General features: G+C 67.4%; 56 protein-coding genes (1 of these 56 running past the window's edge). 38 read left to right on the top strand and 18 right to left on the bottom strand.

Annotated elements, in window-relative coordinates:
* Positions 1–804, top strand: the 3' portion of a protein-coding gene (locus FFS09_RS13015; protein WP_171020000.1) for an aromatic amino acid ammonia-lyase. The gene continues 642 nt to the left of window position 1, outside the view; 804 of the gene's 1,446 nt are visible here — the last part of the coding sequence; the start codon falls outside the window, past its left edge; its stop codon occupies positions 802–804.
* 48 nt (positions 805–852) lie between these two features.
* On the opposite strand, the gene FFS09_RS13010 is transcribed toward FFS09_RS13015, so the two are convergent.
* On the bottom strand, positions 853–1,470 hold the full coding sequence (locus FFS09_RS13010) for a DUF924 family protein (protein WP_137919305.1): 618 nt from the start codon (positions 1,468–1,470) through the stop codon (positions 853–855).
* Between the two features lie 134 nt (positions 1,471–1,604).
* On the opposite strand from FFS09_RS13010, the gene FFS09_RS13005 reads away from it, so the two are divergent.
* Positions 1,605–2,024 (top strand): hypothetical protein, encoded by a 420-nt coding sequence (locus FFS09_RS13005; RefSeq protein ID WP_252374355.1) that lies wholly within the window; start codon positions 1,605–1,607, stop codon positions 2,022–2,024.
* Positions 2,025–2,074: 50 nt separating this feature from the next.
* Here FFS09_RS13005 and FFS09_RS13000 read toward each other — a convergent pair whose 3' ends face one another.
* The gene (locus FFS09_RS13000) at positions 2,075–3,001 is read right to left on the bottom strand and encodes a LysR family transcriptional regulator (protein WP_171019999.1); all 927 of its coding nucleotides are present in this window, start codon (positions 2,999–3,001) and stop codon (positions 2,075–2,077) included.
* Positions 3,002–3,084: 83 nt separating this feature from the next.
* Here FFS09_RS13000 and FFS09_RS12995 point away from each other — a divergent pair, with 83 nt between their 5' ends.
* Genes FFS09_RS12995 through FFS09_RS12980 form a run of 4 tightly spaced genes read left to right on the top strand, consistent with a single transcriptional unit; the run spans position 3,085 to position 6,765 of the window.
* The gene (locus tag FFS09_RS12995) at positions 3,085–4,293 is read left to right on the top strand and encodes a CaiB/BaiF CoA transferase family protein (protein ID WP_137919303.1); all 1,209 of its coding nucleotides are present in this window, start codon (positions 3,085–3,087) and stop codon (positions 4,291–4,293) included.
* A gap of 15 nt (positions 4,294–4,308) precedes the next feature.
* Complete coding sequence (locus FFS09_RS12990) at positions 4,309–5,304, top strand: acrylyl-CoA reductase family protein (protein WP_137919302.1); 996 nt, start codon at positions 4,309–4,311, stop codon at positions 5,302–5,304.
* Positions 5,305–5,330: 26 nt separating this feature from the next.
* Positions 5,331–6,302 (top strand): Bug family tripartite tricarboxylate transporter substrate binding protein, encoded by a 972-nt coding sequence (locus FFS09_RS12985; RefSeq protein WP_137919301.1) that lies wholly within the window; start codon positions 5,331–5,333, stop codon positions 6,300–6,302.
* Positions 6,295–6,765, top strand: a complete 471-nt coding sequence (locus FFS09_RS12980; RefSeq protein ID WP_171019998.1) for a MaoC family dehydratase — start codon at positions 6,295–6,297, stop codon at positions 6,763–6,765. Before FFS09_RS12985 ends, FFS09_RS12980 begins: the two co-directional genes overlap by 8 nt.
* Positions 6,766–6,771: 6 nt before the next feature.
* Here FFS09_RS12980 and FFS09_RS12975 read toward each other — a convergent pair whose 3' ends face one another.
* From FFS09_RS12975 to FFS09_RS12925, 11 genes are all read right to left on the bottom strand, one after another.
* A complete protein-coding gene (locus tag FFS09_RS12975) occupies positions 6,772–7,581 on the bottom strand; it encodes a LytR/AlgR family response regulator transcription factor (RefSeq protein WP_137919299.1) in 810 nt (269 codons plus the stop codon).
* On the bottom strand, positions 7,578–8,621 hold the full coding sequence (locus tag FFS09_RS12970; protein ID WP_137919298.1) for a sensor histidine kinase: 1,044 nt from the start codon (positions 8,619–8,621) through the stop codon (positions 7,578–7,580). The genes FFS09_RS12975 and FFS09_RS12970 overlap by 4 nt, the downstream gene beginning before the upstream one ends.
* 38 nt (positions 8,622–8,659) lie before the next feature.
* Complete coding sequence (locus FFS09_RS12965; protein ID WP_137919297.1) at positions 8,660–8,950, bottom strand: 2TM domain-containing protein; 291 nt, start codon at positions 8,948–8,950, stop codon at positions 8,660–8,662.
* Positions 8,951–8,992: 42 nt separating this feature from the next.
* Positions 8,993–9,421, bottom strand: coding sequence for a DUF2306 domain-containing protein (locus FFS09_RS12960; protein WP_137919296.1), 429 nt, complete (start codon positions 9,419–9,421; stop codon positions 8,993–8,995).
* A gap of 127 nt (positions 9,422–9,548) precedes the next feature.
* Positions 9,549–11,483, bottom strand: coding sequence for a sensor histidine kinase (locus FFS09_RS12955; RefSeq protein ID WP_137919295.1), 1,935 nt, complete (start codon positions 11,481–11,483; stop codon positions 9,549–9,551).
* A 75-nt stretch (positions 11,484–11,558) separates the two neighbouring features.
* On the bottom strand, positions 11,559–12,407 hold the full coding sequence (locus FFS09_RS12950; RefSeq protein ID WP_137919294.1) for an alpha/beta fold hydrolase: 849 nt from the start codon (positions 12,405–12,407) through the stop codon (positions 11,559–11,561).
* A gap of 9 nt (positions 12,408–12,416) precedes the next feature.
* Positions 12,417–13,244, bottom strand: a complete 828-nt coding sequence (locus FFS09_RS12945; RefSeq protein WP_137919293.1) for a proteasome-type protease — start codon at positions 13,242–13,244, stop codon at positions 12,417–12,419.
* A complete protein-coding gene (mutS, locus tag FFS09_RS12940) occupies positions 13,241–15,898 on the bottom strand; it encodes a DNA mismatch repair protein MutS (RefSeq protein WP_252374354.1) in 2,658 nt (885 codons plus the stop codon). Before mutS ends, FFS09_RS12945 begins: the two co-directional genes overlap by 4 nt.
* 271 nt (positions 15,899–16,169) lie before the next feature.
* Positions 16,170–19,634: a pyruvate carboxylase gene (locus FFS09_RS12935; protein WP_137919292.1), complete on the bottom strand. Its 3,465-nt coding sequence runs from the start codon at positions 19,632–19,634 to the stop codon at positions 16,170–16,172.
* Positions 19,631–20,200 carry a DUF2889 domain-containing protein gene (locus FFS09_RS12930; RefSeq protein WP_137919291.1) on the bottom strand — a complete coding sequence of 190 codons (570 nt, stop codon included), beginning with the start codon at positions 20,198–20,200 and terminating at the stop codon, positions 19,631–19,633. The genes FFS09_RS12935 and FFS09_RS12930 overlap by 4 nt, the downstream gene beginning before the upstream one ends.
* Positions 20,201–20,223: 23 nt before the next feature.
* Entirely contained in the window at positions 20,224–21,453 is a 1,230-nt protein-coding gene (locus FFS09_RS12925) for a CaiB/BaiF CoA transferase family protein (protein WP_137919290.1), read from the bottom strand.
* A gap of 168 nt (positions 21,454–21,621) precedes the next feature.
* Between FFS09_RS12925 and FFS09_RS12920 the strand changes: the two genes are divergently transcribed.
* From FFS09_RS12920 to FFS09_RS12820, 21 genes are all read left to right on the top strand, one after another.
* On the top strand, positions 21,622–22,836 hold the full coding sequence (locus FFS09_RS12920; protein ID WP_137919289.1) for an ABC transporter substrate-binding protein: 1,215 nt from the start codon (positions 21,622–21,624) through the stop codon (positions 22,834–22,836).
* A gap of 10 nt (positions 22,837–22,846) precedes the next feature.
* Positions 22,847–23,689: an HTD2 family dehydratase gene (locus FFS09_RS12915; protein WP_137919288.1), complete on the top strand. Its 843-nt coding sequence runs from the start codon at positions 22,847–22,849 to the stop codon at positions 23,687–23,689.
* Between the two features lie 48 nt (positions 23,690–23,737).
* The gene (locus tag FFS09_RS12910; protein ID WP_137919287.1) at positions 23,738–24,481 is read left to right on the top strand and encodes an SDR family NAD(P)-dependent oxidoreductase; all 744 of its coding nucleotides are present in this window, start codon (positions 23,738–23,740) and stop codon (positions 24,479–24,481) included.
* Between the two features lie 17 nt (positions 24,482–24,498).
* Positions 24,499–25,419 (top strand): NAD(P)-dependent oxidoreductase, encoded by a 921-nt coding sequence (locus FFS09_RS12905; protein WP_171019997.1) that lies wholly within the window; start codon positions 24,499–24,501, stop codon positions 25,417–25,419.
* A gap of 3 nt (positions 25,420–25,422) precedes the next feature.
* Entirely contained in the window at positions 25,423–26,301 is an 879-nt protein-coding gene (locus FFS09_RS12900) for a branched-chain amino acid ABC transporter permease (RefSeq protein ID WP_137919286.1), read from the top strand.
* Complete coding sequence (locus FFS09_RS12895) at positions 26,294–27,304, top strand: branched-chain amino acid ABC transporter permease (RefSeq protein ID WP_252374353.1); 1,011 nt, start codon at positions 26,294–26,296, stop codon at positions 27,302–27,304. The genes FFS09_RS12900 and FFS09_RS12895 overlap by 8 nt, the downstream gene beginning before the upstream one ends.
* Positions 27,301–28,089: an ABC transporter ATP-binding protein gene (locus FFS09_RS12890; RefSeq protein ID WP_137919285.1), complete on the top strand. Its 789-nt coding sequence runs from the start codon at positions 27,301–27,303 to the stop codon at positions 28,087–28,089. The genes FFS09_RS12895 and FFS09_RS12890 overlap by 4 nt, the downstream gene beginning before the upstream one ends.
* Complete coding sequence (locus FFS09_RS12885) at positions 28,082–28,843, top strand: ABC transporter ATP-binding protein (RefSeq protein WP_137919284.1); 762 nt, start codon at positions 28,082–28,084, stop codon at positions 28,841–28,843. The genes FFS09_RS12890 and FFS09_RS12885 overlap by 8 nt, the downstream gene beginning before the upstream one ends.
* A complete protein-coding gene (locus tag FFS09_RS12880) occupies positions 28,840–29,763 on the top strand; it encodes an SMP-30/gluconolactonase/LRE family protein (protein WP_137919283.1) in 924 nt (307 codons plus the stop codon). Before FFS09_RS12885 ends, FFS09_RS12880 begins: the two co-directional genes overlap by 4 nt.
* A gap of 46 nt (positions 29,764–29,809) precedes the next feature.
* Positions 29,810–30,811 carry a Bug family tripartite tricarboxylate transporter substrate binding protein gene (locus FFS09_RS12875; protein WP_137919282.1) on the top strand — a complete coding sequence of 334 codons (1,002 nt, stop codon included), beginning with the start codon at positions 29,810–29,812 and terminating at the stop codon, positions 30,809–30,811.
* 92 nt (positions 30,812–30,903) lie between these two features.
* The gene (locus FFS09_RS12870; RefSeq protein WP_252374352.1) at positions 30,904–32,121 is read left to right on the top strand and encodes an FAS1-like dehydratase domain-containing protein; all 1,218 of its coding nucleotides are present in this window, start codon (positions 30,904–30,906) and stop codon (positions 32,119–32,121) included.
* A 33-nt stretch (positions 32,122–32,154) separates the two neighbouring features.
* Positions 32,155–33,333 (top strand): CoA transferase, encoded by a 1,179-nt coding sequence (locus FFS09_RS12865; protein WP_137919281.1) that lies wholly within the window; start codon positions 32,155–32,157, stop codon positions 33,331–33,333.
* Positions 33,330–34,529, top strand: coding sequence for a CaiB/BaiF CoA transferase family protein (locus FFS09_RS12860; protein ID WP_137919280.1), 1,200 nt, complete (start codon positions 33,330–33,332; stop codon positions 34,527–34,529). Before FFS09_RS12865 ends, FFS09_RS12860 begins: the two co-directional genes overlap by 4 nt.
* 45 nt (positions 34,530–34,574) lie before the next feature.
* The gene (locus tag FFS09_RS12855; protein ID WP_137919279.1) at positions 34,575–35,156 is read left to right on the top strand and encodes a cysteine hydrolase family protein; all 582 of its coding nucleotides are present in this window, start codon (positions 34,575–34,577) and stop codon (positions 35,154–35,156) included.
* Entirely contained in the window at positions 35,153–35,971 is an 819-nt protein-coding gene (locus FFS09_RS12850) for an HpcH/HpaI aldolase/citrate lyase family protein (RefSeq protein ID WP_354595876.1), read from the top strand. The genes FFS09_RS12855 and FFS09_RS12850 overlap by 4 nt, the downstream gene beginning before the upstream one ends.
* Before the next feature lie 48 nt (positions 35,972–36,019).
* Entirely contained in the window at positions 36,020–36,991 is a 972-nt protein-coding gene (locus tag FFS09_RS12845; RefSeq protein WP_252374351.1) for a Bug family tripartite tricarboxylate transporter substrate binding protein, read from the top strand.
* 165 nt (positions 36,992–37,156) lie between these two features.
* The gene (locus FFS09_RS12840; RefSeq protein WP_137919278.1) at positions 37,157–37,801 is read left to right on the top strand and encodes a GntR family transcriptional regulator; all 645 of its coding nucleotides are present in this window, start codon (positions 37,157–37,159) and stop codon (positions 37,799–37,801) included.
* A gap of 272 nt (positions 37,802–38,073) precedes the next feature.
* On the top strand, positions 38,074–39,750 hold the full coding sequence (locus tag FFS09_RS12835; RefSeq protein WP_137919277.1) for a dihydroxy-acid dehydratase domain-containing protein: 1,677 nt from the start codon (positions 38,074–38,076) through the stop codon (positions 39,748–39,750).
* Positions 39,751–39,792: 42 nt separating this feature from the next.
* Positions 39,793–40,764 (top strand): tripartite tricarboxylate transporter substrate binding protein, encoded by a 972-nt coding sequence (locus FFS09_RS12830; protein WP_137919276.1) that lies wholly within the window; start codon positions 39,793–39,795, stop codon positions 40,762–40,764.
* 12 nt (positions 40,765–40,776) lie between these two features.
* Positions 40,777–41,649, top strand: a complete 873-nt coding sequence (locus FFS09_RS12825; protein WP_137919275.1) for a TauD/TfdA dioxygenase family protein — start codon at positions 40,777–40,779, stop codon at positions 41,647–41,649.
* Positions 41,649–42,281, top strand: a complete 633-nt coding sequence (locus FFS09_RS12820; protein ID WP_137919274.1) for a maleylacetoacetate isomerase family protein — start codon at positions 41,649–41,651, stop codon at positions 42,279–42,281. Before FFS09_RS12825 ends, FFS09_RS12820 begins: the two co-directional genes overlap by 1 nt.
* A 29-nt stretch (positions 42,282–42,310) precedes the next feature.
* Here FFS09_RS12820 and FFS09_RS12815 read toward each other — a convergent pair whose 3' ends face one another.
* On the bottom strand, positions 42,311–42,703 hold the full coding sequence (locus tag FFS09_RS12815) for a GFA family protein (RefSeq protein ID WP_137919273.1): 393 nt from the start codon (positions 42,701–42,703) through the stop codon (positions 42,311–42,313).
* A gap of 161 nt (positions 42,704–42,864) precedes the next feature.
* On the opposite strand from FFS09_RS12815, the gene FFS09_RS12810 reads away from it, so the two are divergent.
* Complete coding sequence (locus FFS09_RS12810; protein ID WP_137919272.1) at positions 42,865–43,800, top strand: homocysteine S-methyltransferase family protein; 936 nt, start codon at positions 42,865–42,867, stop codon at positions 43,798–43,800.
* 28 nt (positions 43,801–43,828) lie between these two features.
* Here FFS09_RS12810 and FFS09_RS12805 read toward each other — a convergent pair whose 3' ends face one another.
* A complete protein-coding gene (locus FFS09_RS12805; protein WP_137919271.1) occupies positions 43,829–44,701 on the bottom strand; it encodes a class III extradiol dioxygenase subunit beta in 873 nt (290 codons plus the stop codon).
* 3 nt (positions 44,702–44,704) lie between these two features.
* A complete protein-coding gene (gene ligA / locus FFS09_RS12800) occupies positions 44,705–45,061 on the bottom strand; it encodes a protocatechuate 4,5-dioxygenase subunit alpha (RefSeq protein ID WP_252374350.1) in 357 nt (118 codons plus the stop codon).
* Positions 45,062–45,170: 109 nt separating this feature from the next.
* On the opposite strand from ligA, the gene FFS09_RS12795 reads away from it, so the two are divergent.
* From FFS09_RS12795 to FFS09_RS12760, 8 genes are all read left to right on the top strand, one after another.
* The gene (locus tag FFS09_RS12795; protein WP_137919269.1) at positions 45,171–45,641 is read left to right on the top strand and encodes a MarR family winged helix-turn-helix transcriptional regulator; all 471 of its coding nucleotides are present in this window, start codon (positions 45,171–45,173) and stop codon (positions 45,639–45,641) included.
* Positions 45,642–45,727: 86 nt separating this feature from the next.
* Positions 45,728–46,762: a Rieske 2Fe-2S domain-containing protein gene (locus tag FFS09_RS12790; protein ID WP_252374349.1), complete on the top strand. Its 1,035-nt coding sequence runs from the start codon at positions 45,728–45,730 to the stop codon at positions 46,760–46,762.
* Positions 46,759–47,712 (top strand): PDR/VanB family oxidoreductase, encoded by a 954-nt coding sequence (locus tag FFS09_RS12785; RefSeq protein ID WP_137919268.1) that lies wholly within the window; start codon positions 46,759–46,761, stop codon positions 47,710–47,712. Before FFS09_RS12790 ends, FFS09_RS12785 begins: the two co-directional genes overlap by 4 nt.
* On the top strand, positions 47,712–48,443 hold the full coding sequence (locus FFS09_RS12780) for an alpha/beta fold hydrolase (protein ID WP_171019995.1): 732 nt from the start codon (positions 47,712–47,714) through the stop codon (positions 48,441–48,443). Before FFS09_RS12785 ends, FFS09_RS12780 begins: the two co-directional genes overlap by 1 nt.
* On the top strand, positions 48,440–48,871 hold the full coding sequence (locus tag FFS09_RS12775) for a nuclear transport factor 2 family protein (RefSeq protein WP_137919266.1): 432 nt from the start codon (positions 48,440–48,442) through the stop codon (positions 48,869–48,871). Before FFS09_RS12780 ends, FFS09_RS12775 begins: the two co-directional genes overlap by 4 nt.
* A gap of 36 nt (positions 48,872–48,907) precedes the next feature.
* Positions 48,908–50,128 carry a LysR family transcriptional regulator gene (locus FFS09_RS12770; protein ID WP_137919265.1) on the top strand — a complete coding sequence of 407 codons (1,221 nt, stop codon included), beginning with the start codon at positions 48,908–48,910 and terminating at the stop codon, positions 50,126–50,128.
* A gap of 114 nt (positions 50,129–50,242) precedes the next feature.
* Complete coding sequence (locus FFS09_RS12765) at positions 50,243–51,337, top strand: porin (protein ID WP_137919264.1); 1,095 nt, start codon at positions 50,243–50,245, stop codon at positions 51,335–51,337.
* 4 nt (positions 51,338–51,341) lie between these two features.
* The gene (locus tag FFS09_RS12760) at positions 51,342–52,799 is read left to right on the top strand and encodes an FAD-dependent oxidoreductase (protein WP_137919263.1); all 1,458 of its coding nucleotides are present in this window, start codon (positions 51,342–51,344) and stop codon (positions 52,797–52,799) included.
* Here the strand turns inward: FFS09_RS12760 and FFS09_RS12755 are convergent.
* Entirely contained in the window at positions 52,784–53,917 is a 1,134-nt protein-coding gene (locus tag FFS09_RS12755) for an MBL fold metallo-hydrolase (RefSeq protein ID WP_137919262.1), read from the bottom strand. The genes FFS09_RS12760 and FFS09_RS12755 overlap by 16 nt on opposite strands.
* A gap of 113 nt (positions 53,918–54,030) precedes the next feature.
* Between FFS09_RS12755 and FFS09_RS12750 the strand changes: the two genes are divergently transcribed.
* Complete coding sequence (locus FFS09_RS12750; RefSeq protein WP_137919261.1) at positions 54,031–54,294, top strand: hypothetical protein; 264 nt, start codon at positions 54,031–54,033, stop codon at positions 54,292–54,294.
* Positions 54,295–54,297: 3 nt separating this feature from the next.
* Here FFS09_RS12750 and FFS09_RS30890 read toward each other — a convergent pair whose 3' ends face one another.
* Entirely contained in the window at positions 54,298–54,630 is a 333-nt protein-coding gene (locus FFS09_RS30890; protein WP_212745096.1) for a hypothetical protein, read from the bottom strand.
* Between the two features lie 135 nt (positions 54,631–54,765).
* Here FFS09_RS30890 and FFS09_RS12740 point away from each other — a divergent pair, with 135 nt between their 5' ends.
* Entirely contained in the window at positions 54,766–55,470 is a 705-nt protein-coding gene (locus FFS09_RS12740; RefSeq protein WP_171019994.1) for an ATP-dependent DNA ligase, read from the top strand.
* The last annotated feature ends 137 nt before the right edge of the window (positions 55,471–55,607 follow it).

The following is a 55,607-nucleotide window of genomic DNA, read 5'->3' as shown; positions in this document are numbered from 1 at the left end:
TCGGCGGCGGCGGTGCGTTCGCGGCCGCTCAAGGGCCTTGCGCACGCGGCACGCGGCATCGCGTCGCAGTTGCAAGGCAGCGCTCTGATGAGCGAGGGCGGTCCACGTCACCTGCAGGACCCGCTGAGCTTTCGCTCGTTGCCCATCACGCTGGGCAATGCGTTCGACAGCTTCGAGTTCGCACGCGGTCTGATCTCCGTGGAGCTGAATGCGAGCCAGAACAACCCGATTGTCTCCGTCGAGGAGCAGCGGCTGGTGTCGGTCGCCAACTTCGACATGCTGTCTCTTTCGATGGCGCTGGACACGCTGCGCCTGGGTATCGCGCCGCTGGTCACGGGGTCGACCGAGCGGGTGGCGAAGCTCGTGGACGCCTTCTGGTCGGGTCTCAGCGTCGGCCTGATCGAAGCGGATGCGCTGGGCCTGCCCGGGTTCAACGGCCTGGCCCAGGTGCACAAAGCCATCACGGCCGAAGCGCGGCTGCTGGCCGCACCGGTGGTCACCGAGTTGCCGAGTTCGAGCCACTCCAATGGCAACCTCGACCGCGTCAGCATGTCGAGTCTGGCGGCGCGGCGCACACTGGAACTCGCGCAGCTGTGCAAGTCCATCATGGGCATCGAGCTGATGGTGGCCGCGCAGGCGGTCGATGTCAGAAACCCCCAGCAACTGGGCAGCGGCACAACCCGGCTGCACGCCTTCGTGCGCGGCATCGTGCCACGCGCCGGCGGCGCCCAGCGGGTTCCGCACCCCGCACCCCTGCTTGACGCGCTCGAGCGGCTCGACTACCGGCTCGGCGACCTCGGCTAGCTGCAGCGCGGGCTGCCGTGACGGTCGTGTGCCGTGTCGATGGCGTTCTTACTGACCGAAGCGCGGACCGTCCTGCAGAAAGGCTTCTTCGGCGGGCGTGCTGGCGCGACCGAGCACCTTGTTGCGGTGGGGGAAGCGGCCGAACCGGGCCACGATGTCGTGGTGTTGTTGCGCGTACCGCAGGAAGCCGCCGAGGGTGTCGCGCAGCTCGGGGACGCAGGTGTCGAACAGGCGCTGGAAGCGCAGCACGCTTTCGACCTGCAGCCCGAGGTCTTCCGCGTGTTCCAGCGGCAGGGCCATGAACACGCAGCCCACGGTGGCCAGCTCGGCGTCCATCCCGCCGGCGCGGGCTTGCAATGAAAGCTGCTGCGCCCGCGCATCGCCGGCAAAGGCGCGCGCCTGACCGCGGTACACGTTGCGGGTGAACTGGTCGAGCAGCAGCACCAGCGCCAGGCGGGTATCGATGCGGGTTTCCCACTCGGTCAGGCCGCCGTCGACCGCCTGCTCCACCAGGGGGCCGAAGCGCGCGCGGATCTTGTCGTCGAACGCGGGGTCGCCGCCAAACCAGAGTTCGTCGCGCGGGTCGGAACACCAGCCGCGCGCCAGGCCGTCGCCCAACCAGAAGTCGAGTACGTCGTGTGCGGTGGGCTGGCCAAGGGTATTCATGGCGTTTTCAATGTAAAGATGGGGTGGGCGTTACGTATGGCAACGACTTTGACCATCCGTGTGGAACAGGTTAACGCGGAAGTCCGTGTAATACGACCATAGGGTGTGAAAACGCCCAGCAACAGGAGCCCCACATGAACACGCAGACTTTGAAAACCCCTTGGGCCCGCACATCGGCCCTGACCCGCGGCCTCACCATCGTCACCCTGGCCGCTGGCGCCTGGGCTTTGTCGGTGATGGGTTCGCAGGCCCACGCGCGCAGCGACGTGCACTGGTCGATCGGCGTGAACACCCCGGGTGTCGCGGTCGGCGTATCGAACGCGCCACCGGTGTATTACGGGCCGCCGCCGGTGTACTACGAACCACGTCCCATCTACTACCAGCCGCGCCCGATCTACTACGGACCGCCGCCGGTGTACTACGCACCGCGCCCGTACTACCGTTCGGGTTGGGGGCACCCGCGCTGGGACGGTCGTCGGAATGACCGTTGGCATGACGGCCACCGCGGCCATGACCGCCATGACCGTCACGACGGACGCCGCGGTCGGGACTGACCTCCACAAAAAACCGGGACACGATGTCCCGGTTTTTGTTTGCGGCCTCGTTAGCCCGGCATCCCGAGTTGCTTGACCAGCACCGTCAGCAACCGCGCGACTTCCCGCACGGCGGCCGACGCGGGCCGACGCCGGGTGGTGTCGATGAAGGTGGTCTGCCGGATGGCCGGGTGTGTGATGGGTATGTGCTCCAGCAGGCCCCTGGCGAGCTCTTCCTGGATCGCGTGCGCCGGCAGCGTGGCGTACAGGCCGCAGCTCATCACCGCGTCCTTCATCGCGGTGGCCGAACTCACCTCGAGCACGACGTTGGTTTCGATGCGCCGCCGGCTCGCGGTTTCCTCGAAGAGGGTGCGCAGGCTGTTGGGCCGTATCGGCATCACCAGGGGCAGGCCCGCCAGCGCCGAGAAACGCACCGAGGACTTGCCCCCGTGCGGGCCACCCGGCGCCGCGATCAGGCACAGCGGCGATGACAGCACCGCATCCTGGCTCTCACGCCGCAGCGGTCGGTAGCGGTTGAAGGTGCCGACGTCGATGCTGCCTTCCGACAGCATCACCTCGATCTGGCCGCTGTAGACCTCGATCACGCGCAACTGGATGTCGGGGAATTCCTCGCGAACCCGTGCGTACAGGCGTCCGGTCATGGGCCGTGCCATGGAGGGCAGCAGGCCCACGTTGACGATCCCGGCGGGTCGGCGCCCGTTGCCGCCCGTGTCCTCCACCAGGGCGGACGCATCGGCCAGGAGGGCCTGCGCCCGCGGCAGGACATGGCGGCCCAGCTCCGTCAGCACGACGCCACGGCCGGTGCGGTGCATCAGGCGCCCGCCCAGGGTGGACTCCAGGCGCGAGAGCTGGCGGCTGAAGGCCGACTGGGCCACGCCCACGGCGGTGGCCGCGGCCGTGAGGCTGCCGTATTCGGTGGCCTGAACGAAGTAGCGCAGGTCTTCGATCTGCAGCCCTTTGCGATCTGAAATCTGCATTTCTGAAATCACCTCCATGCGTATTCTGTATTTTGCACCGGATGCCTAAACTGGCTTCGAGACATGCAACCAGGACATCGAACATGACACCCGTCGCCACCACCGGTCCCCTGAAAGGGCTCAGGATTCTGGACCTCTCCACCGTGATCGCGGGCCCCTGGGCGTCGACGCTGCTGGCCGACCTGGGCGCGGACGTGCTCAAGGTCGAAATGCCCGGCGTGGGCGATCCCCTGCGCGCTTTGCCGCCCTACAAGGACGGCGTGCCCCTGTGGTGGAAGGCGGCCAACCGCAACAAGCGCGGCATCACACTGGACTTGCGCCGCGAAGAGGGGCGCGCACTGCTCGGCAGGATGCTCCCCAAGTACGACGTCATCGTCGAGAACTTCCGCCCGGACACGCTGGACCGCTGGGGCATCACCAAGGACTGGTTGCATGGCATCCACCCGCGGCTGATCATCCTGCGCCTGACCGGTTTCGGACAGACCGGCCCGTACCGCAACCGGCCCGGCTTCGCCCGGGTGTTCGAGGCCATGACGGGCTTCACCAACATCTGCGGTGAGCCCGACCGGCCGCCGCTGCACCTGGGCTTTCCCATCGCCGACGCGGTGGGCGGCCTGTTCGGTGCCATCGGCATCCTCAGCGCGCTGTACCACCAGCGCCAGAACGGTGGCGCGCCGGGCCAGGAAATCGATTGCTCCATGATGGAGTCGATGTTCCGCGTGCTCGATTTCCTGCCGATCGAGTACGACCAGCTGGGTGTCGTGCGCGGGCGTTCGGGCAACACCAGCCAGTACGCGGCCCCCGGCAATGTGTACAAGACCGCCGATGGGCGCTGGGCCTCCATCGCCGCGTCCACCCAACGCATCTACGAACGCCTGTGCACGGCGCTGGGCCGGCCAGACCTGGTGAGCGACCCGAAGTTCGTCACCAACCGCGAGCGCGTGGCCCACCGGGCCGAGCTCGACGAGATTCTGGCGACCGAGATCGCGAAGCACCGCATCGACGAGCTCGATCGCATGCTGGAGGCCCACGAGGTCGGGTTCAGTCCGATCTACGACATCGCCGACATCTTCCAGGACGCCCACTTCGCGGCGCGCGACGCCATCGTCAGCGTGCCCGACGAAGAGCTGGGCACGGTGCGCATGCAAAGCGTCGTGCCCGCGTTCTCCGAGACGCCTGGCGCGGTCCGCCATGCGGGGCCCTCGCTGGGCCAGCACAACGAAGACGTGTTTCGCCAACTCGGCCTGAGCGACGCGCAGGTGGATGGCCTGCGGGCCGCCGGCGTGATCTGAACCCAAGGAGCAACCATGGACCCCATCAAGGCTTATCTCATCGAAGAAGACCCCGCCGGCGCGGTGCGCGCCAGCTTCACCACGCTGACGCCCGCGCAGCTCGATCCCGGCGACGTCGTCGTGCGCCTGCGCTACGCCAGCGTCAACTACAAGGATGCCCTGGCGGCGACCGGCAAGGGCCGCATCATCCGCCGCTTTCCCTGCGTGGGGGGCATCGATGCCGTGGGCACCGTGGTGTCGTCGCAGAGTGCCCGTTTCCAGCCCGGCGATGCCGTCGTCGTGCACAGCCATGGTTTTGGCGTGTCCCACCACGGCGGCTACGCCACGCAGGCCCGGGTGCCCGCCGATTGGGTGAACCCCATTCCGGCCGGGCTCAGCGCGCTCGATGCCATCGCCATCGGCGTGGCGGGCTACACGGCGGCGCTGGCCGTGGACCTGATGGAACTCAACGGCGTGGTACCCGGCCGGGGCCGGGTGCTCGTCAACGGCGCCACTGGCGGCGTGGCCACCATCGCCATCGACATCCTCGCGCAGCGTGGCCACGAGGTGGTCGCGGTCACCAGCAAACCCGCGCAGGCCGGGTACCTGAAAGAGCTCGGCGCGAGCGAGGTGATCGCCTCCAGCGATCTGGCGGCGGGCACCCGGCCGCTGGAAAAGGCGCAATGGGCCGCGGCGGTGGATTCGCTGGGCGGCGAGCCCCTGGCCCAGCTCACGCGGACCATGGACAAGGACGGCGTGATCGCCAGCATCGGCAACGCGGCGGGCCACGAGCTCGTGACCACGGTCATGCCCTTCATTCTTCGCGGCGTGCGGCTGATCGGCGTCAACTCCGACAACGCGCCCGATCTGCGCGAACACGTGTGGCATCGCCTGTCGACCGACCTGCGACCGCGCCACCTCGGCCGCATCGCGGAGGTGCGGCCCTTCGAGGCCCTGCCCGATGTGATGGAGAGCGTGATCGAGGGCCGCAACCGGGGCCGCAACGTCATCGCCGTGGATCCCGCCTTGTAGACCGACAAAACCGATCAGGAGACACCATGAAAACACTGCGCTGGATCGTTCTTTCGTTGACATTGGGTTTGTCCGCCGGCCTGTCCGGCGCGCAGGGCCGCTACCCCGACCACCCCGTCAAGCTGGTGGTGGGCTTTCCCGCAGGGCAGGCCACGGACATCGTGGCGCGCCTGCTCGCGGACCGGTTGTCGCAATCGATGGGGCAACCCTTCGTGGTGGAGAACCGACCGGGCCAGGGGGGCAGCCTGGGCCTGGCGCACCTGGCCAAATCGCCGCCCGACGGCTACACCATGACGCTGGCCGCCACCGCGTCGCTGGCGACGAACCCGCACCTGTACAAGGCGGTCGGTTACGACCCGCTCACCGACTTCGCACCGAGTGGCCTGCTCATGGAAATCCCGCTCGCGCTGGTGGCCCATCCGTCCGCGCCGTTCAACAACCTGGCCGAACTGGTGGCGTATGCCAAGGCCCACCCTGGCAAGCTGAACTACTCGTCGGTGGGCAACGGCACCCTGTCGCACCTGGCGATGGAGCGCCTCAAGCGCGAGGCGGGCCTGGCCATGACGCACATCCCCTACCAGGGCAGCGTGCGCTCGATCGCCGATCTCGTCGGCGGCAACGTCATGCTCAGCTTCGACACCCTGACGGTCACCGTGCCGCACATCGAATCCAGACGGCTCAAGCTGATCGCGGTCGCCTCCGCGAAGCGGGTGCCACAGCTGCCCGATACGCCGACCCTGATCGAGGCGGGCCTGCCGGGCTTCATCGCCAGCCCCTGGCTCGGCGTCCTGTTTCCCAAGGGCACGCCGCAAGACATCGTGACGGCCATGAACGCCGAAATCCGCAAGGCCCTCGACGACCCGGGCATGCAGAAATCCATGCAGGCCATCGGTGCGCTCGCGCGCCCCAGCAGCCCGGGCGAGTTCGCCCGGGTGCTGCAGGAAGACCATGCGCGCTGGGGCCGCATCGTGCGCGAATCGGGAGCGCGGGTTGACTGAGCCGACCGCCGTCGCCACCGGTGCCTGCCCGGGCGTGACGGCCGGCGAGCGGTTCGTTTCGACGCGGGCCCTGGTGGGTGAAGACCTGGAACGGGCGGTGCGCCTGACACAGGGCGCCCACCCCGTGCACGTGAGCGACGCCGCGGCGAGCAGCGCGGGCCTGCGGGGCCGGATCTTCCATGGCGCCGTCACCGCGGCCATCATGGCCAGCGCCATCGGCGCCCGGTTTGCGCAGAGCCGCATCGCCTTGCTGGAGCAGAACAACCGCTACCTGTTGCCGGTCTATCCGGGCGACACCCTGCACACCACCTGGACGGTGGGGGCCGTGCGCGAAAGCCGGCAGATGGGTCAGTGGGTGCTGGAGCTGTCGGGCCAGATGCTCAACCAGGACGGGGCCGCCGTGCTGGAGGCCAGCGCCAGGGTGTTGTGGCGAGGCCCCTTGGCGGCCGATGGGGCTCCATAGGCGTCCTCACATGGCGCGAAACCGGTCGGCATAGAGCCGGCTGACGGCCAGCGTTTCCGGCCTGCCGCGCAAGCGCAGGCTCAGGCGCCCCGCTTCGTTGCGGGAGACGCTGTCGATCGCGTCGGCCCGCACCACGGTGCCGCGGTGGATCTGCCAGAACACGGCCGGGTCCAGCTGCGGCAGCAGGTCCTTGAGCGGGGTGCGGATCAGCACCTCGCTGCCGGCGGTGAGCACGCGCACGTACTTGTCGGCCGCCTCGAACACCAGCACCTCGCCCACCGGCACCATGCGCACGGCCTGGCCCACGCTGGCGGGAATGAACTGCAAGCGCGGCAGGGTGGGCGCGGGCGCATCGCCGGCCAGAAGCAGGGCGCGCAGTTGTTGCAGCGTGTGGTCGTCGGGTGCTGCAACACCCGTTGCGTGCTGGCGACGTTGTGTAAGCATTTGTTGAAGCCGCTGGACGGTGCGCGCCAGGCGTTCGGGCTGCACCGGCTTGAGCACGTAGTCGACCGCCTGCGCGTCAAAGGCCTCGACCGCGTAAGCGTCGTACGCGGTCACGAAGACCAGCGCGGGAAACGGATCGCCCTCGGGCCACTCGTCCGCGAGCTCGGCGGCCGCTTGCAGGCCGGTCTGGCCGGGCATGCGGATGTCGAGAAACAGCACGTCGGGCTTGAGTGCCAGCGCCTGCGCCACGGCCGAATCGCCGTCGCCCACGGTGGCCACGATCTGCAGCGTGGGCCAGGCGCGGGCGAGTTCGGCTTGCAGCGCTTGCGCCAGCAGCGGTTCGTCTTCGGCGATCAGGGCGGTGGCGTTCATGGTGTGGGCGTTTCTTGCCAGGGCAGGGTGAGCAGGGCGCGCGTGCCCTGGCCGGGGCGGGCTTGCCAATCCAGCCGCGCCTGGCCCGGGTAGGCCGTCGCCAGGCGCTCGCGCACCTGTGTCAGGCCGAAGCCGGGCTGGGGCGACGGTTCACAGCCCACGCCGGTGTCGCTCACCTCCAGCTCCAGCGCGGGGCCGTTGCGGCGCGCGCAGACGCGGATCTCGCCGCCCTGCAGGCTGGGCTCCAGGCCGTGGCGGATGCTGTTCTCCACCAGCGGTTGCAGCAGCAGCGGGGGCACCGGGTGCCGGGCGAGCGCGTCGGGCAAGTCCAGCGTGTAGCGCAAGCGCGGGCCCATGCGCACCGCCATGAGTTCGAGGTAGTCGCGCAGGCGGTCGAATTCGGCCGTGAGCGTGTGCTGGCCGGCATGGGCCTCGGTGCGCGACGCGGTGAGCGTGGCGCGCAGGAAATCGTTGAGCCGGTCGAGCATGGCGGTGGCGCGCGCGGGGTCGGTGCCGATGAGCACGCGCAGGTTGGCCAGGGTGTTGAACAGCATGTGCGGCTCGAGCTGCGATTCGAGCAGCTTCAGGCGGGCTTCGCTGGCCTGGCGCTGGGCTTCTTCCTGTGCCAGGCGGGCATGCGCCAGCATGGCGCGGCTGGTGAAGTAGTAGGCCCCGAAGCCGCCAGCGGCGAGCGACATCAACACGAAACCCAGCGTGGCGCGGGGAAAGTTGCTCAGGCTCGCGAACAGGTCGCGGCCCAGCAGAAGGTTGGCGGTCACACTGCCGGCCACGTAGGCCGTCAGCACGGCCATCACCACCAGCAGGGCCATGCGCGGCACCCCGGGCCAGCCACTGGGGTGGAGCACGTGGCGCCCGCCGTCGATCAGCACCCAGATGGACAGCCCGATGCACTGCGAGTACAGCAGGTTGACCGCGAAGGTGTCGCCGTTGACCGCGGTGATGATCAGCGCGATCACGGTGTTGACGACCACGACCACAAGGGCGCGTCGGGCGGCGATGTCGGGTTTGAACGGCGGCATGGCCGCAGTATCCTGTATGCCCGCAGCGACCTCCGTGTTCACTCGCCGCGTTCCCGCAACAGGCGCTCGCGTTCCTGCGCCACCAGGCGCTGCTGCAGCCCGCCACCGCCCAGCGTGACCCAGACCACCAGGCCGTGGATCAGCAGGCCCAGGCCCCAGCCCAGCGCGGGGTAGATGGCCCAGTGGCGACCGCTGGACAGGGAGAGCATGGCGAGCACGGCGTTGACGCTGAGGTACACCAGCGCATGCACGTACCAGCCCATGCGGGCGCCGGCGCGGCGGCGCGCCAGGCGGTCGATGTCGTTGTATTGGGGGTTCGATGGGTTCATGGTGGGCTCCGGTTCAAGGTTCAAGGTTGTCAGGACGGCGGCTCATGCCAGGCCCAGCCACTGGTGCCAGACCAGGCCGCCGAGGTAGCGGTTGGGCAACAAGGTGAACGCGCCGGCCACGAGACAGGCGCTGATGTACAGCCACACCATCACGCGGCGGTGGCGCTTCACGTCGCCGCGCAGCAGCGCGCGAAACGCGAGGAACAGGCTGCCGAAGACGATCGGCACCAGCAAATGAACCGGTGTGTAGCCGGCGATGTTGGGCAGCTTGAAGTCGCGGATGAAGATGGCGGAAATGGCGGCGACCAGCATGAGCGTGACCCAGGCGTAGCCGGCCGCTCGGTGCAGGCGCGGGCGCTGGCCTGGCAGGTGGGCTGCATGACCGCGGCGGGCCCAGAGCGCCACCGGGCCAATGGCCACGGCGGCGATGGCGGCCGTCATGTGCACGGCGATGAGGGGTGTGAGTTGCATGGCGGGCTCCGGTGAGGGGATGAGCCGCACTGTGCCGATGGCACGGGTGGCGCGCCATGGTCCTGCGATGGAGCCGCGCTTGCGTGGCGCGAAACGCCGCTGGACGGCGCGAATGGCAAGCGGGCCTTCAGCCGGCCGGGCGCGCGCTCAGGCTGAAGCTGAAGATCGCGCCCTCACCGGGCACCGCGCTGGCCTTGAGCTCGCCACCGTGGCGCTGCACGATGCGCAGCGAGGTCGCCAGGCCGATGCCGATGCCGCTGAACTCGTTGGGCATGTGCAGCCGCTGGAACGGCTGAAACAGCTTGGCCGCGCGCGCCATGTCGAAGCCCGCGCCGTTGTCGCTCACGGTGAAGAAGCGCTGGCCTTGCACGTCTTCGGTGCCGACACGGATGAGCGCGTTGGGGGTGCGGGCGGTGTATTTCCAGGCGTTGTGCAGCAGGTTCTGCATCAGGGCCTCGACCAGCGTGGGGTCGGCCATGACTTGCAAGCCGCGATCGATCTCCCAGCGCACCCAGCGTTGCGGCTCGGCGCCGGCGAATTCGCCCAGCAGGCGCGTGGCGATGGCACTGAGGTTGACCGGCTGGCGTTGCAGCTCGCCGCGCGAGAACTGCGACAGCGTGAGCAAGCCGTCGATCAGTTCGCCCATTTTTTTGCTCGCGGCCATGATGCGCTGCAGGTGCGACAGGCTCTCGCCGGCCAGGCCGGGCATGTCTTCCTGCAGCGCCTGCGCGAAGCCGTTGATGATGCGCAGCGGCGAACGCAGGTCGTGCGCGACGGCGTACGAATAGCTCTCCAGCTCGTCGTAGGCCGCCTTCAGGGCTTCGGTGCGCGCCTGGATGCGTTGCTCCAGCGAAGCGTTGAGCCGCTGGATTTCCATCTCGCTGTGTTTGCGCTCGGTCACGTCGCGCGTCACGCCCAGGGCCCGCACCGCGCGCCCTTGCGCATCGCGCTCGAACTCGGCGCGCACGCTGAACCAGCGCTCTTCGCCACCGAACAACAGGCGGTATTCGAGCTGGTAGTCGGCCTTCCCCTGCAACGCGAGCGTCCAGAGGTTCACGGCCCGGTTCAGGTCCTCGGGGTGCGTGAGCGCCAGCAGTTGTTCTCCCGTGAACTCGGCCGAGGGCAAGCCCAGCACCTGGTGCGAGCCCGCCAGGGTGGTGAAGCGGGTGGAGGTGACGTCGGCCTGCCAGCTCGCCAGGCCCGCGAGTTCGTGCGCTTGCCGCAGCAGTTGTTCGCTGGTGCGCAGCGCTTGCTCGGTGTTTTTCCGAGCGGTGATGTCCTGCACCACGGCGATCAGGTAATCGGGCTCGCCCGACGCCTCGCGCACCAGCGAGATCGTGAGGTGCACCCAGACCACGTGGCCCTGGCGGTGGATGTAGCGCTTCTCGAAGCTGTAGTGGCTGATCTCGTTGTTCAGGGTGCGCTGAAGCTGGAGTTCGTCCATCCACAGGTCGTCCGGGTGGGTGAAGTCGCGGTAGTGCATCGCCTGCATTTCGGCCTTGGTGTAGCCGACGATGTCGCAGTAGGTCTGGTTGACGCGGATCCAGCCTCCCGCAATATGGCTGTGCGCCATGCCGGTGGCGCTGCGCTCGAAGGTGTCTTCGAGCTGTTGCTTGCTGCGCTGAATCTGCTCCGTGGCCTCGCGCAGCTCGCGGTGGTGGCGTTGCATGAGCGCGATCGAACCGACCACCACGATCTGTGTCACCAGATGCCACAGGGTGAGCCAGAACGCTTCGGTCAGGTTCTCGAACGCCTCATTGGAATAAGGCTTGGGCAGGAAGAGGTGGATGACCGACATTCCCAGCGCGGTGCTGAACATGCCGGCATGGAAGCCGCCGTACAGCGTCGAGAGGGCCACGGCCAGCGTCAAGGTGACGAAACGCCCCCCGGACTCCGCGGGCGCCAGCGCCATCCGCGTCCACCCCAGGATCGCGGTGATGGCCAGCGCCACCAGCAGGCGCACCCACAACGCGTGCTGTTCGGGCTGCCAGTTCAGCACGCGCTGCAGCAGCGGTTGCAGCGGGTGGCCTTCGGACGAGGGTGGGAAGCTGGAGTCGGGCACGGCGGGGGTGGTGTGGTGTGCGCTACGGGTTTATACCGGAGCGCGCCACCCGCGCGTGTTCGGGTCTGCCCTTGTTCAGCGTGCCGAATCCAGCGCGCGCAGCACCGATTCGATGGTGGCGGCGGTCTCCAGCGGCCGCTCCATGGGAAAGAGATGGCTGCCCTCGACCATCGCCAGGCGCCCGGGGTGTTGCCGGTCGACCAGGCGGCGGGTCATGGCCATGCCGACCTGCTGCATCTCCTTCGACTGGGTGCCTCCGATGAAGCCCACGGGGCACTGCAGGGGGTGCCGGCGCAGCAGCCGGTCCAGGTTGTGGGGCAGGGTGTTGTAGATCGCGGTTTCGACGTCGCGCTCGAAGTGCAGCACGCGGTGGTTGGCGCCGTGCGCGTCGGCCTCGTCGCGCGTGCCGTGGGCGATGTAGTCGCTCAGCACCTGCGGGTCCCAGGCGGCAAAGATTTTCTTGCTGGCGAAGTGCGCGTGCGCGGCGGCTTCATCGGGCCAGCGCTCGCGGCGCTGGCGGCTGATTTTCCCGGGCGAGACCGAGCCGATCAGTTGCGTGCGCTTGACCAGCTCCAGCGTGCGGGCGCGCCAGCCGCCCAGCACGGGCGAGTCGATCAGCAGCGCGCCCTTGACGGCGTGGCCGCCGAGCTTCGGATGGCGCGCGGCGCACATCAGGCTGAGAAAGCCGCCCAGGGAATGCCCCACGAGCCAGGCGCCTTCGCCCTGCTTCTCGATCTCCGGCGCCGCGAAGTCCGCGAGTTGCTGCACCAGGTGCCGCCAGTTGCTGGTAACCGGGTAGCGCGGGTCGTGGCCGAAGCGGTCCACCGCCCGCACCGTGTGGCCGCGGGCGCGCAGGGACTTGAAGAGGACGCTGTAGGTGCTGGCGGGGAAGCTGTTGGCGTGGGAAAAAATGATCAGAGACACGGGCAAACGCTAAATCAGCTTCTCTCGTGAATTGGTGATCTTCTTGAGCGGCTGGTTCTGTGGTTTCTTGCTGAGCAGGGGCACCTCGGTGTGGGCCTCGTCCCAGGTCGGGTCCTCGATGTCGTCGAACACCTGGCGCAGCTTCTGGCCCCAGGCGCTGTGCAGCATGCGGAAGTAGGGGTTGTCGTTGTCGATGCAGACGATCTTGTTGGACTGCAGCATGTCGGCCTCGTACACCGCCAGGTCCAGCGGCAGGCCGACCGACAGGTTGGACTTGAGCGTGGAGTCCATCGACACCAGCACGCACTTCGCGGCCTCGTCCAGCGGGGTGTCGGGGGTGATCACGCGGTCGAGTACCGGCTTGCCGTACTTCGATTCGCCGATCTGGAAAAACGGGGTTTCGGACGTGGCTTCGATGAAGTTGCCGGCCGAATACACCTGGAACAGGCGCATGCCTTCGCCGCGCACCTGGCCGCCGAAGATCATGGAGGCGTTGAAGTCGACGCCCGAACGCTCCAGCGAGTCACCATCGCGGTGGTACACGTGGCGCACCGCCGATCCGAGCACGCGCGCGGCGTCGAACATGCTTTTGGCGTTCCAGATGGTGATCGGTTCGCCCCCGTCCGGATCGTTCAGTTGCTCGATCTGCAGGATCTCGCGCACCGACTGCGAGATGCTCAGGTTGCCCGCCGAGAGCAGGCACATGAAGCGGTCGCCCGGCTTCTCGTAGACGATCATTTTGCGGAAGGTGCTGATCTGGTCCAGGCCCGCGTTGGTGCGCGAGTCCGAGAGGAAGACCATGCCGGCGTTGAGTTTGACGGCGACGCAGTAAGTCATGATGAAGCGGCCAGTTTTTTCAGGGTGTAGAGGTGTTCCAGCGCATCGCGCGGGCTCAGGGTGTCGGGGTCGATTTGGGCCATCGCGGCGTGCAGCGGGTGCACTTCGGGCTCCAGTGTGGCAGGTGGCGGCGCGAACAGGTCGACCTGGCTGCGGCTTTCTTCGCTCTGGGCCTCCAGCGCGGCCAGGGCGTGGCGCGCGTGCTGCACCACCCCGGCCGGCACGCCGGCCAGGCGCGCGACCTGGATGCCGTAGCTGCGGCTCGCGGGGCCTTGCTCGATCTGGTGCAGGAAGACGATGCCGCCACCGCCCTTGCCACCGGCCTCCACCGCGCTCACGTGCACGTTCACCGCGCTGTGGTGGGTGGCCGGGAACTCGGTGAGTTCGAAGTAGTGCGTGGCGAACAGCGTGAACGCGCGCGACTTCTCGTGCAGGTGCGCGGCAATGCCGCCAGCCAGCGCGAGGCCGTCGAAGGTGGAGGTGCCGCGGCCGATCTCGTCCATCAGCACCAGGCTCTCGGGCGTGGCGGCGTTGAGGATTTGCGCGGCCTCGGTCATTTCGACCATGAAGGTCGATTGCGCGTTGGCCAGGTCGTCGGCCGCGCCGATGCGGGTGTGGATCGCGTCGATCGGGCCGAGGCGGCACGAGGTCGCCGGCACGTGGCTGCCCATGCTGGCGAGCAGCACGATCACCGCCACCTGGCGCATGTAGGTGCTCTTGCCGCCCATGTTGGGGCCGGTGATGACCTGCATGCGCTGCTTGGGGCCGAGCACGGTGTCGTTGGCGATGAAGCTGCCACCGCTGGTTTCGTTCAGGCGCGCTTCCACCACCGGGTGGCGGCCACCGCGGATGTCGATGCAAGGCTCGGGCACGAACTGTGGCGCACACCAATTGAGCGTGAGCGCGCGTTCGGTGAGCGCGCAGAGTGCGTCGAGCGCGGCCATGGCGCGCGCGAGCTGCGTGAGTGGGGCCACGTAGGCCTGCAACTCGTCGAGCAGGTGGTCGTACAGCCATTTCTCGCGCGCCAGCGCGCGGTCTTGCGCGGAGAGCGCCTTGTCTTCGAAGGTCTTCAGCTCGGGCGTGATGAAACGTTCGGCGTTCTTCAGGGTCTGGCGGCGGCGGTAGTCGTCGGGCACCTTGGACGCCTGGCCCTGCGTGACCTCGATGTAGAAGCCGTGCACCTTGTTGAATTGCACGCGCAGGTTGGCAATGCCGGTGCGCGCGCGCTCGCGCTGCTCCAGTTCGATCAGGAAGGCGTCGCTGTGGGTCTGGATGTTGCGCAACTCGTCGAGCTCCGCGTCAAAGCCATCGGCGATCACCCCGCCGTCGCGCACCAGCGCGGCGGGCTCGGGGTGCAGGGCCTGTTGCAGCAACTCGGCGCAACCGGCGGGCGGCGTGAGGTGCGCCGCGATGCCGTGCAGCAAGCCGCCGGCTTCTTGCGGGCCCAATAGCGCCGCGAGTTCGCGCGCGCGCGCCAGCGTCTGACCCAGGCCCACCAGCTCGCGCGGTTTGACCTGGCGCAAGGCGGTGCGCGCGGTGATGCGCTCCACGTCGCTCGAGCCTTTGAGCGCGTGGCGCAGCGTTTGCCACAGGCCGCCGCGCAGCGTGTCGATGGCGGCCAGCCGCGCGCGCGCTTCGCCACGGTCGCGCCGGGGTTCGAGCAGCCAGTTGCGCAGCGCGCGGCTGCCCATGCCGGTGCAGCACACGTCCAGCAGCGAGAACAGCGTGGGGCTGGTGTCGCCGCGCAGCGTGTGCGTGAGTTCGAGGTTGCGCCGGGTGTTGAGCGGCAGGTCGATGCGCTCGCCGCTGCGCGCCACCTGCAGGCTGGCCACGTGCGTGAGCGCGCGGCCCTGGGTGTGTTCGGCGTAGCTCAGCAGCGCGGCGGCGGCCGCATGGGCGTCGGGCATGTCCTGCGCGTCCCACGCGGCCAGGCTCGCGGCCTGCAACTGCTCCAGCAGCTTGCGCTGTCCCAGCGCGGCATCGAACGCCCAGGCCGGGCGCAGCACCGCCACCAGGCGGCCGCCGTTGCTGCTGCTCTGGCTGGCGAGGGCCTGCACGGATTTCTCGAACGCCGGTGTGGTTTCGGCGCTGTAGAGCACTTCGCCGGGCGAGACACGCGCCACCCAGTCGGCCAGCTCGTCGCTGGCGCACTGCGCGAGAAACACGATGCCCTGCGTGACCGACATCCAGGCCAGGCCGCAACCGGTGCGCGCGCCCGGGTGCACGGCCATCAGCACCGCTTCGGTTTTGTCGGAGAGCAGTTCGCTGTCGGTCAGGGTGCCGGGCGTGACCACGCGCACCACCTTGCGCTCCACCGGGCCTTTGGACGTGGCCACGTCGCCCACCTGCTCGCAGATGGCGACCGACTCGCCCAGCTTGATCAGACGCGCGAGGTAGGTGTCGACCGAGTGGAACGGCACACCGGCCATGACCACCGGCTGGCCCGCTGACTGGCCGCGCTGCGTGAGGGTGATGTCGAGCAGACGCGCGACCTTCTCGGCATCGCCATAGAACATCTCGTAGAAATCGCCCATGCGGTAGAACAGCAGCGTGTTCGGGTGCCCGGCTTTCAGGCCCAGGTACTGCTGCATCATGGGCGTGTGTGCGGACAGGTCCACCAAGGCGGGCGGGCTGTCGGAAAAGTCCTTTTTCATCAATGGCTTAGGCGATTTTCGATGAGTGGGTGGTCGTCATTTGCTTGCACATATTGTCTTGTACAAGGGATTTGATAGGGATTGATAGAGGGGACTGAATCAACGGCTCGGCGGATACCGGTGTTGCCGGGCAGGGACGCGCGAGGTTTTCGTCCAACCCAACGAACGCTGCGGGACAGCTCTCCCAATCCCGATTCTCTCTCTGGCCCTATCTTATGGGATGGTCACCGAACAGATCCCCAGGCGTCGGTGATGCTGGACAGTGGCACGCCTAAGCCAGCTGTGGACCCATCTCGAACAGCAGGCCTTTGGCCGGCACGACGTCCCCCGGTTGCACGAGCACATGTGCAACCACACCGTCGTGTTCGGCGCACACCAGGCTCTCCATCTTCATCGCCTCGATGGTCGCCAGCACGTCGCCTTTGGCGACGCGTTGACCCAGGCGGACCGCAATGCGTGCAACCGATCCTGGCATGGGCGAGCCCACGTGGTGCGGATTCTCCTCGTCCACCAGGCGAATGGCTTTGCTGGTGGTGCTTGCGCCCGCCAGAGGAATCCGAACCAACCTCGGTTGTCCATTGAGTTCAAAGAACAGGCGACAGAATCCTTCGGCGTCGGGTGGCGTCCTGCCTTCCAGCTTGATGTGCAGGGTCTTGCCCGTGTCGATCGTGACGGCGATCTCTTCGTGCTCCTGCATCCCGTAGAAGAAGGCCGAGGTGGGAACGCGGGACACGTCGCCATACTGACCGCGGTGCTTGGCAAAGGCCTGGAACACCTTGGGGTACATCAGGTGTGACGCCAGGTCCTGATCGCTGATGGCGTGCCCCATCTTCTGCGCGAGCCGGCTTCTCTCTGCCTCCAGATCCACGGGTGCCAGCCCTTCTCCAGGCCGTCCGGTCAGCGGCTGCTGTCCTTTCAGAACCTTCTGTTGGAGCCGCTCGGGAAAGCCATCCGAGGGGAAGCCCAGTTCGCCTTTGAACAGCGACACCACGGACTCGGGAAAGCTGAGCTCTTTGTCGTCGGCCAGAACATCGCTGGACGACAGGTCGTTCGCGACCATGTAGATCGCCATGTCGCCCACCACCTTGGACGTGGGCGTGACTTTGACGATGTCGCCAAACAGCAGATTGACCTGCGCATAGGCCTCGGATATCTCGGGCCAGCGTGCATCGAGATCCATGGAGCGCGCTTGTTCGCGCAGGTTCGTGTATTGGCCGCCAGGCATCTCGTGCCGGTAGACGTCGGACGTGCCGCAGCGAATGTCGCTCTCGAAGGGGCTGTAGAGACGGCGCGCGCCTTCCCAGTATTGGGAGATGTCGCGCAGCGCGTCCTGGCGAACCCCGGGGTCGCGCGGATGGCCTTGCAACGCGGCCGCCAGGCTGCCGAGGCTGGGTTGCGAGGTGAGGCCACTCATGGCGTCAAATGCGCCATCCACGATGTCGCACCCCGCGTCAATCGCCGCGAGCACGCTGGCGCCCGACATGCCGCTGGTGTCGTGCGTGTGGAAGTGAATCGGCAAGCCGCACTCCTCTTTCAGCGCGCGCACCAGTGCCGTCGCCGCGCGGGGGCGGCACACGCCCGCCATGTCCTTGATGGCCAGGATGTGTGCCCCGGCGCGCTCCAGTTGTTTGGCCATCTTGACGTAGTAGGCCAGGTTGTACTTGCTGCGCTTGGCATCGAAAAGATCGCCGGTGTAGCAGATGGCGGTCTCGCACAAGGCCCCGGCGTCGCGCACCGCGTCGATGGCCACGCGCATGTTGTCGACGGCGTTCAGCGAATCGAACACGCGAAAGACATCGATGCCGGCCTTGGCCGCCTGCTCGACGAAGTAACGCACGACGTTGTCCGGGTAGTTGGTGTAGCCCACCGCGTTCGACGCGCGCAACAGCATCTGGAGCAGGGTGTTGGGCACCGCGGCACGCAACTGCACCAGACGTTGCCAAGGGTCTTCGTTCAGAAAGCGCATGGCCACATCGAACGTGGCACCGCCCCAGCACTCGATCGAAAACAACTCGGGCAGCAAGCTCGCGTAGTGCGGCGCAATGGCCGTCAGGTCATGGCTTCGCATCCGCGTGGCCAGCAAGGACTGGTGTGCGTCGCGCATGGTCGTGTCGGTCAACAGCACCCGTTGCTGCGCCTTGATCCATTGCACAAAGGTGTCCTGGCCCAGGTACTTCAACAGATCCCGCGACCCGGAGGGCGGTGCCGCCAACGGATGTGCCGTGGGTTTGACCGGGTTGGAGATGGGCAACGCGGGCTGAGGCCGGCCCTTCATTTCCGGGTGTCCGTTGACGATGACTTCACCCAGGAAGCGCAGGAGCTTGGTCGCGCGGTCCCGCCTTGGCGTCACCTTGACCAGTGCCGGTGTCTGGTCGATGAAGCGCGTCGTGCAGGCACCGCTGCGGAACAGCGAATGGTCGATGACGTTTTCGAGGAAGGCGAGGTTGGTGGCCACACCACGGATGCGGAACTCGCGCAGGCAGCGGCTCATGCGCGAGACGGCTTCGTCCGAACTGGTTCCCCAGGTGGTGACCTTGACCAGCAGGCTGTCGTAGAAGGGCGTGATGACGGCGCCGGAGTAGGCCGTTCCGCTGTCCAGCCGGACGCCGAATCCCCCGGTGGATCGGTAGTTGGACAGCTTGCCGTAGTCCGGCGAGAAGTTCTTTTCGGGGTCCTCGGTCGTCACGCGGCATTGGAGCGCGTGACCGTTGATTCTCAGCTCCGCCTGGGGTGGCACGGTCGACCCCGGCACGCCAATGCGAAGTCCCTGCGAGATCATGATCTGGGCCCTCACCAGGTCGATACCGGTCACCTGCTCGGTGACGGTGTGTTCGACCTGAATGCGGGGGTTGACCTCGATGAAGTAGAAGCGGTCCGTGTCGGCATCCATCAGGAATTCGACCGTTCCCGCATGCGTGTATTCGACGGCTCGGCCGAGTTTGAGGGCGGCTTCGCACAGGGCTTCGCGCTGCGCGGGGCTCAGGTAGGGGGCCGGTGCGCGTTCCACCACTTTCTGGTTGCGTCGCTGCACCGTGCAGTCGCGTTCGAACAGGTGCAACAGCTGCCCATGGGTATCGCCGAGGATCTGCACTTCCACATGCCGGGCCCGTTCCACGAGCTTCTCCAGGTAGATCTCGTCGTTGCCGAACGCGGACTTCGCTTCGCTGCGGGCGACCGGCATTTGTTCGATCAGGTCGTCCCGGCTGCGGATCACCCGCATGCCGCGGCCACCACCGCCCCAACTGGCTTTGAGCATGAGCGGGTACCCGACCGCCTCGGCCAATGCGACCGCCTGGGCTGCCTCGTGCGGCAATGGGGGGCTGGCCGGCATGACCGGCACGCCGACAGATTCGGCCAGGTTGCGCGCCGCCACCTTGTTGCCGAGCGTTCGCATCACATCGCCCGATGGCCCGATGAAGGACAGGCCCGCCCTCGTGCACGCGTCGGCAAAGTCGGGGTTCTCCGAGAGGAAGCCGTAGCCCGGGTGAACCGCGTCGACTTTGGCCATTTTGGCCACACGAATCACCTCCGCGATGTCCAGGTAGGCCGCGATGGGCTTTTGCCCTGCACCCACCAGATAACTTTCGTCGGCCTTGAAGCGGTGCAAGGCAAAGCGGTCTTCGTTGGAATACACCGCCACGGTCCGGATGCCGAGTTCGGAGGCGGCGCGCATCACGCGGATGGCGATTTCGCCACGGTTGGCGATCAGGATCGACTTGATGATTTTTTGTTTCATAGGGATGGCTCGTCCGGCTGCTGGCGCCGATGCAGGTGGGGCCAGAGCTGTGCCACCACTTCACGCTCGGCGGCGTAGGCATAGCAGCTGTCCACCTTCGCGCGGCGCATGGCTTCGTTGTGCGGTTCGTTGATCTGAGCGATGCGCTGTGGCGCAAGCCCCTGGAAGGCGGTGGTGGCCATCGGGCCGAGCAGCTCGACGATGTGGGTGCACGACGCCGCGCCACCCAGGCGCTCGCGCACACGCTTTCCCCAGCCTTCACCAATGCGAAGTCCCTTCAGGGGCGCCAAGGTATTCGCTGCGCCGCTGCACACCGCGAAGGGCGTGGCCTGCATCACGGCCACCGCGTCGTGCACCAGCAGGGCATCGTCGATGACCAGGCGCACCACGATGTCGTGCACGGGCTCGCCCGGGAGCGTGTCTTCGTGGTGGAGCTGCCGGCGAAAGACGTGGCGCTTGGTATCGACCAGCCGGCCTTCCACCTCGTAGAGCCCGTCCGTGCGCCGAAAGAAGCGCAGCTCGATCTGGCGGTGGTGAATCTCTTCTCGCTCGACGGGGTCGGTCATGGCAGCTCCAGGCGTTGCGGGGCTCAGGTCCCGGGACGAACAGCGGCCCATGCAAAGCTGTCCGGCGTGGTGGTTGCCACAGCGCCGGAGGCCAGCAAGGCCTCGCATTCCTGCAGCGGAATGCCGACCGACTGCAGCACCGCCAGGGTGTGCTCGCCCAACTCGGCGGGCGGCAGGGTCTGGATGCCGTCGTCGCTCGCGCCGAGCCGTGGAAATTCGGGCACCTCGAAGTCCATGCCGCGCAAGGACACCGTTCGCAGCTTGCCGGGCTGGTGCGCTTGCGGTGCCTCCAGCACACGCTCGAGCGGCAACACCTCGGTGCAGCCGACACCGGCGGCCTTCAGCCGGGTTTCAACATCGACGAAATCGTGCGCGGCCACCGCGGCTTTCACGATGTCCTCCACTTCTTCGCGCACCTTCTTGCGCTGGCGCAGCGTGGCCAGCGACGCATCTTGGGCTTGCGGCAGTTTCAAGGCCTCGCAGAACTTCAGCCAGTGGCCATCGTTCAGGATGAGCAGGTAGATCCAGCGTTGATCGGCGGTCAGATAAGCGCCATAGCCCGGCATGCTGAATTCGCCATGGGGTTCGCGTTCGGGCCGGCCCAGCAACTGCGTTTTCAGCTGCACGCCCACCAGGTCGCGCGACGCCACATGCAGGCCGGTTTCGTACAGGCCGATCTCGACCTGCCGCTCCCCAGGGCCCGCCTTGGGTTGCAGCATCGACGCGAGGATGCCGATGACCGCGTACGCGCCCGCGAACTGATCGTGGTACGAGGGGCCCAGGCGGCTGGGACGGCCATTGACGCGGTTGGCTTCCATCACACCGGTGGCGGCCTCGGCCACCGGGTTGGAGGCCAGGTCGTCGGCCTGGGGCCCCGCCGCGTAGCCGCGGATGTGGCAGTAAATCAGGTTCGGGTTGACGGCCGCGCAGTCCTCACGCGTGACGCCCAGCTTGCGCGCGGCCTTGGGCGCCAGGTTGTGCACCAATGCGTCCGCGCTGGCCACCAGTTTGAGGAAGGCGGCGGTGCCCTCGGGTTTGCTCAGGTCGATGCACACGCTTTTCTTGCCGTGGCTGTAGGCAATGAAGGTGCCGCTGGGGCCGCCGCGGACCAGGCTGCGGGTGGGATCGCCATTGGGCGGTTCGACCTTGATCACCTCGGCGCCCAGCTGGGACAGGATGTGGGAGGCAAAGGGGGCGGCCAGCATGGTGCCCAGTTCAATGACGCGTCGTCCGGCGAGAGGAGGGAGGTGCATGTGGGCCTCGTTTTGCTAAAAGAATGCATTTTACATTTTAAAATGAACCCTGAAATCCCCCATTTTTACGGGAAAACCCTGGTTTTTGCTTGATAGTACATTGCATAGAATGCATTGTGCCGAGGCGATCTTGGCGCACCCCTTTGACCTTTCTCAGGAGACACCAAGATGCGCAGAAGAACTTTTCTCTCCAGCAGTGCCGTGGCCACCGCGTCGGTCGCCCTGCCGGCTGGGGTGTTTGCCCAGCAGGCTTCGCCCGGTATTGATCTCGCCAGCAAGACTGTGACGGTGGGCGCGTTCACGCCCATCACCGGTCCGGTGCCGTTCTATACGATCCTGACGCACGCCGCCGAAGCCTGCTTCAAATGGGCCAACGAGACCAACGCGCTCAAGGGCTGGAAGATCAATTACGTGACCTATGACGATGGCTACGAGCCGTCGCGCAGCGTGGCGGTCACCCGCCGTCTGGTCGAAGAGAGCAAGATCTTTGCGCTGGCCGCCCCGGTGGGCACGGCGCAATCGGTGGCGGTGATTCCCTATGCGAAAGAGGTCGGCTTGCCCATGATCGGCCCTATCGGTGGGGCCACCGCGCTGTTCGCTGAACGGCTGGTGTTCCCGCTGTTGCCGGACTATGGCTGGTCGGCCGCGTCCAACCTGGACTACGCGTTGAATGGCCTGAACGCCAGCCGCGTGGCCTTGCTGTGGGAGAACGACGAGTTGGGTCGGTCGGCCAAGCGCGGCTTCGACCTGCATCTGGAAGGCCTGAAGAAAGAAGCGGCCGAATCGATTCCTTTCGAGGTCCGGAACACCGACTTCACGCCCCACGTGCGCCGCCTGGCCAATGCAAAAGCCGAGGTGGTGATCCTGTTTGGCTCCAATGCCAACCTGGCCGCCGCGCAGAAGGCCGCGGATCGCATCGGTTACCAGGCGAAATGGATGGCGCCCTTCTTCACCGCCGACCCGACCACGCGCAAGCTGTCGGGGGATCTCCTGAATGGCACCTACTTCTCGTCGTGGTTGATGCCCGTGGGTGCGGATGACCCGGACATCAAGGCCTATCGCGACAACGTGGCCAAGCATTTCCCCAACGACCCCATCGGCGTGTTTGGCCTGAACGGGTGGAGCAATGGCGCTCTGTTCGTCAAGGGCTTCGAGATGTTGCTGGCCAGCGGCAAGCCGCTCACCCGCGCCAACCTCGTGGACGTGATGGAGACCATGACCAACGCCAGCGTCGGGGGCGCGCGCAATGTCAGCTACAAAGCAGGCGACCACCGCGGCGCACGCCAGGAAGGGATTCTTCAGGCAGCGCCGGATGGCAGCTTCAAGTTGGTGAGGGACTTCCGCCCGTACCCCGCCGACGTGTTCAACGCAAAAATTTCCTGAGGAACCGAGTGTGACCACTGCCTACGATGCCTGGGTTGGCCGGGAAGAAGAGCGCACCGAGCGTGTGCTGGCGTCGGCCGTTCAGGCCATGGCCGCCACCCTGGACCTTGAGGCCGCGCCGCAGGCCGGGCAGCCATTGCCGCCCGGCTGGCAGTGGCTCTTCTTCAATCCGGTCGTGCGCCGCAGCGGCCTGGGCGTCGATGGCCATCCGCAACGCGGTGGTTTTCTCCCGCCGATCGAGCTGCCACGCCGGATGTGGGCGGGCAGCCGCATCCGGTACCTGGCCGATGTGCTGGTCGACGCCAAGGCCACGCGCCGCAGCCTGATTCAGAAAGTCGAGAACAAGGTGGGCAAGCGGGGCTCGTTGTGGTTCGTGACCGTCGAGCACCGGATCAGCTGCGACGGCACGCTGTGCATCACCGAAGAGCAGGACATCGTGTACCGCGACGCGACGCCGCCCGGCGCCGCGCCCGCTGCGACGCCCGAGCCTTACGACGGTCAGGCGCAATGGGGGCGCGACGTTCAGCCGGACACGACCCTGCTGTTTCGCTACTCGGCGTTGACCTTCAACGGCCACCGCATTCACTACGACCAGCCGTACGCACGGGAGGAAGAGGGCTACCCGGGTCTCGTGGTGCACGGCCCTTTGACGGCGACGCTGCTGCAGCAGTTTGCGCTGGAGCAGGGCGGCGGCCGCTCGCTGGCCAGCTTCGACTTTCGCGGCGTCAGTCCCTTGTTCGTCGGCCGCCCGTTTCGCCTGGAAGGCCGGGAAGGCGAGAACGGCGCGCTGTCCCTGTGGGCGCGCGGCCCCGACGGTGAGCTGGCCATGTCCGCCACCGCCACGTTCCGCTGACGATCCCGCCTCGGCCACCCCTCATCAATCACAAGGAGACAAGACAACATGGCACAACATTTGAGCGGGCCCGCGCGCCTGGACGGACAGGTCGCACTGATCACCGGCGGTGCCGGTGGCATGGGCCGGGCCATCAGCGCAGCCTTCCAGGTGGCGGGCGCGACCGTGGTGGCCACGGACCGCGCGGAGAAGGAAGACCTGGGCGCGGGGATCGAATACGCGCAGTACGACGTCACGTCGCGCGCCGAGACCGACAAGGTGATCGACGCGGTGATGGCGAAGCACGGCAAGGTCGACATCCTCGTGCTGTGCGCCGGCACCATTGCCCGTACGCCGCTGGCGGACAGCACCGACGAGGAGTGGGAGTCGATCCTGAAGGTGAACGTGATGGGTGTGGTGAACCCCGCGCGAAAGCTCTTCCCCCTCATGTGCCAGAACGGCTTCGGAAAGATCCTCGCGGCCGGCTCGATTGCCGCCAAGAACGGCGGCGTGGCCTCGGGCCCGGCCTATGTGTCTGCCAAGTCGGCCGTGCACGGAATGATGCGCTGGATCGCCAAGGCCGGCGCCCCGCACGGCGTGTACGCCAACACCCTGGCGCCCGGACCGGTGGAAACCGCCATGTGGGCCAGCGTCACGGGCAACGCCGCACCCGCCGCCAATGCCTCGGTGCCGCTGGGCCGCTGGGGCAATGCCGAGGACATTGCGCAAGCGGCGCTGTTCCTCTGCTCTCCCGCCTCCAACTGGATCACAGGCACGTCACTGGACATCAGTGGCGGCATGTGGATGGATTGACGCCAAGGAGTTCAAGCATGACCAAAGAACCAGTGATCGGGTTCATCGGACTCGGTGTGATGGGCGGCGCGATGTGCCGCAACGTGGCGATGAAACACGCCGGCGGCGTGCTCGCGTTTGACGCGAACCCCGCGGCCTTCGAAGCGCTCGCCGGTACCAAGGCCCAGCGCGTGGCGTCGATCGCCGAGCTGGCCCGGCAAGCCGACATCGTGCTGCTCTCGCTGCCGGGTGGGCCCGCCGTGGAAGCGGTGTGCCTCGGCCCCGACGGACTGACCGCGGGCACGGTGCGGCCGAAGGTGATCGTGGACCTCAGCACGACGACGGTGGCCGTGGCGCGCGATGTCGCCCAGCGGCTCGGCGAACGGGGCGTGGCGTTTGCCGACGCCCCCGTGGCGCGCACGCGGGAAGCCGCACAGCGCGGTGAGCTCAGCATCATGGTGGGCGCGGACGCGGCGTTGTTCGAGCGCCTCCAGCCCATCCTGCGTTACATGGGGTCGGACGTCACGCTCTGCGGGGCCACGGGCTGCGGCCAGGTGGTGAAGCTCATCAACAACGCGCTGGTGTTTGAAAACACCTTGGCGCTGGCGGAAATGATGGTGCTCGGCGAACGTTCCGGTGTGGAGCCGGCGACGCTGCTCGATGCCGTGTCCAAAGGGTCCGGTGACAGCTTCGCGTTGCGCAACCACGGACGCAAGGCCATGCTGCCGAGGGCGTATCCGGCCAAATCCTTCCCGCCCGAATACGTGCTGAAGGACATCGGCTATGTGCTCGAACTGGCCGAGCAAACGGGTGTCAGGACGCGCGTTACCGAACTGGCCCAGCGCTACTACGCGGCGACGGCGGAACACGGCTGGAGCGGTCGCTACTACCCGGCGGTGATCGAGGTCGTCGACCGCAACATCGACCTGCCGGCCTTGTCGGCCTCTGCGAAGGATTGAACCGTGGAAGACTTTATTGGCCTGCTCTGGGCCGGCATGGTGAGTGGATGCCTCTACGCCATGGGCGCCATCGGCATCGTCCTCATCTACAAGAGCTCGATGGTCGTGAACTTCGCGCACGGCAACCTGGCCGGCCTCTCGGCTTTCCTGGTGTTCGGCTTCACGGCCGGCGTCTTCGCCGAGATGAACTGGGGCGTGGCGGTGCTGCTCACACTCGTGATCATGGTGGCCGTGATGGCGGTGTGTTACTTCCTGATCGCACCGCTGGTGTTCAAGTCGGACCTGACCAGCACGATCGCCACCTTGGGTATCGGCTTGATCGCACAAGGCATGACGCAACTGCTGTTTGGCGCGAACGTCGTCGCCATGGATCTGCCACTGCCCAACTGGCGAGGGCAGATCGGTCCGCTGCGGATCTCGACCTACGACCTGGCGGTGCTCGGCGTCACCGTGATCGCGATCGGGCTGTTGTACCTGCTGATCGAGCGCACGCGCATCGGCATCGCATTCCGCGCGGTGTCGGCGAACCCGTTCGCCAGCCGGGTGTGCGGGCTGAACCTGCGCCGGGTGCACCTGTTTTCATGGGTCGTCTCAGGACTGCTCGGGCTGGTGGCCTCGCTGTTGATCGTGCCGACCACCTTCCTCTCATCGACCAGTGTGTCGTCCTTCATGCTCCAGGCCTTCGCCGCCGCGGTCGTGGGGGGCTTCAGCAGCCTGCCGGGGGCGGTGCTGGGCGGCATCTTCGTGGGCATTCTCATGAACTTTCTGTCGTTCTATATCGCGGCGGAGTTCAGCAATACCTACCTGCTGCTCACCATGTTGCTGGTGCTGAACATCTTTCCAAAAGGTGTTCTGGCCGTGCGAGGAGGTGCCCGTGTCTGACGCAACCGTGGTTCAAAACGCGATGACCGGGCCGGCCCCGGCGGACAACCACAACGGCGGCGTTGCCGGCGTTGGCCAACGCCTGAAGCTGCGGCTGAGCGGTGCGCTGTTCCTGCTCTTCCTGTTGATCCTGCCCTTGGTGGCAGGCGGCTACTGGACGTTCACATTGGGACTGTGTTTCGCCAACGCCATCGCGATCATTTCGGTGAGCTTCCTGGTGCGCTATGGCGGTGAAGTGTCGATCGGACATGGTGTGTTCGTCGCGGCGGGCGCCTACACGGTGGCCTTGTTTGAAAAGTACTTCGGCTTGTCGCTGCTGTTCAGCCTGCCCGCGGCGGCGGTGGTCGGGGCCGTGCTGGGGTTGGCCTTTGCCTATCCCTCGCGCAACATCTTCGGCATCGGCCTGGCTGTGACGACGATGGCGCTGGCGCTCGCGCTGCCTGAAGTGCTGCTGCATTTCTCTTCCGTGACCGGTGGCTACGAAGGGCTTTACGTGAAGCTCGACGCGCTGCCTGTCATGGGCAAGTCGCTGCAACGCTACTACCTGCCGCTCGCGGGCCTGCTCATCGTCGTGGCCTTGCTGTGGCACTTCCGCCGCTCGCGCCAGGCCATGGCCTTGCTGCTGATCCGGACCTCCGCCCACGCGGCGGAGTCCTTCGGGGTGCGCCGCAGTTGGGCCCGTTTGTCGTGCGTGGCCTTGAGCGCGGGCATTGCCGGCGTCGCCGGTGCGCTGCTGTCGTTCAGCTCGTCGACCGTGTCGCCCAACAGCTTCACCTTGTGGACCTCCATCTTCCTGCTCGTCGGATCGGTCGTGAGCCTGTATTCGCTGTCGGTGGTGGGCAGCATCATTGGAGGTCTGTTTCTGACCTTGATGCCCTTGCTGCTGGCTGGCGCGGGCAACTGGGTGCCCATCCTCTACGGCGCCGCCTTGCTGGGCGTGGTGCTGGGGGTCAACGCGCTGCCGGCGAGGCTTCGCGCACGTCTGGAAGGAGGGCGCGCGTGAACACCACCTCTGTCATGGCCGCGGCGCCGCTGGTGGTCGAGAACCTCGCCCTGTCCTTCGGTGGCAACCAGGTGCTGCACAACATTGCGGTGAACCTGGCGCCGGGCGAAATCACCGGGCTGATCGGGCCCAACGGCGCAGGAAAAACCAGCTTCTTCAACTGCCTCACGGGGCTCTACTCGCCGCAACAGGGCAGCATCCGGTTTGGCGACGTGGAGCTGCGGGGCGTGGCGCCCACCGAACGCGCGGCGCTCGGGTTCTCGCGCAGCTTTCAACATGTGGCCTTGTGCCCTGAGCTGAGCGTGGTCGAGAACGTGATGATCGGGCTGGACCGCCAATCGAGCGCCGGTTGGCTGGATGCCTTCCTGCCGCTGCGGCGGGGCCGGGCCGAGCGCCAGCACAACCGCGAACTCGCGCTCGCCGCGCTCACCCGTCTGGGCATCGCACAGGTGGCCGACGAGTCGCCCACCCAATTGCCACCGGGCATGTTGCGCCTGGCCGAGATCGCCCGCGCCATCGCAGGCTCGCCACGCGTGCTGTTGCTGGACGAACCCGCAGCAGGCTTGAACTCGGTCGAGACACACGACTTGTCGAACGCGCTCAAGAAGCTGCGTTCGCCGCAGATGGTCCTGGTGGTTGTGGAGCACGACATGGATCTGATCATGGAGGTGTGCGACACCATCCACGTGCTCAACGTGGGGCGCTTGCTGGCTTCTGGCGACCCGGCGCGGATCCGGGCCAATCCGGACGTGGTGCGCGTCTATCTGGGAGACGACGATGAGTGACTCGACCTCGAACCTGCTGCAGGTGGACGGCCTCACCGTGCGCTACGGCGCCGGTCCCGTGGTGCACGGTGTCACGCTCGGCGTGCCCAGCGGCACGGTGGCTGCACTGCTGGGCGCCAATGGGGCCGGCAAGTCCAGCACCTTGCGCGCGATTGCCGGGTTGGAGCCCGCGCAGGGGCGTGTGCGCTTCGATGGGCACGACATCAGCCAGCAGTCCTGCGCGCAGCGGTTTCGCGCCGGTATCGTCTACGTGCCCGAAGGCCGTGCGATCGTGACCGATCTGACGGTGGCGGAGAACCTGACGCTGGGCTCGTACTTCGTGGATGCGCGCACCCGGTCGAAGCGGCAGAGCATGGTGCTGGAATTCTTCCCCGAGATCGCGGGCCGCCTGAAATCGCCCGCGGGCTTGCTCAGTGGCGGTGAGCAGCAGATGCTGGCCATCGGCCGCGGCCTGATGTCTGGCCCGCGTTTGCTGCTGCTGGACGAACCTTCGTTGGGCTTGGCGCCGCTGCTGGTGGCACGGGTCTACGAGCGGCTGGCGATGATTCAGCAAGAGCAGAAGCTCACCGCCTTGCTGGTCGAGCAGAGCTTCCACGCGGCCGCCAAGCTGGCCGTGCAGGCCTGGGTGATGCGCCATGGGCACATCGTGGGCGAGCTCGATGCCCAGGCCTTGCGCAGCCGCGAAGGACGTCAGCAGGCGATCGACGCGTATCTCGGGGCACGGCAGGACGCCGTCGCCGGTGTGCACGCATGACGCTCCAACTGCAGGGTCGCGTGCTGGCGTCCGGGCTCCAGTTTCCCGAAGGCCCGGTGGTGCTGCCGGATGGCCGTGTGCTCGTCGTCGAGATTGCGGCCGGCCGTCTCACACAGGTCTTCCCCACCGGCGAAACCCAGGTCATCGCCGAGGTGGGTGGCGGGCCGAACGGCGCGGCCCTGGGTCCGGATGGGCATTGCTACATCTGCAACAACGGGGGCTTCAGCTGGCGCACGGACGACGGCTTCACGCGCCCCACCGGACCCGCTGCAGACTACCAGGGCGGTGCGATCCAGCGCGTGAACCTGCGCAGCGGCGCGGTCGAGACCTTGTACACGCACTGCGACGGCGTCGCCTTGCATGGCCCGAACGACATCGTGTTCGACGGCCAGGGGGGCTTCTGGTTCACCGATTTCGGCAAGACCTTCGAAGACCGCATCTTGCGCGGCGCGGTGTACTACGCCACCACGGACGGCTCGTTCATTCGCCGCGCGGCGCACCCGGTGCTGACGCCCAACGGCGTCGGCCTGTCGCCCGATGGCACAACGCTGTACGTGACGGAGACCGAGACCAGCCGGCTGTGGTCCTTCCCCATCGTCGGCCGTGGCGAACTCGGGCATGAAGCCTGGCCATCGCCCAACGGGGGTCGCCTGGTGCACGGCCTCCCGGGCTTTCAGCGCTTCGACTCGCTGGCGGTCGAAGACAACGGCAACATCTGTGTCGCGACGCTGGTGCGCGGTGGCATCAGCGTGTTCTCGCCCACGGGCGAGTTGCTTGAGTTTCACGCCGCGCCGGAAGGCTACTGCACCAACCTCTGTTTCGGCGGAGCGGACCGACGCACCGCCTTCATCACCCTGTCCGGCTACGGCCAGTTGTTCGCTGCCGATTGGCCCAGGCCGGGTCTCCGGCTCACGGCATGACGCGCGGGTCTTCCCATTTGAAGTCTTCCCACCCAAAGGATTCCCCATGAAGTACACGACTCTCGGCGGTCGGCGCAGGACACTGCGCGCCGCCACCGTGCTGGCCGCATCGTTGGCCTGCGCCTGGTCTTTGCCAGCCGCTGCCCAGAAGGCCTGGCCCGAGCGGCCCATTCGCGTCATCGTGCCGTATGCGGCGGGCCAAGGCGCCGATGTGCTGATGCGGCTGGTCGCACAGGATTTGTCGAAGTCACTGAACCAGCCCATCGTGGTGGAAAACCGCGCCGGCGCGGGCGGCAACATCGGTGCCGCGGCAGCCGCCACCGCCGCGCCGGATGGCTACACCTTCCTGTTCGGCACCAACGCCACCAACGCGGCCAACGAATTCCTCTACGCCAGCCTGGGCTACAACCCGGTCACGGACTTCGAGGGCGTCGCCATGGTCGGCCTGTTGCCCATGGTGATCGCCACCGCAACATCCGATTTGCCCACGAACGGGGTGGCCGAGCTGATGGCCCGGGCGCGTGCCCAGCCCAACACGCTCAACGTCGGGCTGCCCAGCACCACGGCCAACGTCGTGTTCGCGCAGTTCGTGAAGTCCGCGCAGGCGCCGCTGTTCGCGGTGAAGTACAAGGCGTCCGCCCAGTCCATGGCCGACACGCTGGGTGGGCAGATTCCGCTCACCATCGACACGGTGACCGCCACACGGGCCCATATTGCCGCCGGAAAACTTCGTGCATTGGGCATTACTTCACTAAAGGCCAGCGACATGCTGCCAGGCGTGAAACCGGTGTCGGAGCAGGGGGTGCCCGGGTTCGATGTGGTGGCCTGGGATGCGCTGTTTGCGCCCCGTGGCACACCGAAGGACGTGGTGCAGAAAATGAGCGAACACGTCAAAAGTGCCCTGCAACAGCCGGAAACACGCCGAAGGATGCTCGATATTGGCGTTGAACCGCTGTTCATGGGCGCCGCCGAGCTGGACGCTTTCGTGAAGGCCGAGCGCGTCAAATGGGGCGGCGTCATCAAGGCTGCAGACATCCGCATCGACTGAGTTTTCAGGGGTCAATGCCGCCAACGGCGTTGACTTTTTTTCTCAAAGAATGCATTATGCATCTCACATCAAATTTTTCAACAGGAGTCAACATGGACATGGCAATCAGCAACCCTTCCCAAGCCGACGTCGGCAACGCGCCCGCCGAAGGCCTCATCACCGACGAGGCCGTCGCGGCCGCACGGGCCATGATCGGCCTGCACCTGCGCCCCGAAGGCCCCTATCTGCAGGACGCGACCGCCGACACGATGCGCAACTGGTGCAACGGCATCGGCGACTTGAACCCGCTGTACCGCGAAATCGGCTACGGCGCGGCCACCCGCTACGGTTCGATGGTTGGCCACCCCATGTTCCCCATGGCCTTTGGCTGGCTGGGCCGCACCCGCTGGGGCCTGCCTGGCGTGCACGGCTTCTATGCCGGCAACGACTGGGAAGTCTTCCGCCACATCCGCGCCGGCGACCGCATCAGCGCCATCGAACGTGTCGTGGGTGTGGAAGAAAAGGAAAGCAAGTTCTCCGGCCGTCTGGTGCTGCAGTACGTGGAAGCGTCCTACTACAACCAGCGCAGCGAGTTGGTGGCGCGCGGTCTGGGCACCTGCACCCGCCACGAGCGCAAGGCCGCACGCGACACGGGCAAGTACAAGGAAATCGAACAGCACGAATACACCAACGAAGAGCACGACCGCATCGACCAGATGGTGCTGGACGAGCCCAAGAAGATCCGCGGCGCGAACGTGCGCTACTGGGAAGAAGTGGAAGTCGGCGAAGAGCTGGACCCCATTGCGCGTGGTCCGCTGTCGCTGATGGACACGATGGGCTTCCTCGTCGGTTGCGGCCGTGGACACACCCACGGCGTGGTGCTGCAGGCGGCGGTCAAACACCCGGGGCACTTCTTCCGCAACCCGGAAGCGGGCGGCGGCGTGGAATACACCGGCATCGGCCACCACCGCGAGTCGGTCGCCAAGGAAGTGGGCGTTCCCGGCACGTACGACTACGGTCCGCAGCGCTCGTCCTGGATGTGCTCGCTGGTCACCAACTGGATGGGTGATGCGGGCGTGCTCAAGCGCGTGCGCACGGAAATGCGCCGCTTCAACATCATGGGCGACACCACGTTCTGCAAGGGCAAGGTTGTGCGCAAGTACGTGAAGGACAACGTCGGCCTCGTGGACATCGAAATCGCGGCGGTGAACCAGCGCGGCGAAGTGACCACCCCGGGCCTGGCCACGGTGGCATTGCCTTCTCGCGATGTGAAGCTCTCCGCCTTCATCGACGGCGCCGGCATCGACCTCGAACTGCCGGTGGTGCGTTAACCGCCGTTGTTGCACCCACTGAGAAAGCGCCCGATGCCCTTCAACGAAGCCACGAAATCGCCGTCTCTGCCACTGTCTGGCTGCCGCGTCATCGAGCGTTCACGCACGGTCGCGGCGGCCTATGCAGGTCGATTGCTGGCCTCCATGGGGGCAGAGGTGGTGATGCTCGAACCCAGCGGGGGCTCGCCGCTGCGCCAGGCGACGCCTTTGCTGGAGGAGGGCGGGGGGAGCGCGCTCTTCGCCTACCTCGCCGTGGGCAAGCGCAGCCTGGTGTGCGATCCCGCATCGGCGGAGGGGCGCGAACTGCTGGAGCATGAACTGCTGAGCGCCGACATCCTGATCGATGACACGCCGCCGCGCGAGCGTGCGGTCATTGGCCTGGATGCCGAGCGCATCGGCGCGCGCTATCCCTTGCTGGTTCACGTGAGCGTGCGGCCCTTCGGCACCAGTGGCCCCAAGGCGGACTGGGATGGCGAAGAGATCAACCTGATCCATGCGGGTGGCGAGGGTTTCCTGCTGCCCAATGGTTTGTCCGATGAGCTGTTTCCCGATCGACCGCCCTTGAAGATCTACGGGCACTTTGCCGGTTACCAGGGCGGCTGCGCGGCGGCACTGTCCGCGCTCACGGCCTGGTGGGCCGCGCCGGATGCCGGGGGCCAGTATGTCGACGTATCGGTGCAGGACGCCGTGCTCTCGGTGGGGGCGTTTGCCCTGCAACGCCTGGGCGACGGCTCACTGGAGCACCGCAAGACCCGCCGGTTCCGTTACGGCGGTGTCTTCCAGGCGCTGGATGGTTTTGTCGAGCTGCTCACGCTGGAGGACCGCCAGTGGAATTCCTTGGTGGCGTTGCTGGGCCATCCGGATTGGGCGGGCGACGCGTCGCTGAGTGACCCGCTGGAGCGCAGCCGCCGTGGCGACGAGATCAACCACCACGTGCGCGAATGGATGTCGCGGCATCGGGTGGACGACATCGTGAAGCGGGCGCAAGAGTTGGGCGTGCCGGCAGGCAAGTACCGCACGCCCGATGAAGTGATCCAGGGTGAGCACGAGCGTTCGCGAGGGTTGTTTGCGCCCGTCGAACTCGAAAGCGGCGCCAAGGCCGATGTGCTGGTGGCGCCGTTCCAGTTTCGCTGCACGCCGCTGCACGGTGGTGCGCGTGTGCCCGCACTCAATGAAATGGCACAAAAAGTGGCAGAAAGGATGGAAGCATGAGCCGCGCCAATGCGCCTCTGGCGGGTGTGCGAATTGCGGACTTCACCATCCATGCCGCAGGCCCGTATTGCACCCATCTGCTGTCGCAACTCGGGGCGGAGTGCATCAAGATCGAAAGCCGCACCCGTCCGGATGCGTTTCGCAAACCACACGCCGTGTACGGCCGCATGTCCGCCGCCACGTTTGACCAGGTCTCTGCCAACAAACTGTCCGTGCGCCTGAACCTGAAGCAGCCCGAGGCGGTTGAACTGGCCAAGCGGCTGGTGGTCGTGTCCGACCTGGCCGCCGAGAGCTTTCGTCCGGGCGTGATGAAACGCCTCGGCCTGGATTTCGACGCGCTGCGCCAGGCGAAGAAAGACGTCATTCTCTTGTCCCTGTCGTCGTGCGGCCAGAGCGGGCCCGACTCGCACTTCGCCGGCTACGCGCCGCTGTTTGGCGCGTGGGGCGGCTTGGGGTCGATGACCGGCTACAGCGACGGCCCACCCGTGGAGATGCGGCATGTGATGGACCATTCCGCGGGCCTGCACGCCGCGGCGGCCACCATGGCCGCGCTGCACCAGCGCCGCCGGACGGGCATGGCGCAACACGTGGATCTCGCCGCGCGCGAAGTGGCCTCGGCCATGATCGGCGACGCCTTGGTCCAGGCCAGTGTGGGTGCCACGCCCGAGCGCCCCGGCAACGGGGACCTGGCCATGGCGCCCCATGGCGTCTATGCCACCGCCAAGCCCGACCGCTGGCTCACGCTTGCGGTGCGCAGCGATGCGGAATGGCACAAGTTGCTTGAGGTGTTGGGGCACTCCTGCAGCGATGCGCGCTTTGTCACGCGGCAGGGGCGCGTGCAGCACCGGGAAGCGCTGGATGCGTTGGTCACGCAGTGGCTTGCGCCTTGCGATGGCGATGCGCTGGCACAGCGCTTGCAGCAAGCGGGGATCTGCGCACACGTGTCCTGGACCATGCAAGACATCGCGGCCGATCCGCATCTTCTGAGCCGCAAGGCCTTGGTGGAGGTGAGCGCGCCCGACATTCCGCCACGGCTGGCCGTCGGGGCGCCCGCGCGGTTTGGCCGCACCACCGATGTCGGCATCCGTCGCCTCACGCCCGAACTCGGACAGGACGAAGACTACGTGTTCGGCGAGCTGCTCGGCTTGAGCACGGCGCAACGCCAGGACCTCGAAGCGCGCGAGATCATTTTGTGAGCCGGGTGGCACACAGTTCCGTTCAACAAACCGCAGGAGACTCTCGTGAAAGACGCCATCTATCTGGTGCTGGATATGGAAAACGATTTGGTGCATGCCGATGGCCCCAATGGCAAGGCAGCCTACGGTGAGCAGGTGCGGGGGCGGCGTGTGCTCGAGAACACCCGCGCCGCCGTGGACAAAGCGCGCGCAGCGGGTCTGCACATCGGTTTCGTGCGCGTGGGCTTCTCGCCCGATTACCGTGAATGCCCACCCCATTCCCCCATCTTCTCCGGGGCCCGAAAGAACGGCATCTTCAAGCTCGGCACCTGGGGCACCGAAGTGCATCCGGACCTGGGGCAACAAGCGGGCGACTTCGACATCGTCAAGCACCGGGTGAGCCCGTTCTACAGCACGAACCTGGAAGCCATCCTGCGCGCGCACGGCATCCGGCGCATCTATTGCTCGGGCATTTCGACCAATGCCGTGGTGCAGGCGACGGTACGGGAAGGCCACGACCGCGACTACGAGATGGTGGTGCTGGAGGACTGCTGCTGCGGGCTGTCGTTGGAGGAGCACGACAACGCCATCAAGGGACTGCAGCGCTTCTGCAAACTCACCACGTCGCAAGACGTGAGCTTCGAGTGAGCGCGAAGCTCATGGGCCAGGTCGCCCGCAGTCTGCTGTTCGTGCCGGGTGATCGACCGGACCGCTTCCACAAGGCCGCCGTCAGCGGCGCGAACGAAGTCATTCTGGATCTGGAAGACGCGGTCGCGCCGGCCGCCAAGGCGCAGGCGCGGGATGCCGTGGCCACGTGGCTGGCGGCGGGCAAGCGCGCGGTGGTCCGCATCAACGCCGCCGATACGGACTGGTATGCCGACGACATGGCGATGGTCCGCACGTTGTCCGGTGCGACCGTGATGTTGCCGAAGGCCGACGCCGAGTCGGCTGCGCGAACCGTGGAAATGCTCTCCGGGCGCCCGATCGTCGCGTTGCTGGAAACCGCCTGCGCCTTCATGGGCCTGGAGCGTCTCGCGGCCACGGCCGGTGTGGCGCGCATCGCGTTCGGCAGTGTCGACTTCTGCGCAGACACGGGGATCGTCGATGAGGGCGACGCGTTGACCGCCGTGAGAACACAGATCGTGCTGGCGTCCCGCGGCGCAGGGCTTGCAGCGCCGATTGATGGTGTCAGCGTGGAATTCACCGACGTGGCGCGCATGGAGCAGGATGCGCTGCGCTCACGCCGCCTGGGCTTCGGCGGCAAGCTCTGCATCCATCCACGCCAGGTCGCCGCCATCCATGCCGCCTTCAAGCCATCGCCCCAGGAGCGGGAGTGGGCCGCGCGCGTTCTCGCCGTCTTCGACGCCAGCCACGGCGCGGCGACGGCGCTGGATGGAAAGATGATCGACAAGCCGGTGGTCGAGCGCGCGCGACAGATCGTGTTGGAAGCCGACGCTGCGTAGACCGCGTGGGCATTGTGTTGAACGACAAAAAACAGATGGAGACAAGACATGCAAACCCGCCGGATGCTTCTGGGGTGCCTGGGCGTTATCGCCTGGGCGGTATCGACGCTCACCTGGGCCAATAGCGACTACCCGTCGCGCCCCATCAAGATCGTTGTGCCCGTGGCGACGGGAGGGGGCACCGACTTCACCGCGCGCCTGCTGGCCGAGAAGCTGGGCCAGGCACTGGGTCAGCCGGTCGTTGTGGAGAACCGGCCCGGCGCGTCCGGCAACCTCGGCGTGCAACAGGTGGCGACCGCGCCGCCGGACGGGTACACGCTGGTCATGCCCATCACGTCCTTTCCGATCAATCCCAGCCTGTACAAGCTGAACTTCGATACGGTCAACGACTTCGCACCCGTCATTCTGGCGGGCACGCTTCCCTTGGTGCTTGTCGTGAACCCGGGCGTTCCGGCGAAGAACGTGTCGGAACTCGTCAAGCTGGCGAAATCGACATCGCCGCAGATTCATTTTGCGAATTCCGGCACGGGCACCACCGCCCACCTGGCGGGCGAACTGTTCAACCGCATGGCGGGCACGCAGATGGCGAGCATCAACTACCGGGGCGGCGGCCCGGCGGTCACGGATCTGCTGGGAGGGCATGTGCAGGTGTACTTCTCGACCATTCCCTCGGTGCTTCCCCACATCGAAGCGGGCAAGCTGCGCGCACTGGCCGTGACGGGAAAGACCCGCATCGCCGAATTGCCGAACATCCCGACGGTGGCCGAAGCGGGTGTGCCCGGCTTCGAAGTGACGGCATGGTTTGGTGTGTTCGCGCCGGCGCGTACCCCCAAGCCGATCATCGATCGTCTGAACGACGAGCTCGGCAAGATCTTGCTGATGCCGGATGTGCGCCAGCGCATCGCCCAACACGGCATGCAAGCCGGTGGCGGTAGCCCGCAATCGCTGCGCGAGTTTCTGGCGACCGAGATCGAAAAATGGGGCAAGCTGATTCGCGAAGCCGGCATTCGCCCGGAGTAAGCAGCGCGTAGCCGCGCTCTCGTTGCGAATTGGGCACAGTGCATTGTCAAGGCGCAATCACGGGCTGCACCGCTAGAATCGCGCAAGAGGGCTGCCGCCTCACGAGGCGGCAGGTCTGTTTTTCGCGGTCAACGCAGACACGGCACAGCGCAAAGGCTGCAGCAAATGGACTACCGAACAAAAGAAGAGCAAGTGGCGGACTACCTGCGCGAGAGAATCATCTCCGGCGTGTATCCACGGGGCTCGCGTCTCAAGCAGGCCGAGATTGCAGAGCAGTTGCGCTTGAGCATTACCCCGGTGCGCGAAGCGTTGAAACTGCTGGCAGCGGAGGGTTACGTCAGCGGGGACTCGTACCGAGGTGCGCGCGTCGTACCGTTTGATGAGGCGGCATCGGGCGAGATCCTGAATTTGCGCCTGGTCCTTGAAGCGCAGCTGGTGCGCGGTGCGGTCGAGAACCTCACGGCCAAGGACATCACGGATCTGCGGGCCTTGGCCGACGAGTTCGAAAAAGCCTTTGAGTCCGGTGACCGCGCGACGGCCCGTGGCGTCAACTACCGCTTTCACCGCCGTCTGTACGACATCGCAGGCATGCCGCAAACCTTGCATTTTGTTCAGATCCTCTGGGCGCGATACCCTTTTGATCTGATCAATGCTGCGGAAGGCCGTGGCAAAGATGCCGTTCATGAACACGATGAAATCTTGAACGCGCTCACGCAGGGGGATGTTTCTGCCGCGATGCTCTCGATGCGCAAACACATCGAATCCGGCTGGTCTATCTTGAAAACGGATCCATCGCCAGAACGAAGGTGATGTGGGGGTTCAGGCGCGCCGGGCGTCAACCGGTGGACCGAGCGTCAGCAAGACGAGCTGGCTAGACCCAGCATCGGCGGGGCTCAAAAAGTTTCACCCGGATAGGTCGTGAAAGCCGATCCTGGAGGGGATCGGCCGTCGTACCCATCCTCAGAGGGCGGCACCGCCTCCACGTCGCTCGGCATAACCAAAACTCAAGTGCTGCTCCTCGCTTTCATTGGACCTGTGGCCCGCTCTCCCCGAGCATCGGGGCTCCACAGATCCATGAAACCATGACAAGCACTTTTCGCAGCAACCTCAAGCCCGGCACCACCCTGTGGGCCGGCCGACGCGCCCAGTGGCGGGCCCTCGGACTTTCGGACGCCGACCAGGTGAAACCCAAGATCGCCGTGGTCAACAGCTCGTCCAAGCTGTCCAGTTGCTTCTCCCACCTGGACGATGTGGCGCGTGTCGTGTGCGACGCCATCCGCGAAGCCGGCGCCATTCCGTTCGAGGTGCGCACCGCGGCCTCCAGCGACTTCATCACCAGCGCGGGCTGCGGCGGCAGCTACATCCTGCCCACGCGCGACCTGATCGTGGCGGACATCGAGGCCGCGGTGGAAGGCGCGCTGCTCGATGGCATGGTCTGCCTCTCGTCCTGCGACAAGACCACGCCCGCCCACATGATGGCGGCCGCGCGCCTGAACCTGCCCACGCTGATCGTGATCGGCGGCTACCAGAAGACCGGCCACTACAAGGGCGAGGAAGTCGACATCGAAGAGGTGTTCCTTAAAGCCGGCTACATCGACAGCGGCTCCATCACGGTGCAGGAACTCGGCGAGATGGCCGACCAGGCGGTGCAGGGGCCGGGCGTGTGCGCGGGCATGGGCACGGCCAACACCATGCACATCGCCGCCGAGGCCCTGGGCTTTGCGCTGCCGGGCTCGGCCCCGGTGGCGGCCCTGTCGGCGCCCATGATGGACAACGCCCGCGAAGCGGCGCGCCGCATCGTCGACATCGTGCGCTCGGGCTTCAAGCCGCGCGACTGGCTGGACGAAGGCGCGTTCCGCAACGCGGCCTGCGCGGTGCTCAGCGTCAGCGGATCGATCAACGCCGTGAAGCACCTGCAGGCGGTGGCAAAGGAGGCCGAAACCGACGTGGATGTGTACCGCCTGTTCGAAGAGCTGTCGCAGACCCTGCCGCTGCTCTCGGCGGTGCGGCCCAACGGCACCGGCACCATCGCCCAGTTCGAGGCTTCGGGTGGTGCGCGCGCGCTGCTCAAGCGGCTGGAACCGGTGCTCGATCTGAACGCGCGCAACGCGGTCGGCGCGCGGCTGGCCGACACGCTGGCGGGCTACGACGTGCCGGCCGGCGGCATCATCCATCCGCTGGACAAGCCGGTGTCGTCCAACCCTTCGCTGGTGTTCGTGCGGGGCAGCCTGCTGCCGGGCTCGGGCATCGCGCGCATCGGCGGCACCGCCAAGCGGCGCATGACCTTCAGCGGGCCGGCGGTGATCTGCCACACCCGCGACGAGGCGCTGGCCCGCATCCGCGACGGCCGCATCGAGCGCGGCAGCGTGCTGGTGCTGCGGGGCCTGGGCGTCAAAGGCGGGCCGGGCATGGCCATGACGTCGGCGGTGGTGTTCGCGCTCGATGGATTCAACCTCATCGACGATGTCGCGGTGATCACCGAAGGCCAGCTTTCGGGCCTGGTGAACAAGGGTCTGGTGGTGGGCGAGGCGTCGCCCGAGGCGGCCGACGGCGGTGCGCTGGGCCTGCTCAACGACGGCGACCTCATCACGATCGACCTGCACACGCGCACGGTGAACCACCACCTCGACGACGCGGTGCTGGACGCGCGCCGTGCCGAGCAGCGCAGCTACGGCGTGGCGGTGCGGCCCGGCTTGCTCACGCTGTACCGCGCGAACGTGCGGCCGGTGCACGAAGGCGCGACCCTGCTGCCACCCTGATCTTCAAGACACGACACAACACAACACGACAGGAGACAAGACATGGTTCAAAGAAGACAACTGCTGATGACCGCATTGGCCGCGACCGCCGGTGCGGCCAGCGGGCTGGCGCGCGCCAACGCGTGGCCCACCCGGCCGATCAGGATCATCGTGCCCAACGTGCCCGGTGGCGGCATCGACATCCTCGCGCGGATGATGGAGGTCGATCTGCAGAAGGCCTGGGGCCAGCCCGTGATCATCGAATACAAGGCCGGCGCGGGCACCGTGGTGGGCACCGATTTCGTGGCCAAGTCCGCGCCCGATGGCTACACGTTGGGCATGGTCGTCACCTCGCACGTCATCAACCCCTCGCTGCGGCCCGGCATGCCCTTCAACACCGTGAAGGACCTCACCGGCGTCACGCTGACGGCGCGCTCGGGCATCCTGCTCTCCGCCTCGCCCAATGCGCCGTATTCGAACCTGAAGGAGTTGATCGCCTACGCCAAGGCGAACCCGGGCAAGCTGGTCTATGCCACGCCCGGCGCGGGCAGCGCGATGCACCTGGGCGCCGAGCTGCTCAAGCAGCAGACCGGCATCCACATGCTGCACATCCCCTACCGCGGCAGCGGTGGCGCCTACCCGGACGTGAGCTCGGGCCGCGTCGACCTGCTGGTCGATCCCCTGTTTGCCAGCATGCCGCACGTCAAGGGCGGGCGTCTCAAACCCATCGCCGTGCTCGGTGCGACGCGCGATGCGACCGAGCCGGGCATTCCCGCGGTGGGCGAGGTGCTGCCCGGTTTTGACGTGGTGAGCATCAACGGCATCGTGGTGCCCAGCGCCACGCCGCGCGAACTGGTCAACAGGATCCGTGGCGACTTCGCCAAGGTGCTTGCGACGGAGGACATGAAGAGCCGCCTGCGCACCCTGGGCCTGGAGCCCATGGGTTCCACGCCAGAGGAAGCCAACCGCTACTTCGAGAACGAAATCAAGCGCTGGGACGCCGTGGTCAAGCGCGGCAACATCAAACTGGACTGAGAGGAGACACACATGCAGATCAAGGGCTTTACCGAGGGTTTTGGTGGTGAGATCACCGGCATGGACCTGGCGAACCAGGGCACGCTGGAAGCGGCGCAGGCCGTGCAGGACGCCATGGACCACTATGGCGTGACGGTGATCCGCGACCAGCGCATCACCGACCCACAGCAGATCGCCTTCAGCCGCCTGTTCGGCCAGCTCGAGTTCTCGCCGCATTTCGGACGCGGCGACAAGGACCTGGTGCGCATGAAGTTCCCCGAGCTGTTCGACGTGTCCAACCTCGACGAGCACGACAACATCCTGCCCGACACCGACCGCCGCCGCGTCTACCGCGCGGCCAACCTGATGTGGCACGCGGACAGCACCTTCCAGCCGCGCGGCGCGGGCTATTCGCTGCTGTCGGCGCGCATCGTGCCCACCAGCGGCGCGGACACCCAGTTCGCCGACATGCGCGCCGCCTACGACGCGTTGCCCGCGGGCATGCGCGAGCGCATCGAGGGCATGGTGGTCGAGCACTCGACCTTCTATTCGCGCAGCCTCGTGGGCTACCAGTTCACCGAAGAAGAACTCAAGCGCCGCACCGCCACGCGCCAGTACCTGGTGCAGACGCACCCGCGCAGCGGCCGGCGCTCGCTCATGGTGGGCTCGCACGCCTCGCACGTCGTGGGCCTGCCGGTGGAAGAGGGCCGTGCCCTGCTCAAGGAGCTCGGCGAGTTCGCGACGCAGGAACGCTTCGTCTATACGCACAAGTGGCGCGTCGGCGATCTGCTGATCTGGGACAACCGCTGCACCATGCACCGCGCCACCCCGTTCGACGACTCCGCCGAGCGGCGCGACCTGCGCCGCACCACGGTGGTGGGCGACCTGCCGCTCGTGCCGGCCTGATGGCCGAGGGCGGGCCGGCGGGCCTGTACGTCGACCGGCGCTCGTCCTCGTGCCTGCGGGTGCTGAGCTACCTGCGGCACAAGGGCATCACCGAGCTGCCCGTGTGGGACATCGACGTGGTAGCCGGCGCGCACCGGGAGGCCGCGCACGGGCACGCCTTCGCGGCGCGCTGCGTGCCCGTGCTCGCACTGTCGGGCGATGGTCCCTGGCTCTCGCAGAGCCTGGCCATCCTGCTGCACCTGGAAGGGCGCTACCCGCAACCGTCCACGGTGCTGGCCGACGAAACCGCGCGCGGCTTCGTGCTCGAACTGTGCACCTACGTGGCCAGCGACATCCAGGCCGTGACCAACCTGCGCATCCGCCGCCACCTGAAGGAGCAATGGGGCGAAGCGCAGGCGCTGGCCTGGAACGCGCACTGGACGGCCATCGGTCTGGACGCGCTGGACACGCTGGTCGGGCGTTCGGTGGGCGCGTGGGCCGTGGGCGACCAGGCCACCCTGGCCGACTTCTTCATCTGGCCCGCGCTGCGCAACGCCGAGCGCGCGGGGCATGACCTTGCGGCCCATGCGCACCTCGGGCCGCTGTTCCAGCGGTATGGGCAGCAGGACTGCTTTGACGGCCTGGGAACCTGAGGACGCCGAGCCATCGCGGCGCCCGTGATTCACCCTTCAAAGCGACCCGTGGTTTCCCGATCGTGTTCGTAGTGGTGCGCCAGCGGAAACGGCGGCAGCCAGGACTCGCGGCGCACCGTCCAGAGTTCGTACGTTGGCACGAGTTGATCGGGCGCATCCAGGGCGCCGAGGTTGACCTCGACTTCGTCCCCCGAGCGGCCGAACACGGTCGAGCCGCAGCGGGGGCAGAAGAACCGCCCGGCATACTCGCTCGTGTCGCCCTCGATCGTCACCGCTTCTCGGGGGAACACCGCCGACGCGTGAAACAGCGCGCCGTGGTGCTTGCGGCAGTCGAGGCAGTGGCACAGGCCGACCCGGTAGGGGCGGCCTGTTGCTTCAATGCGGACGCTGCCGCACAGGCAGCCTCCCTGGAACCGTTCCATGGCGCATCTCCTCAGGAGAAAACAGGGTCTGGATCATAGGGGGGCGTCTGCCCGTTCACAAGTTGCCTCGGCGCGGTCCTGCCCGGCTTCGAGCCCGTTGCGGGCCGCTTGAACTTCCCAAAGCGGTCGTGACGCGCAAGAATGCCTGCGGAGGATGAAACATGACGACGGCAATCCTTCCTCAACTCGCTGGAGGCCTGTTCCTCAGCGACGGTGGTCTTGAGACGACCCTCGTGTACCTGGACGGGGTGGCCTTGCCCTGCTTCGCCGCCTTTCCTCTGCTGAAGGACGAGGCCGGGCGAGAGCGCCTGAGGCGCTACTACCGCCCCTACCTTCAATTGTGCGCGGACACCCCTCGCGCAGGCTTCGTGCTCGAGACGGCCACCTGGCGCGCCAACGCCGACTGGGGCCATTTGCTGGGCTATGACGCCGCGGAACTGGCGCAAGCCAACATCGACGCGGTGCGCCTGCTGCATGGGCTTCGCGCGGAATGGCGGTCCCGGCTGACAGGGCCTTTGGTCCTGAGCGGCGTTATCGGACCGCGCGGCGATGGCTACGTGGCCGACGCGCCCGACAGCGTCGAGGATGCCATGGGCTACCACCTGCCCCAGGCCGCCGCGCTGCGTGACGGCGGCGTCGATATGCTGGCGGCAGTGACCATGACCAGCAGCGCCGAAGCTGTCGGAATCGCGAGGGCGGCCAACGAGGTCGACCTGCCGTTGGCCATCTCCTTCACCGTCGAGACCGATGGCCGCTTGCCCAGTGGTGAATCCTTGCGCGAAGCGATGGCGATCGTGGATGCCGATTCCCCGCCGGCTTACTTTTCGGTGAACTGCGCGCACCCGACCCATTTTTCTGCTGGCCTGGTGGAGGGCGGCGACTGGGCTCGTCGCATTCGCGGATTTCGCGCCAATGCATCCACTCTCAGCCATGCCGAGCTGGACGTGGCGACCGAACTCGACACCGGTGACCCGGTGGATCTGGCGGGTCACTACCAACGGCTTCGCATTCCGCTGCCGGCACTGAACGTGTTGGGAGGGTGTTGCGGCACCGATGTGCGGCACCTTCGTGCCATCCGCGACACATGGATTCACTGAGCCTGGAAGCTCGCCCGCGTGCGCGCGTTCACGCCGTGGCCAAAGCCCGATGCGCCAGCAGCAAGTGGCCCACGGCGGTGTTCGACGCCGGCACGTGGTAGTGGCGTTGCAACTCGTCGAAGCGATCGCCCTCGGCCTGGAACGCCATCTGGGCGCCGCGCGCCACCAGCCACATCACGAGTTCCGCGCCTTCGGTGCCGGCCTGCGCCACGAACGCCTCGTGGCTGAGCTCGGTCAGCGCCGTCGGGTGGTGGACGATCTGGTCGAGGAACCAGCGGTCGAAGCCGCTGTTGATGAAGCCCGAGCGCGGCCCCTGCAACTGGTGGCTCATGCCCCCGGTGCCCCACACCTGCACGTTCAGGTCCTCGCCGTACGACCGGATCGCTTCCCCCAGCGCCTGGCCCAGCGCCAGGCAGCGTGCCGCGGTGGGCAGCGGCGCGTGCACCACGTTGACCATCAAGGGGATCACGCGACACGGCCACGCGCTCACGCGGCCGAAGCCCAGCGAGAGCGGCACGCTCAACCCGTGGTCCACCTTGGGGCGGTGCAGCACGGTCATGTCGAAGCCGCTGGCCATGAGCCGGTGCACCAGGTGGCGCGCGAGCGCCGGGTGGCCGAGCGGGTCGGGCACGGGGCGGCGACCCCAGCCTTCATCGGCGATCTCGAAGTGGTCCGAGACGCCGATGGCGAACGGGGGCACCACCGAGTAGTCCATCGCGGTGGCGTGGTCGTTGTAGACCATCACCACCACGTCGGGGGTGTTCGCGGCGAGCCATTGGCGCGTGGCGGCATAACCGTCGAACACCGGCTTCCAGTACGCGTCGCCATCGCGCGCGAGGTCCATGGCCGCGCCGATGGCGGGCACGTGCGAGGTGTAGAGCGTGGCGCTGAGCTGGGCCATGGCTCAGGCCCCCCGCGCGGTGTTGAAGCGGCCGCCGGCCAGCATGGCGTCGCGGTAGTCCTCCAGCGGCAGGCCCGCCATGTCCGCGCACATGGCTTGCACCGTGGAGCCGTCGGTGGCGCCGAGCTTGACCAGGAAGTAGATGTTGCCGCCCAGCGCGATGCAGCGGTTGTAGTCGCGCGCCAGCAGGGCGGCGGTCTGCTCGGACGACAATGGAAAACGCCCGAGGTAAGCGGCCTCGTCCTGCTTGAACGTCTTGCGGTTGGCGTCTTCCATCAAACTCATGCAGAAGCGATTGATCCAGAATCCCCGATCTGCCATGTCCATGTCGAACAGCACCGGCGCTTGTTGCGCATGCATCTCCATCTCCAGTTCCTTTGTGGTCGGCGTCCATCGCCGCAAGACCCACGATAGGGGATCGGTCGCTGCGCTCCGATGAGTTCCACTGCCCAACACCACCGTTTACGTTATGCCCAAACCGACCCGCAACACCGCGCCCGACGAAGCCGTTGACCACCCGGAGGCCACCCTGGGCCTGCACGAGCCGGGGCACCTGTTTCGCCGCGCGCACCAGCACTCGGTGGCGTGCTTCAACGCGGTGTTCGGGCGCGCCGTCACGCCGCTGCAGTACGCCGCGCTGCGGGTGCTGCAGGAGCATCCCGGCATCGACCAGGTGACGCTGGCCGCGGCCATCGCGCTGGACACCTCCACTGCGGCGGAGATCGCGGTGCGCCTGGAGCGCGACGGCTGGATCGTTCGCGAAGTCGGCGCCCGGCGCCAGCGCCGTCTGGAACTCACCGCGGAAGGGCAGCGCGTGATCGGGGACATGCTGCAGTCCGAAGCGGTGCTGGCCGACCGCATTCTGCACACGCTGGACGCCGCCGAGCGCGACGTGCTCATGGGCCTGATGCACAAGCTGCTGGGCCAGACCCCCGCCTGAGTCCGACGCGTCCGTCCGAACCCTGTTGACGACCTCGAGGGGTTTGGTTAGCATTTGATTCAGTGTACTGAATGAAGGATCAAATCATGAGCTGGTTGCGCAATGCCTGGTATGTGGGTGCCACCTCGGCCGAAGTGGGCGATGCCCCCTTGGGTCGGCGTCTGTTGGGGTCGCGCATGGCGCTGTTCCGCGACGAGAACGGCCGCGTGCAGGCGGTGGAAGATTTCTGCCCGCACCGCGGCGCGGCCTTGTCGCTGGGCCGCGTGTGCAAGGGCGAACTGGTGTGCGGCTACCACGGCCTGGCGATGGGCGGTGACGGCGTCACCCGCTCCATGCCCGGCCAGCGCGTGGCGGCCTTCCCGCGCATCCAGCGCTTCGCGGTGGAAGAGCGCTACGGGTTCATCTGGGTCTGGGCCGGCGCGGCCGAGCAGGCCGACCCGTCGACCATTCCGGTGCTGGAATGGCACGACAACCCGGCCTGGGCCTATGGCGGCGGCATGTACCACATCAAGGCCGACTACCGCCTCATGATCGACAACCTGATGGACCTCACGCACGAGACCTATGTGCACTCGACCAGCATCGGGCAGCAGGAGATCGACGAGACGCCGTGCACCACGCGCCGCGAGGGCGAAACGGTGGTGACCAGCCGGTTCATGGAAGGCATCGAGGCGCCGCCGTTCTGGCGCGACGCGCTGGCCACCATCGGCGTGGAGGGCAACCCCAAGGTGGACCGCTGGCAGATCTGCCGCTTCTCGCCGCCAAGCCATGTGCTGATCGAGGTGGGTGTCGCGGTGGCGGGACATGGCGGCTACGAAGCGCCCGACGACCAGAAGGTGTACAGCGTCGTCACCGACTTCATCACGCCCGAGGTCGACGGTTCGATGTGGTACTTCTGGGGCATGGCGCGGCGCTTCCGTCCGCACGACACCGAGCTGACCGACCGCATCCGCGAAGGGCAGGGCGGCATCTTCTCCGAAGACCTGGAAGTGCTGGAGCGCCAGCAGCAGAACCTGGACGCCTTTGCGCAGCGCAAGCTGCTCAAGCTCAACATCGACGCGGGTGGCGTGCAGGCGCGGCGCGTGATCGACGAACGCATGGCGAAAGAGGTTGCCGCGTGACGTCCATCGACGCGGTCGTGGTAGCGCGCCGCGCGCTCACCGCCGACGTGTGCGAGATCGAGGTGCATGGCGCGGCGGGGCCGCTGCCGACCTACACCGCGGGCGCGCACATCCGCCTCACGCTGCCCAGCGGCCTCAAGCGGTCCTACACCCTGTGCCGCCCACCCAATGCGCAAGGCACCTACGCCATCGCCGTGCTCAAGGACCGGCGTTCGCGCGGTGGCTCGCACGAGGTGCACGCGGTCTGCCACCCGGGCGCGGCGCTGCGCATCGACGCGCCACAGAACCTGTTTCCGCTGCAGCCCGAGGCCAGCGCGCACATCCTGGTTGCCGGTGGCATCGGCATCACGCCCATGCGCGCGATGGCACACACACTGGGCGAGGACGTGCCCTGGCGCTTGCACCATTTCGTGCGCGAACGCGTGGGTGCTGCGTATGCCGATGAGCTGCAGGCGCAGTTCGGCGCCGAGCGCGTGAAGGTGCACGTGAGCCAGGGCAAAGGGCCCGACTTCGCGCCCTTGATGGCCGAGCTGCAGGCCGCAGCAACCACCGGCGCGCACCTCTACGTGTGCGGGCCCGAAGGCATGATCGCGCACGTTCAATGTCTGGCCGCCCAGGCCGGCTGGCCCGCCGAGCGCGTGCACCAGGAGCGTTTTGCCGCGCCCGAAACAGAGGGCGAAGCGCGGGCCTTCGACGTGGTGTTGCAGAGCGACGGCCGTCGCATTCGCGTGGGCGCTGAAGAGAGCATCGTGCAGGCGTTGGGCCGTGCGGGCGTGTTCCCGATGGTGTCGTGCGAGCAAGGGGTGTGTGGCACCTGCCTCACGCGCGTGGTGTCGGGCGTGCCGGACCACCGCGACGGCTACCTCAGCGACGGCGAGCGCGCGTGCAACGACCAGATGCTGATCTGCTGCTCGCGCGCCCAGGGCGGCGAACTGGTGCTGGACCTGTGATGCGCGACGAGCCTGCGTTGATCTGGCTGCCAGGCCTGGTGTGCGACGAAGCGGTGTGGACCGGCGTGCGCACACGCTTCGAGCACCCCGGCCAGGTGATCACCTACCCGAACGCGCGATCGATCGCTGACATGGCACAGCGCGTGGTGGCCGCCGCCGCGGGGCGCCGCGTGACGCTGATCGGCCATTCCATGGGCGGTCGTGTGGCGATCGAAGTGGCGCGCCAGCTCGGGCCTGCCGTGCGTGGCCTGGTGCTGGCGAGCACCGGCCACCAGCCGCTCGCCGATGGCGAGGCCGGCGAACTGGAGCGCGCGGGCCGCGCGAAACTGGTGGCGCTGGCGCGCACCGACGGCATGCGCGCCATGGGGCGGGCCTGGGTGCAGGGCATGGTGCGGCCCGAGAACCTCGGCTCACCGATCGAGGCCGAGATCGTGGACATGATCGCGCGCCACACCCCCGAGACCTTCGAAGGCCACGTGCAGGCCTTGCTGGGCCGGCCCGACGCCACGCCCACGCTCGCGGCGCTGCAGGCGCCCACGCTGCTGCTGTGTGGCGCGCAGGACGTCTGGAGCCCGCCCGCGCGGCACGCGGCCATCCACCGCATCGTGGCGCGGGGGGAATTGCAGATCGTCGAGGCGGCCGGGCACATGCTGCCGATGGAGCAGCCCGCGCTCATGGCGCAGGCCATTCTGGGTTGGCTGCAAAGGACGGTTGACGGAGACGCGCGGTGAGCGCGGAGGACCTGGCGGCCTGCGTGGCCGTGGTGCGCCGCACCGCGCGCTGCGTCGACGCGAACGCGCTCGACGACCTGTGCGACTGTTTCGCACCCGACGCCGTGCTGGTCCGGCCTTCCGGGCAACGCCTTGAAGGCCGCCAGGCCATTCGCGATGCCTACGCGCAGCGCGACCCCCACCGCCTCACGGTGCATGTGATCGCCGACACCGATGGTCACGCCGTGTCCGAGGACGAGATGAACGTGTTCAGCCGGGTGCTGCTGTTCCAGGGCCTGCGCGGTGAGACCCATGGCCCCGTGCCCCCGCAAAGCCAGGCGGTGGGCAGTTTCGAAGACCGCCTGGTGCGGGTTGCCCACAAGTGGCAGATCGTGCAACGCGTGGCATGCTTCCAGTTCCTCTGGACCCCACCACAAACGCCAGCCTGATCCGATCCCCCACGGCGAAGGATTCGCGCTGACACGATGAAGCCTTCCGTCGAACTCAACATCAAGAAGCTGCGCGTGTTCACGCAGCTGGCCTCGCGCGGCAATGTGAACGCCGCGGCCGACGCGCTCTTTCTCACGCAGTCGGCCGTGAGCCGGTCGCTCAAGTCGCTCGAAGAAGACATCGGTTGTCCGCTGTTCATCCGCAGCAGCCGTGGCATGGTGCTGACCGACGTCGGCGCCATCCTGCAGCGGCGCACCGCGCGCGCCTTCGCTTACCTCGGCCATTCCGAAGATGAGATCCGCCGCCTGCCTTCGGCGCAGGGCGTTGTCCGCGCGCGCAGCGGTTATGCAGGACGCCTGGCGCAGCGCCACATCACCATCGTTCCGCAGATCGGCGACCACCGCTCCGAGACCAGCGCGGCGCGCACCCTGGGGATTTCGCAGCCGGCGGTGAATGCCGCACTGCGCGACCTGGAGCAGTCGATGGACGAGGCCCTCTTTGCCCGCACCTCGCGCGGCATGGTGCCGACCCTCGCGGGCGAAATCGTCATCCGCGCCTTCAAGCTCTATGCCAGCGAGGTGCGCCACATCGAGAGCGACCTGGCGCAGCGCGAAGGCGAAACCCGCGGATCGCTTGTGGTCGGCTGCCTGCCGCTCAGCGGCGCCGGCATGCTGGCGGCGGTGGCCGGGCGGTTTTCGCAGCGCTACCCGGACATCCGCCTGGCGGTGGTGGAGGCGCAGTACGACGCGCTGTTGACCGGCTTGATCTGCGGCGAGATCGACCTGATCGTGGGCACGCTGTTGCCCACACCGAACCCGCAGGTGTTGCAGCGCGCGATGGTGAGCGACCACCTGGTGGCCGTGGTGCGCGCCGGGCATCCGCTGACGCAGCAGACCGGGCTGGCCGTGGGCGCGCTGGAAAAAGCGCAATGGATCGTGCCGTTTCGCCGCACCTCGACACACAACACGTTCGAGAAGGCCATGCTCAAGGCGGGCCTGTCCACGCCCCACGGCGCGATCGAGACCAACAGCGTGGCCACGGCGCGCGCGGTGCTGCTGCAAAGCGACCGCGTGTCCATCCTGCCGCGCTCGCAGGTGGCGTTCGACGTCGCGTCCGGCAGCCTGTCCATCCTGCCGGTGGATCTGTCGGGCGCCGAGCTCACCCTGGGCGTGGCCACGCGCAGCGATGCCGAGCCCACGGTAGGCCAGCTGTCCTTCGTCGAGATGCTGGCGCAGGACCACGATCGCCCGACCTGAAAAACGGCGTGCAATAAACAAAGCGCAAGTCGCGCGCTCTGAAGTCATTGGTCTTCGAGGCGGCCCGCCGATAGTCTTCCGGCTGGCATCTGCCATACACATCGGAGACACACAATGAAGAGCAATTCGCGGGTTGCGGGCCACGCCGCAGGCCTGGTGGCGCTGGCCCTGGTGGCGCACACCGCCGCCGCGCAGGACAGCGGTTCCAGCGCGCAGATCTACGGCGTGATGGACGCCGGCATCGAGGTCGGCACCACCGGCGCGCCGGGCGCGCGCAGCGTCACGCAACTCAACACCGGCAACCAGGCGGCCAACCGCTTCGGCATTCGCGTGAGCGAAGACCTGGGCGGTGGCCTGCGCGCCATCGCCAACGTCGAGGCCGCGTTCGCGGCCGACACCGGCGCCTCGTTGACCCTGGGCGAACCGGCGGGCACCTTCTTCGCGCGCCGCTCCATCGTCGGCCTGCAGGGTGGCTTCGGCGAACTCACGCTCGGACGCGACTACGTGCCCGGCTTCTGGACGCTGGTGCAGACGGACCGCTTCCGCTACGGCCTGCCAGGCACCGTCTCCACGCCGAGCCAGATCGCCATCACGCGCGCCAACAACGGCATCTTCTACAACACGCCGTCGTTCGGGGGCTTCACCGGCAAGTTCGGCTACACGCTGGGCGCCGAGAGCGCCACGGTGAAAGACCTCGGGCGCGTGACGTCGGTCTCGGTCGAGTACAAGCAGGGCGGGTTGTTCGCCAGCCTGGCCGCCACCACGCGCAAGGACCTGGTGCCCGGCTCGGCCACCGCCACCACGTCGTTCAAGGAGAGCGGCGGCGGCATCGAATACGCCTTCGCGCCCTTCACCGTCAACCTCGGTTTCTGGAACACCGACCCCGTCACGGCCACGGCCGACGCCATCGACAAGAGCCGCGCCATGTGGATCGGCGCGGGTTACACCATCGGGCGCGGACAGATCAACGTGCAGATGGCGCGCACCCGCATGGACGTGGTGGGCCGAGGCGCGGGCGATGCATTGACCTACGGTATCTCCTACACCTACACGCTCTCGCGCACCGCCTTCCTGTACGCCGCGCACGGCCGCGTGAGCAACGACGCCAACGTGCGCCTGCCGCTCAACACCGGATCGCAGCGCACCGGTGGTGCTGTATTCGGCGCGGACCCACGCGCCTTCCTCGTGGGCATGCGAAAGGTGTTTTGACGCCATGAAGATCATCGAACGGACCGAAGAACGCATCCTCACCGCCGACGTCTTCGAGCGCGAAGCGGGCGGCACGCCGCGCAACGGCACGGGCAGCGTGACCGAGGCGCAGCGCGAGCTGCCGGTCTACCACGAGACCGATGTGGTGGTGGTGGGCGGCGGGCCTTCGGGCAGCGCGGCTGCCGCTGCGGCCGCCGCCGCGGGCGCGCGCGTGACGCTGCTGGAGCGCTACAACCACCTGGGCGGCCTGGCCACGGGTGGCCTGGTGATCTGGATCGACCGCATGACCGACTGGGCGGGCGAACTCGTCATCCGCGGTTTTGCCGAAGAGGTGCTCGGCCGCCTGCCGGCCGACGCCATCGCCGGGCCCACGGTGCCGGAGTGGGGCAGCCAGGACGCCGAGCGCGCGCGCCACTGGTCCATGCGCACCGCCGCGTGGCACGGCATCGTCACCTGGTCGCCCACCATCGACCCCGAGCGGCTCAAGCTCGCGTCGCAGGAGATGCTGCTCGAGCGTGGCGTGCGGCTGGTGTACCACTCGTGGGCCTGCGTGCCTTTGATGGAAAACAGCGCGGCGGCCGGCGTGATCTTCGAGAGCAAGGAAGGCCGCATGGCGATCCGCGCCAAGGTGGTGATCGACGCCACCGGCGACGGCGACATCTTCGCGCGCGCCGGCGCGGCCTACGACAGCGACATCGAGCAGAACGACGCGCACCACTGCATGAACACCGCGTGGCTGTTCGGCGGCGTCGACATGGCGCAATGGATCAACTTCCGCCAGGGCAATCCCGACGGTTTCTCGGCCTTCATGGCCAAGGGCCGGATCGACTGCGGCCTGTTCGAGAAACCCTACGTGAGCTGGCGCGACGACATCGCGCTGTTCATGGGGCCGCGCCAGTCCGGCTACAGCGGGCTCAATGTGGACGACCTGTCCGAGGTGGAGATCCGCTCGCACCGCGCCATGCAGTCGCACCTGGACTTCTACCGCCGGCACGCGCCTGGTTTCGAGCAGGCCTACATGCTCACCAGCGCACCGCAGATCGGCGTGCGCCACACGCGCCGCCTGGTGGGCGTGGACGCGGTGCTGCGTTCGCGCTGGAGCGAAGGCACGCCACTGCCCGACGAGGTGGCGGTGTCACCGGCCGTGAGCCCGAAATTTCCCAACATCTCCATTCCCTACGGCGCGCTGGTGCCCAAGGAACTCGATGGGCTGCTCGCGTGCGGACGGCACATCTCGTGTGACCGCAATTCGCACGGCTTCATGCGCGAGATACCGCAATGCTGGCTCACCGGCCAGGCGGCGGGCGCGGCGGCGGCTTTGGCGGTGCGCGCGGGCGTGGCGCCGCGCGCGTTGTCCGTTGCGGCCTTGCAGGCCGAGCTGGTGAGGCAGGGCGTGTACCTGCGCCAGGCCGATGCGGACACGGCCGCTGTCGACACGGCCCAGGCTTACGCCATGCGGTAGTGGTACACGCCATCGGCCCCGCTCTCGCGCACCGCTTCGCCGCGCGAGATCAGGTGGTTGAGGTGGGCCACGCCTTCGCCCGTGGCCATGCCCAGCAGATCGCTGTCGCCTTCGATCGCGCGCGCGAAGAGGGCACCGAACACGTCGACCGTGCGCTTGGGCGATTCGGCCAGCGTGCGCCGCAGCCGTTGCAGGCCGCGCTCGTGCCCCTGTGCCAGTCGGTCCAGGCGCGCGTGCAGGCCGCGAAACGGGTCGCCGTGCGCGGGCAGCACCAGCAGCTCGTCGCTCAGCGTGGCGCGCAGGCGTTCGATGCTCTCGATCCAGTCGCCCAGCGGGTCGGCCTCGGGCTCGGTGGGGAACACGCTCACGTTCGACGAGATGCGCGGCAACACCTGGTCGCCCGAGACCATCACGCCCAGCGCGTCGCTCACCAGGCAGGCGTGTTCGGGCGAGTGGCCGCGTCCGACGACGACGCGCCATTCGTGCGCGCCGATGCGCAGCGTCTGCCCGTCGGTGAGCCGTTGAAAGCTGTCGGGCAACATGTGCACGTACTTGCTGTAGCCGCCGAAGCGGCTGCGGTACACGTCCAGCGCGTCTTCGCTCCAGCCCATGCGGCGGTAGAACTCGATGGCTTCGTCCGGCGCCTCGCGGCCGGTGTCGGCCACCAGCGTGCGGCAGGTGAGGTATTCGAGCCGCGTCATCCAGAGCCGGCACTGGAACTTGCGCGTGAGCCAGCCCGCCATGCCCACGTGGTCGGGGTGCATGTGGGTGCAGAACACGCGCGTGATGCGCGCGCCCTGCGGCGTGGCGGCCAGCGGGCCGGTGGGGGAGATCAGTTGGCGCCAGGCGGCCATCGCCTCGGGGGTCTTCGTACCGGTGTCGACCACGGCCCAACCGGTGCCGCGCTCGTCTTCATCGGCGATGGCCCAGAGGTTGATGTGGTTCAGCGCGAACGGCAGCGGCATGCGCAGCCAGAGCACGCCCGGTGCGATCTCGCGCACCTCGCCGGGCGCGGGCGCTTCGCCGCAGGGGTATTGGAGTGCGACGGGCGCGCCAGGGCTGCCCGAGATCGCTTCGTCTGGCCGGCCGTCGGAGGTGGGGGTAGGGGTATCGGACATGGAGGACATTATTTCATCCAACCTGGAGCGCGCCCCCCACGGAGGTGACACGGGCCCAGAGCCCGCCTGGCCAGCGGGCGCGCCGCTTGCCGCACAACGCGAAAGGCTTGCACATGCACCACACCACCGCGCCACGGCCGCACCACCGCTCGCTCGCCCTGCTGGGAGTGGTGGTGGGCGTGTTCGTCTTGGCGGCATTCACCCATCGCCCACGCGCGCGCCGGCCCCGCGTGCGCCCACCCGACGACCGCCTGCCCACGCGCTCGATGGCGCCCGCGCCCACGGCGGCCGTGTTGCTGGCCTCGGTGGCCGGTGAGGAAGATCCCGGCGCCGCGGTCGATGCACCAGCGCCGCCACCGCATCCATCGGGGAGGTGAGGTTCAGCGGCGCGCCGACTTCGCCTTTTGCGACGGAGGCTGGCCACCCGCGCCAGGCACGTAGCGCTTGCGCTGCTCCGCGTCCAGACCGGGTGTCGCGCGCATGTCGGTGTCGACCTGGCCTTCCTTCAGGTCCTTGTGTGCCTGGCGCATGGCCGGGTCGGGTGCCGGCGCCGTGGTGTGGGTGGACTGGTCCGATTCGTGGGGCAACTCCAGGTGGTCCTGGGCCTCGTCCAAGGGTGGCAAGGCGCCGGGTGCGCGGGGTGTGCGGTCCACCGGATGGGGAGGGGCGCTGCCGTGCGCCGTCGGGGGCGGTTGTGATGTTGGCCGGGTCATCGATGGTCTCCAGGGATGTTGTGGATGCCGGGTTGGGGCAATGCATGTGCCCGTCGGTGCGGGCGCGGGCACATGGTTTGCCCTGCTGACGTGCGCAATCAGGCATCTCTTGACGCGAAGGGAGGACCGAGTCTGATGAAAAAGCCCTCGCACGCCCGCCGACGCCTGGCCACCCCGGCGCGCGGCCTGCCGCTCGAAACGCCGCACCGTTTTCCGGCGGAGGCGGTGTGGTGCACCCTGCCCCTGCGGATGGAGCCGGAGCACGCCAGCGTCGCACCACCAGAGGCCATGGCCAACGACGAGGGCTGGTTGTACGAAATCCTGTTCGACGGCCACCGGGTGCTGGCGCGCGTCGACGCCGACGACATCCGTTTGATCACCAGCGATGGTGAGGACTGGACAGCGCAATTGCTGCCCTTGCGCGACCAGTTGGCCGCGATGCACTTGCTGCCGGGCTGGTACGACGGCGAGATCGTGGTACTGAACGAACGCGGCATCCCGGACTTCGACGCGCTGGGCAGTGCCTTGCGGCGCCATCAGACCGAGGGCGTGAGCTTCTACCTGTTCGATCTGCCGTATCTCGACCACTACGACCTGCGCGCCGCGCCGCTCGTGGCGCGCCGCGGCATGCTGGAGCGTCTCGTGGCCGGCGCGGCGTCCGAAGGCGTGCGATTGAGCGAGGTCTTCGCGGGACCGGTGCACACGCTCTTGTCCGCCGCGCGCCGGCTGGGCTTGCCGGGGCTTGTCGCCAAGCAGAAAGCGTCGCGCTACCGCTCAGGCCGGCAGGCCGACTGGCGCATGCTCAGCAGCGCCGTGGACGGGAACACCCTTTGCCGCTGAACGAGCAAGTGCGGCTCGCGCACGAGTCCATTCACCACCGCCTCGCGGGGCAAAGGAGCTTCTGATGATGCACGGCAGTTCACCGTTCACCGGCTTGCATGCCCATGTGCCCGATGTGCCCAAGCCCACGCCACAAC

Origin of the sequence: Hydrogenophaga sp. 2FB (genome assembly GCF_005503365.1) — a bacterium.
In the GTDB taxonomy this organism is placed as follows: Bacteria; Pseudomonadota; Gammaproteobacteria; order Burkholderiales; family Burkholderiaceae_C; genus Hydrogenophaga.
This window is presented reverse-complemented; position numbering and strand designations above follow the sequence as displayed.

What these genes read in the sequence shown, in the direction of transcription:
- FFS09_RS12830 (WP_137919276.1), top strand. Translation starts at nt 39,793, where the DNA reads ATGGTTCAAAGAAGACAACTGCTGATGACCGCATTGGCCGCGACCGCC.
- FFS09_RS12845 (WP_252374351.1), top strand. Translation starts at nt 36,020, where the DNA reads ATGCAAACCCGCCGGATGCTTCTGGGGTGCCTGGGCGTTATCGCCTGG.
- FFS09_RS12860 (WP_137919280.1), top strand. Translation starts at nt 33,330, where the DNA reads ATGAGCCGCGCCAATGCGCCTCTGGCGGGTGTGCGAATTGCGGACTTC.
- FFS09_RS12875 (WP_137919282.1), top strand. Translation starts at nt 29,810, where the DNA reads ATGAAGTACACGACTCTCGGCGGTCGGCGCAGGACACTGCGCGCCGCC.
- FFS09_RS12840 (WP_137919278.1), top strand. Translation starts at nt 37,157, where the DNA reads ATGGACTACCGAACAAAAGAAGAGCAAGTGGCGGACTACCTGCGCGAG.
- FFS09_RS12885 (WP_137919284.1), top strand. Translation starts at nt 28,082, where the DNA reads ATGAGTGACTCGACCTCGAACCTGCTGCAGGTGGACGGCCTCACCGTG.
- ligA (WP_252374350.1), bottom strand. Translation starts at nt 45,061, where the DNA reads ATGCATGCGCAACAAGCGCCGGTGCTGTTCGACATGGACATGGCAGAT.
- FFS09_RS12910 (WP_137919287.1), top strand. Translation starts at nt 23,738, where the DNA reads ATGGCACAACATTTGAGCGGGCCCGCGCGCCTGGACGGACAGGTCGCA.
- FFS09_RS12810 (WP_137919272.1), top strand. Translation starts at nt 42,865, where the DNA reads ATGACGACGGCAATCCTTCCTCAACTCGCTGGAGGCCTGTTCCTCAGC.
- FFS09_RS12920 (WP_137919289.1), top strand. Translation starts at nt 21,622, where the DNA reads ATGCGCAGAAGAACTTTTCTCTCCAGCAGTGCCGTGGCCACCGCGTCG.
- FFS09_RS12835 (WP_137919277.1), top strand. Translation starts at nt 38,074, where the DNA reads ATGACAAGCACTTTTCGCAGCAACCTCAAGCCCGGCACCACCCTGTGG.
- FFS09_RS13010 (WP_137919305.1), bottom strand. Translation starts at nt 1,470, where the DNA reads ATGAATACCCTTGGCCAGCCCACCGCACACGACGTACTCGACTTCTGG.
- FFS09_RS12765 (WP_137919264.1), top strand. Translation starts at nt 50,243, where the DNA reads ATGAAGAGCAATTCGCGGGTTGCGGGCCACGCCGCAGGCCTGGTGGCG.
- FFS09_RS13005 (WP_252374355.1), top strand. Translation starts at nt 1,605, where the DNA reads ATGAACACGCAGACTTTGAAAACCCCTTGGGCCCGCACATCGGCCCTG.
- FFS09_RS12760 (WP_137919263.1), top strand. Translation starts at nt 51,342, where the DNA reads ATGAAGATCATCGAACGGACCGAAGAACGCATCCTCACCGCCGACGTC.
- FFS09_RS12965 (WP_137919297.1), bottom strand. Translation starts at nt 8,950, where the DNA reads ATGAACCCATCGAACCCCCAATACAACGACATCGACCGCCTGGCGCGC.
- FFS09_RS12805 (WP_137919271.1), bottom strand. Translation starts at nt 44,701, where the DNA reads ATGGCCCAGCTCAGCGCCACGCTCTACACCTCGCACGTGCCCGCCATC.
- FFS09_RS12750 (WP_137919261.1), top strand. Translation starts at nt 54,031, where the DNA reads ATGCACCACACCACCGCGCCACGGCCGCACCACCGCTCGCTCGCCCTG.
- FFS09_RS12865 (WP_137919281.1), top strand. Translation starts at nt 32,155, where the DNA reads ATGCCCTTCAACGAAGCCACGAAATCGCCGTCTCTGCCACTGTCTGGC.
- FFS09_RS12975 (WP_137919299.1), bottom strand. Translation starts at nt 7,581, where the DNA reads ATGAACGCCACCGCCCTGATCGCCGAAGACGAACCGCTGCTGGCGCAA.
- FFS09_RS12905 (WP_171019997.1), top strand. Translation starts at nt 24,499, where the DNA reads ATGACCAAAGAACCAGTGATCGGGTTCATCGGACTCGGTGTGATGGGC.
- FFS09_RS12925 (WP_137919290.1), bottom strand. Translation starts at nt 21,453, where the DNA reads ATGCACCTCCCTCCTCTCGCCGGACGACGCGTCATTGAACTGGGCACC.
- FFS09_RS12795 (WP_137919269.1), top strand. Translation starts at nt 45,171, where the DNA reads ATGCCCAAACCGACCCGCAACACCGCGCCCGACGAAGCCGTTGACCAC.
- FFS09_RS12755 (WP_137919262.1), bottom strand. Translation starts at nt 53,917, where the DNA reads ATGTCCGATACCCCTACCCCCACCTCCGACGGCCGGCCAGACGAAGCG.
- FFS09_RS12880 (WP_137919283.1), top strand. Translation starts at nt 28,840, where the DNA reads ATGACGCTCCAACTGCAGGGTCGCGTGCTGGCGTCCGGGCTCCAGTTT.
- FFS09_RS12870 (WP_252374352.1), top strand. Translation starts at nt 30,904, where the DNA reads ATGGACATGGCAATCAGCAACCCTTCCCAAGCCGACGTCGGCAACGCG.
- FFS09_RS12740 (WP_171019994.1), top strand. Translation starts at nt 54,766, where the DNA reads ATGAAAAAGCCCTCGCACGCCCGCCGACGCCTGGCCACCCCGGCGCGC.
- mutS (WP_252374354.1), bottom strand. Translation starts at nt 15,898, where the DNA reads ATGAAAAAGGACTTTTCCGACAGCCCGCCCGCCTTGGTGGACCTGTCC.
- FFS09_RS12825 (WP_137919275.1), top strand. Translation starts at nt 40,777, where the DNA reads ATGCAGATCAAGGGCTTTACCGAGGGTTTTGGTGGTGAGATCACCGGC.
- FFS09_RS12770 (WP_137919265.1), top strand. Translation starts at nt 48,908, where the DNA reads ATGAAGCCTTCCGTCGAACTCAACATCAAGAAGCTGCGCGTGTTCACG.
- FFS09_RS12960 (WP_137919296.1), bottom strand. Translation starts at nt 9,421, where the DNA reads ATGCAACTCACACCCCTCATCGCCGTGCACATGACGGCCGCCATCGCC.
- FFS09_RS13000 (WP_171019999.1), bottom strand. Translation starts at nt 3,001, where the DNA reads ATGCAGATTTCAGATCGCAAAGGGCTGCAGATCGAAGACCTGCGCTAC.
- FFS09_RS12820 (WP_137919274.1), top strand. Translation starts at nt 41,649, where the DNA reads ATGGCCGAGGGCGGGCCGGCGGGCCTGTACGTCGACCGGCGCTCGTCC.
- FFS09_RS12780 (WP_171019995.1), top strand. Translation starts at nt 47,712, where the DNA reads ATGCGCGACGAGCCTGCGTTGATCTGGCTGCCAGGCCTGGTGTGCGAC.
- FFS09_RS12995 (WP_137919303.1), top strand. Translation starts at nt 3,085, where the DNA reads ATGACACCCGTCGCCACCACCGGTCCCCTGAAAGGGCTCAGGATTCTG.
- FFS09_RS12945 (WP_137919293.1), bottom strand. Translation starts at nt 13,244, where the DNA reads ATGACTTACTGCGTCGCCGTCAAACTCAACGCCGGCATGGTCTTCCTC.
- FFS09_RS12935 (WP_137919292.1), bottom strand. Translation starts at nt 19,634, where the DNA reads ATGAAACAAAAAATCATCAAGTCGATCCTGATCGCCAACCGTGGCGAA.
- FFS09_RS12815 (WP_137919273.1), bottom strand. Translation starts at nt 42,703, where the DNA reads ATGGAACGGTTCCAGGGAGGCTGCCTGTGCGGCAGCGTCCGCATTGAA.
- FFS09_RS12985 (WP_137919301.1), top strand. Translation starts at nt 5,331, where the DNA reads ATGAAAACACTGCGCTGGATCGTTCTTTCGTTGACATTGGGTTTGTCC.
- FFS09_RS12990 (WP_137919302.1), top strand. Translation starts at nt 4,309, where the DNA reads ATGGACCCCATCAAGGCTTATCTCATCGAAGAAGACCCCGCCGGCGCG.
- FFS09_RS12790 (WP_252374349.1), top strand. Translation starts at nt 45,728, where the DNA reads ATGAGCTGGTTGCGCAATGCCTGGTATGTGGGTGCCACCTCGGCCGAA.
- FFS09_RS30890 (WP_212745096.1), bottom strand. Translation starts at nt 54,630, where the DNA reads ATGACCCGGCCAACATCACAACCGCCCCCGACGGCGCACGGCAGCGCC.
- FFS09_RS12930 (WP_137919291.1), bottom strand. Translation starts at nt 20,200, where the DNA reads ATGACCGACCCCGTCGAGCGAGAAGAGATTCACCACCGCCAGATCGAG.
- FFS09_RS12970 (WP_137919298.1), bottom strand. Translation starts at nt 8,621, where the DNA reads ATGCCGCCGTTCAAACCCGACATCGCCGCCCGACGCGCCCTTGTGGTC.